Source organism: Xanthomonas chitinilytica, assembly GCF_026107455.2.
In the GTDB taxonomy this organism is placed as follows: Bacteria; Pseudomonadota; Gammaproteobacteria; order Xanthomonadales; family Xanthomonadaceae; genus Stenotrophomonas; species Stenotrophomonas chitinilytica.
The window spans coordinates 1-54,507 of sequence record NZ_JAPCHY010000014.1 but is presented as its reverse complement, the minus strand read 5'-3'; the positions used below and the strand labels follow the sequence as shown (position 1 = coordinate 54,507).

General features: G+C 69.5%; 54 protein-coding genes (1 of these 54 only partly in view). 28 read left to right on the top strand and 26 right to left on the bottom strand.

The genetic code is table 11. From position 1 onward, the window contains the following. A protein-coding gene (gene secF, locus OK345_RS15060) for a protein translocase subunit SecF (RefSeq protein ID WP_265128810.1) crosses the window boundary here: on the top strand, nucleotides 1-301 show its final stretch. 671 nt of this gene lie to the left of the window's left edge; only the last 301 of its 972 coding nucleotides appear in the window; its start codon lies beyond the left edge, outside the window; its stop codon occupies nucleotides 299-301. A gap of 400 nt (nucleotides 302-701) precedes the next feature. Beyond that, nucleotides 702-1,961, top strand: a complete 1,260-nt coding sequence (fabV, locus tag OK345_RS15055; protein ID WP_265128808.1) for an enoyl-ACP reductase FabV — start codon at nucleotides 702-704, stop codon at nucleotides 1,959-1,961. 271 nt (nucleotides 1,962-2,232) lie between these two features. On the opposite strand, the gene OK345_RS15050 is transcribed toward fabV, so the two are convergent. The 3 genes from OK345_RS15050 to OK345_RS15040 all read right to left on the bottom strand — a co-directional run bounded on the left by OK345_RS15050 (nucleotide 2,233) and on the right by OK345_RS15040 (nucleotide 6,121). After that, nucleotides 2,233-4,305: a GGDEF/EAL domain-containing response regulator gene (locus OK345_RS15050; protein ID WP_265128807.1), complete on the bottom strand. Its 2,073-nt coding sequence runs from the start codon at nucleotides 4,303-4,305 to the stop codon at nucleotides 2,233-2,235. Nucleotides 4,306-4,394: 89 nt separating this feature from the next. After that, nucleotides 4,395-5,579, bottom strand: coding sequence for a BaiN/RdsA family NAD(P)/FAD-dependent oxidoreductase (locus tag OK345_RS15045; RefSeq protein ID WP_265128806.1), 1,185 nt, complete (start codon nucleotides 5,577-5,579; stop codon nucleotides 4,395-4,397). Further along, the gene (locus OK345_RS15040; RefSeq protein WP_265128804.1) at nucleotides 5,576-6,121 is read right to left on the bottom strand and encodes a YaeQ family protein; all 546 of its coding nucleotides are present in this window, start codon (nucleotides 6,119-6,121) and stop codon (nucleotides 5,576-5,578) included. The genes OK345_RS15045 and OK345_RS15040 overlap by 4 nt, the downstream gene beginning before the upstream one ends. A gap of 42 nt (nucleotides 6,122-6,163) precedes the next feature. Between OK345_RS15040 and OK345_RS15035 the strand changes: the two genes are divergently transcribed. Continuing rightward, nucleotides 6,164-7,063 carry a pseudouridine synthase gene (locus OK345_RS15035; RefSeq protein WP_265128879.1) on the top strand — a complete coding sequence of 300 codons (900 nt, stop codon included), beginning with the start codon at nucleotides 6,164-6,166 and terminating at the stop codon, nucleotides 7,061-7,063. 1 nt (nucleotide 7,064) lies between these two features. Here the strand turns inward: OK345_RS15035 and OK345_RS15030 are convergent, their stop codons facing one another. Next, complete coding sequence (locus OK345_RS15030) at nucleotides 7,065-7,532, bottom strand: YaiI/YqxD family protein (RefSeq protein WP_265128803.1); 468 nt, start codon at nucleotides 7,530-7,532, stop codon at nucleotides 7,065-7,067. 339 nt (nucleotides 7,533-7,871) lie between these two features. Between OK345_RS15030 and OK345_RS15025 the strand changes: the two genes are divergently transcribed. The 4 genes from OK345_RS15025 (at nucleotide 7,872) to OK345_RS15010 (ending at nucleotide 11,544) form a co-directional block, all read left to right on the top strand. Next, nucleotides 7,872-8,081 carry a cold-shock protein gene (locus OK345_RS15025; protein ID WP_039005002.1) on the top strand — a complete coding sequence of 70 codons (210 nt, stop codon included), beginning with the start codon at nucleotides 7,872-7,874 and terminating at the stop codon, nucleotides 8,079-8,081. 243 nt (nucleotides 8,082-8,324) lie between these two features. Then, nucleotides 8,325-9,026, top strand: a complete 702-nt coding sequence (locus OK345_RS15020) for a glutathione S-transferase family protein (protein WP_265128801.1) — start codon at nucleotides 8,325-8,327, stop codon at nucleotides 9,024-9,026. A gap of 367 nt (nucleotides 9,027-9,393) precedes the next feature. After that, nucleotides 9,394-10,953, top strand: coding sequence for a protein adenylyltransferase SelO (locus tag OK345_RS15015; protein ID WP_265128799.1), 1,560 nt, complete (start codon nucleotides 9,394-9,396; stop codon nucleotides 10,951-10,953). A gap of 45 nt (nucleotides 10,954-10,998) precedes the next feature. Further along, a complete protein-coding gene (locus tag OK345_RS15010) occupies nucleotides 10,999-11,544 on the top strand; it encodes an adenine phosphoribosyltransferase (RefSeq protein WP_265128798.1) in 546 nt (181 codons plus the stop codon). Between the two features lie 399 nt (nucleotides 11,545-11,943). On the opposite strand, the gene dbpA is transcribed toward OK345_RS15010, so the two are convergent. Further along, nucleotides 11,944-13,320, bottom strand: a complete 1,377-nt coding sequence (gene dbpA / locus OK345_RS15005; RefSeq protein ID WP_265128797.1) for an ATP-dependent RNA helicase DbpA — start codon at nucleotides 13,318-13,320, stop codon at nucleotides 11,944-11,946. Between the two features lie 119 nt (nucleotides 13,321-13,439). Next, a complete protein-coding gene (locus OK345_RS15000; protein WP_265128796.1) occupies nucleotides 13,440-14,534 on the bottom strand; it encodes a YeiH family protein in 1,095 nt (364 codons plus the stop codon). Nucleotides 14,535-14,642: 108 nt separating this feature from the next. Here OK345_RS15000 and OK345_RS14995 point away from each other — a divergent pair, with 108 nt between their 5' ends. The 3 genes from OK345_RS14995 to OK345_RS14985 all read left to right on the top strand — a co-directional run bounded on the left by OK345_RS14995 (nucleotide 14,643) and on the right by OK345_RS14985 (nucleotide 18,056). Continuing rightward, nucleotides 14,643-15,554 (top strand): LysR family transcriptional regulator, encoded by a 912-nt coding sequence (locus tag OK345_RS14995; protein WP_265128795.1) that lies wholly within the window; start codon nucleotides 14,643-14,645, stop codon nucleotides 15,552-15,554. Between the two features lie 43 nt (nucleotides 15,555-15,597). After that, nucleotides 15,598-17,472 (top strand): ATP-binding cassette domain-containing protein, encoded by a 1,875-nt coding sequence (locus OK345_RS14990; protein WP_265128794.1) that lies wholly within the window; start codon nucleotides 15,598-15,600, stop codon nucleotides 17,470-17,472. A 65-nt stretch (nucleotides 17,473-17,537) separates the two neighbouring features. Further along, nucleotides 17,538-18,056 (top strand): SRPBCC family protein, encoded by a 519-nt coding sequence (locus OK345_RS14985; protein WP_265128792.1) that lies wholly within the window; start codon nucleotides 17,538-17,540, stop codon nucleotides 18,054-18,056. Here OK345_RS14985 and OK345_RS14980 read toward each other — a convergent pair. Together OK345_RS14980 and OK345_RS14975 are read right to left on the bottom strand one after the other, a co-directional pair. Further along, entirely contained in the window at nucleotides 18,047-18,490 is a 444-nt protein-coding gene (locus OK345_RS14980) for a barstar family protein (protein WP_265128791.1), read from the bottom strand. The two genes, OK345_RS14985 and OK345_RS14980, sit on opposite strands and share 10 nt — an antisense overlap. Beyond that, entirely contained in the window at nucleotides 18,487-18,948 is a 462-nt protein-coding gene (locus OK345_RS14975) for a guanyl-specific ribonuclease (RefSeq protein ID WP_265128790.1), read from the bottom strand. The genes OK345_RS14980 and OK345_RS14975 overlap by 4 nt, the downstream gene beginning before the upstream one ends. Nucleotides 18,949-19,193: 245 nt before the next feature. Here OK345_RS14975 and OK345_RS14970 point away from each other — a divergent pair, with 245 nt between their 5' ends. Then, nucleotides 19,194-19,805: a superoxide dismutase gene (locus tag OK345_RS14970; RefSeq protein WP_265128789.1), complete on the top strand. Its 612-nt coding sequence runs from the start codon at nucleotides 19,194-19,196 to the stop codon at nucleotides 19,803-19,805. A 66-nt stretch (nucleotides 19,806-19,871) separates the two neighbouring features. Here the strand turns inward: OK345_RS14970 and OK345_RS14965 are convergent, their stop codons facing one another. Together OK345_RS14965 and OK345_RS14960 are read right to left on the bottom strand one after the other, a co-directional pair. After that, nucleotides 19,872-20,663 (bottom strand): endonuclease/exonuclease/phosphatase family protein, encoded by a 792-nt coding sequence (locus OK345_RS14965; protein WP_265154861.1) that lies wholly within the window; start codon nucleotides 20,661-20,663, stop codon nucleotides 19,872-19,874. Between the two features lie 118 nt (nucleotides 20,664-20,781). Beyond that, entirely contained in the window at nucleotides 20,782-21,927 is a 1,146-nt protein-coding gene (locus OK345_RS14960; protein ID WP_265128788.1) for a hypothetical protein, read from the bottom strand. A 167-nt stretch (nucleotides 21,928-22,094) separates the two neighbouring features. Between OK345_RS14960 and OK345_RS14955 the strand changes: the two genes are divergently transcribed. Beyond that, nucleotides 22,095-23,666 (top strand): POT-type proton-dependent oligopeptide transporter, encoded by a 1,572-nt coding sequence (locus OK345_RS14955; RefSeq protein ID WP_265128787.1) that lies wholly within the window; start codon nucleotides 22,095-22,097, stop codon nucleotides 23,664-23,666. Nucleotides 23,667-23,674: 8 nt separating this feature from the next. Beyond that, nucleotides 23,675-24,295, top strand: coding sequence for a rhomboid family intramembrane serine protease (locus tag OK345_RS14950; RefSeq protein WP_265128786.1), 621 nt, complete (start codon nucleotides 23,675-23,677; stop codon nucleotides 24,293-24,295). Nucleotides 24,296-24,364: 69 nt separating this feature from the next. Here OK345_RS14950 and OK345_RS14945 read toward each other — a convergent pair whose 3' ends face one another. Beyond that, nucleotides 24,365-24,559: a hypothetical protein gene (locus OK345_RS14945; RefSeq protein WP_265128785.1), complete on the bottom strand. Its 195-nt coding sequence runs from the start codon at nucleotides 24,557-24,559 to the stop codon at nucleotides 24,365-24,367. Nucleotides 24,560-24,781: 222 nt separating this feature from the next. Between OK345_RS14945 and OK345_RS14940 the strand changes: the two genes are divergently transcribed. The 4 genes from OK345_RS14940 to OK345_RS14925 all read left to right on the top strand — a co-directional run bounded on the left by OK345_RS14940 (nucleotide 24,782) and on the right by OK345_RS14925 (nucleotide 28,631). Beyond that, complete coding sequence (locus OK345_RS14940) at nucleotides 24,782-25,069, top strand: GNAT family N-acetyltransferase (protein WP_265128784.1); 288 nt, start codon at nucleotides 24,782-24,784, stop codon at nucleotides 25,067-25,069. A gap of 67 nt (nucleotides 25,070-25,136) precedes the next feature. Then, on the top strand, nucleotides 25,137-25,961 hold the full coding sequence (locus OK345_RS14935) for a DUF3298 and DUF4163 domain-containing protein (protein ID WP_265128783.1): 825 nt from the start codon (nucleotides 25,137-25,139) through the stop codon (nucleotides 25,959-25,961). Between the two features lie 15 nt (nucleotides 25,962-25,976). Continuing rightward, nucleotides 25,977-27,095 (top strand): cyclopropane fatty acyl phospholipid synthase, encoded by a 1,119-nt coding sequence (gene cfa / locus OK345_RS14930; RefSeq protein ID WP_265128782.1) that lies wholly within the window; start codon nucleotides 25,977-25,979, stop codon nucleotides 27,093-27,095. 204 nt (nucleotides 27,096-27,299) lie between these two features. Beyond that, on the top strand, nucleotides 27,300-28,631 hold the full coding sequence (locus OK345_RS14925) for a carboxylesterase family protein (protein WP_265128781.1): 1,332 nt from the start codon (nucleotides 27,300-27,302) through the stop codon (nucleotides 28,629-28,631). A gap of 283 nt (nucleotides 28,632-28,914) precedes the next feature. Here OK345_RS14925 and OK345_RS14920 read toward each other — a convergent pair whose 3' ends face one another. Continuing rightward, nucleotides 28,915-31,086, bottom strand: coding sequence for a M3 family metallopeptidase (locus OK345_RS14920; RefSeq protein WP_265128780.1), 2,172 nt, complete (start codon nucleotides 31,084-31,086; stop codon nucleotides 28,915-28,917). 252 nt (nucleotides 31,087-31,338) lie between these two features. Between OK345_RS14920 and OK345_RS14915 the strand changes: the two genes are divergently transcribed. Further along, complete coding sequence (locus OK345_RS14915) at nucleotides 31,339-31,821, top strand: glutathione peroxidase (RefSeq protein WP_265128779.1); 483 nt, start codon at nucleotides 31,339-31,341, stop codon at nucleotides 31,819-31,821. Between the two features lie 203 nt (nucleotides 31,822-32,024). Here the strand turns inward: OK345_RS14915 and OK345_RS14910 are convergent, their stop codons facing one another. The 4 genes from OK345_RS14910 to OK345_RS14895 form a co-directional block, all read right to left on the bottom strand. Next, the gene (locus tag OK345_RS14910) at nucleotides 32,025-32,804 is read right to left on the bottom strand and encodes a ferredoxin--NADP reductase (RefSeq protein ID WP_265128778.1); all 780 of its coding nucleotides are present in this window, start codon (nucleotides 32,802-32,804) and stop codon (nucleotides 32,025-32,027) included. Nucleotides 32,805-32,894: 90 nt separating this feature from the next. Continuing rightward, on the bottom strand, nucleotides 32,895-34,766 hold the full coding sequence (locus OK345_RS14905; RefSeq protein ID WP_265128777.1) for an ABC transporter ATP-binding protein: 1,872 nt from the start codon (nucleotides 34,764-34,766) through the stop codon (nucleotides 32,895-32,897). Nucleotides 34,767-34,809: 43 nt separating this feature from the next. Further along, a complete protein-coding gene (locus tag OK345_RS14900) occupies nucleotides 34,810-35,127 on the bottom strand; it encodes a BON domain-containing protein (protein WP_265128776.1) in 318 nt (105 codons plus the stop codon). 62 nt (nucleotides 35,128-35,189) lie between these two features. Beyond that, nucleotides 35,190-35,834, bottom strand: coding sequence for a trimeric intracellular cation channel family protein (locus OK345_RS14895; RefSeq protein WP_265128775.1), 645 nt, complete (start codon nucleotides 35,832-35,834; stop codon nucleotides 35,190-35,192). Between the two features lie 382 nt (nucleotides 35,835-36,216). On the opposite strand from OK345_RS14895, the gene OK345_RS14890 reads away from it, so the two are divergent. Then, nucleotides 36,217-36,807 (top strand): hypothetical protein, encoded by a 591-nt coding sequence (locus tag OK345_RS14890; RefSeq protein WP_265128774.1) that lies wholly within the window; start codon nucleotides 36,217-36,219, stop codon nucleotides 36,805-36,807. 114 nt (nucleotides 36,808-36,921) lie between these two features. On the opposite strand, the gene OK345_RS14885 is transcribed toward OK345_RS14890, so the two are convergent. Together OK345_RS14885 and OK345_RS14880 are read right to left on the bottom strand one after the other, a co-directional pair. Continuing rightward, the gene (locus OK345_RS14885; RefSeq protein WP_265128773.1) at nucleotides 36,922-37,371 is read right to left on the bottom strand and encodes a carboxymuconolactone decarboxylase family protein; all 450 of its coding nucleotides are present in this window, start codon (nucleotides 37,369-37,371) and stop codon (nucleotides 36,922-36,924) included. Between the two features lie 35 nt (nucleotides 37,372-37,406). After that, nucleotides 37,407-38,306 carry an RNA polymerase sigma-70 factor gene (locus OK345_RS14880; RefSeq protein ID WP_265128877.1) on the bottom strand — a complete coding sequence of 300 codons (900 nt, stop codon included), beginning with the start codon at nucleotides 38,304-38,306 and terminating at the stop codon, nucleotides 37,407-37,409. A 109-nt stretch (nucleotides 38,307-38,415) separates the two neighbouring features. On the opposite strand from OK345_RS14880, the gene OK345_RS14875 reads away from it, so the two are divergent. The 3 genes from OK345_RS14875 (at nucleotide 38,416) to OK345_RS14865 (ending at nucleotide 41,054) form a co-directional block, all read left to right on the top strand. Then, nucleotides 38,416-39,933 (top strand): fumarate hydratase, encoded by a 1,518-nt coding sequence (locus OK345_RS14875; protein ID WP_265128772.1) that lies wholly within the window; start codon nucleotides 38,416-38,418, stop codon nucleotides 39,931-39,933. A gap of 77 nt (nucleotides 39,934-40,010) precedes the next feature. Next, the gene (locus tag OK345_RS14870; protein ID WP_265128771.1) at nucleotides 40,011-40,325 is read left to right on the top strand and encodes a hypothetical protein; all 315 of its coding nucleotides are present in this window, start codon (nucleotides 40,011-40,013) and stop codon (nucleotides 40,323-40,325) included. A 93-nt stretch (nucleotides 40,326-40,418) separates the two neighbouring features. Further along, the gene (locus OK345_RS14865) at nucleotides 40,419-41,054 is read left to right on the top strand and encodes a glutathione S-transferase family protein (RefSeq protein WP_265128770.1); all 636 of its coding nucleotides are present in this window, start codon (nucleotides 40,419-40,421) and stop codon (nucleotides 41,052-41,054) included. 7 nt (nucleotides 41,055-41,061) lie between these two features. Here the strand turns inward: OK345_RS14865 and OK345_RS14860 are convergent, their stop codons facing one another. From OK345_RS14860 to OK345_RS14845, 4 genes are all read right to left on the bottom strand, one after another. After that, nucleotides 41,062-42,171: a sterol desaturase family protein gene (locus OK345_RS14860; protein ID WP_265128769.1), complete on the bottom strand. Its 1,110-nt coding sequence runs from the start codon at nucleotides 42,169-42,171 to the stop codon at nucleotides 41,062-41,064. Nucleotides 42,172-42,236: 65 nt separating this feature from the next. Beyond that, nucleotides 42,237-42,587, bottom strand: coding sequence for an arsenate reductase (glutaredoxin) (arsC, locus tag OK345_RS14855; RefSeq protein ID WP_265128768.1), 351 nt, complete (start codon nucleotides 42,585-42,587; stop codon nucleotides 42,237-42,239). Beyond that, on the bottom strand, nucleotides 42,587-43,741 hold the full coding sequence (locus tag OK345_RS14850; RefSeq protein ID WP_265128767.1) for a phospholipase A: 1,155 nt from the start codon (nucleotides 43,739-43,741) through the stop codon (nucleotides 42,587-42,589). The genes arsC and OK345_RS14850 overlap by 1 nt, the downstream gene beginning before the upstream one ends. A 95-nt stretch (nucleotides 43,742-43,836) precedes the next feature. Continuing rightward, entirely contained in the window at nucleotides 43,837-44,322 is a 486-nt protein-coding gene (locus OK345_RS14845) for a DUF456 domain-containing protein (protein WP_265128766.1), read from the bottom strand. Nucleotides 44,323-44,554: 232 nt separating this feature from the next. Here OK345_RS14845 and OK345_RS14840 point away from each other — a divergent pair, with 232 nt between their 5' ends. Further along, nucleotides 44,555-44,764 carry a cold-shock protein gene (locus OK345_RS14840; protein WP_225763595.1) on the top strand — a complete coding sequence of 70 codons (210 nt, stop codon included), beginning with the start codon at nucleotides 44,555-44,557 and terminating at the stop codon, nucleotides 44,762-44,764. A 75-nt stretch (nucleotides 44,765-44,839) separates the two neighbouring features. On the opposite strand, the gene OK345_RS14835 is transcribed toward OK345_RS14840, so the two are convergent. Beyond that, nucleotides 44,840-45,319, bottom strand: coding sequence for a glycine zipper 2TM domain-containing protein (locus OK345_RS14835; protein ID WP_265128765.1), 480 nt, complete (start codon nucleotides 45,317-45,319; stop codon nucleotides 44,840-44,842). Nucleotides 45,320-45,417: 98 nt separating this feature from the next. Continuing rightward, nucleotides 45,418-45,849 (bottom strand): hypothetical protein, encoded by a 432-nt coding sequence (locus OK345_RS14830; protein WP_265128764.1) that lies wholly within the window; start codon nucleotides 45,847-45,849, stop codon nucleotides 45,418-45,420. Nucleotides 45,850-46,147: 298 nt separating this feature from the next. Between OK345_RS14830 and OK345_RS14825 the strand changes: the two genes are divergently transcribed. After that, a complete protein-coding gene (locus tag OK345_RS14825; RefSeq protein ID WP_265128763.1) occupies nucleotides 46,148-46,981 on the top strand; it encodes a tRNA threonylcarbamoyladenosine dehydratase in 834 nt (277 codons plus the stop codon). A 21-nt stretch (nucleotides 46,982-47,002) separates the two neighbouring features. On the opposite strand, the gene OK345_RS14820 is transcribed toward OK345_RS14825, so the two are convergent. Further along, nucleotides 47,003-47,776, bottom strand: coding sequence for a TatD family hydrolase (locus OK345_RS14820; RefSeq protein WP_265128762.1), 774 nt, complete (start codon nucleotides 47,774-47,776; stop codon nucleotides 47,003-47,005). 7 nt (nucleotides 47,777-47,783) lie between these two features. Then, a complete protein-coding gene (locus OK345_RS14815) occupies nucleotides 47,784-48,005 on the bottom strand; it encodes a DUF6116 family protein (protein WP_265128761.1) in 222 nt (73 codons plus the stop codon). Between the two features lie 159 nt (nucleotides 48,006-48,164). On the opposite strand from OK345_RS14815, the gene OK345_RS14810 reads away from it, so the two are divergent. The 4 genes from OK345_RS14810 (at nucleotide 48,165) to asnB (ending at nucleotide 54,250) form a co-directional block, all read left to right on the top strand. Then, nucleotides 48,165-48,992 carry a glycine zipper 2TM domain-containing protein gene (locus OK345_RS14810; protein ID WP_306332102.1) on the top strand — a complete coding sequence of 276 codons (828 nt, stop codon included), beginning with the start codon at nucleotides 48,165-48,167 and terminating at the stop codon, nucleotides 48,990-48,992. A gap of 317 nt (nucleotides 48,993-49,309) precedes the next feature. After that, complete coding sequence (locus OK345_RS14805; protein WP_265128760.1) at nucleotides 49,310-49,969, top strand: glutathione S-transferase family protein; 660 nt, start codon at nucleotides 49,310-49,312, stop codon at nucleotides 49,967-49,969. A gap of 54 nt (nucleotides 49,970-50,023) precedes the next feature. Then, nucleotides 50,024-52,300, top strand: coding sequence for a thiamine pyrophosphate-dependent enzyme (locus OK345_RS14800; protein WP_265128759.1), 2,277 nt, complete (start codon nucleotides 50,024-50,026; stop codon nucleotides 52,298-52,300). Nucleotides 52,301-52,306: 6 nt separating this feature from the next. Continuing rightward, nucleotides 52,307-54,250: an asparagine synthase (glutamine-hydrolyzing) gene (asnB, locus tag OK345_RS14795; protein WP_265128758.1), complete on the top strand. Its 1,944-nt coding sequence runs from the start codon at nucleotides 52,307-52,309 to the stop codon at nucleotides 54,248-54,250. Nucleotides 54,251-54,507 lie beyond the last annotated feature (257 nt).

Sequence of the window (54,507 nt, the reverse complement as noted above, 5' to 3'; positions counted from 1 at the left end):
CGAGAACTTCCGCAGCCTGCGGGTCGAGCCGCTGGAAGTGATGAACCGCTCGATCAACCAGACCCTGTCGCGCACCATCATCACCTCGGTGGTGTTCTTCCTGTCGGTGCTGGCGCTGTACCTGTACGGCGGCGGCTCGCTGGAAGGGCTGGCGCTGAGCCAGATGATCGGCGCGGTGGTCGGCACCCTGTCCTCGATCTTCATCGCCTGCCCGCTGCTGACGATGGGCGCGCTGAAGGTCACCAAGCAGGACCTGCTGCCCAAGGCCAAGGACCTGGAGGAACTGGCGCGCCGTCCCTGATCGCGGGCGTCGCCCCCGTACGACCGGAAAGCCGCGCTCTGCGCGGCTTTTCTTTTGCCTGGGAGTCGATGGCCCATCGGTCGCGATTGACGTCGCTCCTACAGCACACAACGTCGCTCTTGTAGGAGCGACGTCAGTCGCGAGCTTTTCCCTAGGGCCGCGGACACCCGCGACGACCTGCACGACGCAGCCCCACCATGCGCCGGCGTCGGTTGTTTTCGCTGCAGGCGCACACTACGATCTTTCGGCTCGACGTTTGTCCGATACGGCTTCGGTCGATCGCAGGCATGCGACGATGGCGGCGTTCGCAATCCGTGCCCCCGGTTGTCGACCGGCGGCTGGCTTGCCTGGCGCATCGAGCCGGTCCGCCGCCAACCATCCTTTCCAGATCGAGGTTTCCATGGTCATCAAACCGCGTGTGCGCGGCTTCATCTGCGTCACCACCCATCCCGTCGGTTGCGAAGCGGCCGTCAAGGAGCAGATCGACTACATCAAGGCCAGGCCGAAGATCGCCAACGGCCCGAAGAAGGTGCTGGTGATCGGCGCCTCGACCGGCTACGGGCTGGCCGCGCGGATCACCGCCGCCTTCGGCAGCGATGCCGCCACGCTGGGCGTGTTCTTCGAGCGTCCGGGCAGCGAGAGCAAGCCGGGGACCGCCGGCTGGTACAACTCGGCCGCGTTCCACAAGTTCGCCGGCGAGGCGGGGCTGTACGCCAAGAGCGTCAACGGCGACGCGTTCTCCGACGAGGTCAAGCAGAAGGTCATCGAGATCATCAAGGCCGACCTGGGCCAGGTCGACCAGGTGGTCTACAGCCTTGCCGCGCCGCGCCGCAAGCATCCGAAGACCGGCGAGGTCATCAGTTCCACGCTGAAGCCGATCGGCGCGCCGATCACCCTGCGCGGGCTGGATACCGACAAGGAAGTGCTGACCGAGACCACCCTGCAGCCGGCCACCGCCGAGGAGATCGCCGGCACCGTCGCGGTGATGGGCGGCGAGGACTGGCAGATGTGGATCGACGCGCTGCTGGAGGCCGGCGTGCTGGCCGAGGGCGCGACCACCACCGCGTTCACCTACGTCGGCGAGGAGATCACCCAGGCCATCTACTGGAACGGCTCCATCGGTGCGGCCAAGAAGGACCTGGACCAGAAGGTGCTGGGCATCCGCGGCAAGCTCGCCGCCATCGGCGGCGATGCGCGGGTGTCGGTGCTCAAGGCGGTGGTCACCCAGGCCAGCTCGGCGATCCCGACCATGCCGCTGTACCTGTCGCTGCTGTTCAAGGTGATGAAGGAGCAGGGCACGCACGAGGGCTGCATCGAGCAGCTCGATACCCTGTACGACATCCTCTACAACGGCCCGCAGGGCGGCACGGACGCGGCCGGACACATCCGCCGCGAACTGGTCGACGGCAAGGGCCGCAGCGTCGCGCTGGTGGACGAGGAAGGCCGCCTGCGCGCCGACTACAAGGAAATGGCGCCGGAAGTGCAGGGCAAGGTGCTGGAGCTGTGGCCGCAGGTAACCAACGAGAACCTGTACCAGATCAGCGACCTGGCCGGCTACAAGGCCGACTTCCTGCGCCTGTTCGGGTTCGGCATCGCCGGCGTGGACTACGACGCCGACGTCAATCCCGATGTCGCGATCCCGGATCTGGTCGAGGTCTGAGTACAGGCAGCAGGCAGGAAGAAGCCGCGCATCGCGCGGCTTTTTCCTGGCGCTTCTCCTGGCCGAGGACTGGTCGCGACTGACGTCGCTCCTACAATGCATCGCCGCCTCTGTAGGAGCGACGTCAGTCGCGACCAGCCAAGGATGGAGGAGCCTGTATGCGCTACACGAAGGGCGAAGAACGCCTCTTCCTCCGCCCGTTCCGACCTTGGGGGCAGCCACGAAAAAGGCCGCGCGATGCGCGGCCTTTTTCGTGTCCCGGCACGCAGGCTCAGGAGAAGTCGAAGTTCATGCCGGCATCGGCCGGGCCGACGAAGTCGCCCTGCACGTAGTCGACGCCGGCGCTGAACAGCATGCTCATCGAGGCGGCGTCGGCGACGAACTCGGCGATGGTGCGGATGCTGGCCGACTGCGCGCGCTCGGTGATCTCCTGGATCTTCTCCTGGTGCTCCTTGGTCCGGCTCAGGTCGCTGGTGAAGTCGCGGTCCAGCTTCAGGAAGGCCGGCTGGAAGTGGGCCAGCAGCTGGAACGAATCCAGGCCGGAGCCGAACTGCTCCAGGCCGACCTTGCAGCCCAGCTGCGACACGCTGGCGAGGAACTGCTGGGCGTTGCGCAGGTGGGTGAAGACCTTGGCCTCCGGCGTCTGCAGCCACAGCCGCTCGCCCGGCACGCCCTGCGCCAGCAGCGCGTTGCGGATCAGTTCGATCAGCTGCGGGTCGGCGAACGACTCGGGCGTCACCTTGACCATCAGGTGGGTGGCGTGCCCGGCGCGCTGGCGCTCGCCGATCACGCCGATGGCATGGGCCACCACCCAGCGGTTGATCTCGCCGAGCAGGCCGTGGTCGGCGGCGATCTCGAGGAACGCCGCGGGGCTGACCAGCTCGCCGTTGTTGTCCAGCCGCAGGAACGCCTCGTACAGCTCCATCGGCTCGCCCTGCAGGTTGAGCACGGGCTGGTAGTGCAGCTGGAAGCCTTCGCCGGCCAGCGCCTCGCGGATGCGCGCGACCCAGCGCTGGATGCGTTCCTCCTCGACCCGGTCGGCGGCGCCGGGGTCGAAGATCCGGGTGGTGTTGCCGCCGAGCTGGGCCGCGGCGTGCATGCACTCGCTGGCGCGGGCCAGCACCTGGCCGACGCTGGCGATCTTCTCGCCGACCTGCACGCCGCCGACGCTGACGGTGACGGTGGCCGAGCGCTCGCCGATGCTGAAGATCCGCGCGGCGAAGGCTTCGCGCACCTGCTCGGCGACAGAGGAGGTCAGCGCGTAGTTGCCCTCCATCAGCACCGCGAAGCTGTGTTCGCCGAAACGGGCGACCTGTACGCCGCTGTCCAGCGCCGAGGCCAGGTGCTGGCCGAGCGCGGCGATCAGCGCGTCGGCCGAGTCCAGGCCGATGTCCGGCAGCAGGCGGGCGTAGTGGTCCGGCTCGATCAGCAGGAAGCCGTACTGGCCCTCGCTGCGGCTGACCTGGGCCACCGCGTTCTCCAGCTGCACCATGAAGGTGGGGCGGTTGAGCAGGCCGGTGACCTGGTCGCGCTGGCGCAGGTCCTCGACCTCGCGCGCCAGTTCGGGGTCGAATTCCTCGCGGCGGCGGAACACCACCTGCACGCAGGATTCGCCCTCGTAGCTGGCGGCGGTGAATTCCATCGTGGCCGGGAAGGTCTCGCCGGCCTGGCTGCGCGCGTCCACCTGGTACTGCGGCGGCGGCGCCTCGCCCTTGCTCAGCGACTTCAGCAGCTGCTTGAAGTCCTCCACGTGCTGCGGCGCCACCATGTCCAGCAGCGAGATGCCTTCCACGTCGTCGAACGACTCGTACCCGAACATCTCCAGGTAGGCCTCGTTGGCGCGGATGTGCATGCCTTCGTGGATGTAGGCGATGGGGTCGCGCGAGGAGGAGATCAGCGCATCGCAGCGGCGCTCGGTCTCGCGCATCTGCGCCTCGATCCGGCGCAGCCCGCGACGGGCCTGCAGGTCGGTCCATTCGTTGCGGACCACCGACAGCAGGTGCTCGGGGCGCTGGCGCAGGGCGATGGCGCGGATGCCGTTGGCGACCGACTCGACCAGCTCGTTCTCGTCGATGCGGTCGGCCAGCAGGATCATCGGAATGTCCTTGCCGCTGGCGGCGATCTGCTGGGTGACCAGCATCAGCGGGATGCCCTGCGACGGCGCGGCCAGCACCAGGTCGATGGGCTGGCTGCCCAGCACCTGCGCCAGCTCGGCGGCGTTCTGCGGCCGCGCCGGGCGTACCGCGATGCCGCTGTTGCGCAATGTGCTGACGATGGCTTCGGCGTTCTCGCCGCTGTCATCGACGATCAGCAGGCGGATGGTGATGTCTTTGCCGTTCTGCATTCAGGACTCCCTCGGACGGGGTTTAATACACGATGCCCGCGGTGGCGTCCATGTGCGGAGCGATGCCGGGTCACGATTCCGGGCGCGGATCACACCGCGTTGCCGGCGGCATGGCCAGATGCCCAGGCCCACTGGAAATTGTAGCCACCCAGCCAGCCGGTGACGTCCAGCACCTCGCCGACGAAATGCAGGCCGGGCACCAGCTGCGATTCGAAGGTGCTGGAGGACACCTTGCGGGTGTCCACGCCGCCCAGGGTGACCTCGGCGGTGCGGTAGCCCTCGGTGCCGCTGGCCACCAGCGGGAAGTCGTGCAGCAGCGCGGCGGCCTCGCGCAGCTGGCGCTCGTCGAGCTGGCGCACCGGCCGGTCCGGCAGCCAGTGCTCGCACAGGCGCTGCGCCAGCCGCTTGGGCAGGACCTCGGCCAGCACCGTGCGCAGCTCGGAGGCGCCGCGCTCGCGCTTCATCGCGCGCAGCCATGCCTCGGCGTCATGGTCGGGCAGCAGGTCCAGCCGCAGCTCGTCGCCCGGCTGCCAGTACGAGGAGATCTGCAGGATCGCCGGGCCGCTGACCCCGCGGTGGGTCAGCAGCATGGAGTTGCGGAAGCGGGCGCGGTTGCAGCGCGCTTCCACCGGCAGCGCCACGCCGCTGAGGTCGGACAGCCGTTCCTGGTGCCTGCCGCTGAGCGTGAGCGGCACCAGCCCGGCGCGGGTCGGCAGCACCTCGTGCCCGAACTGGCGCGCCAGCTCGTAGCCGAAGCCGGTCGCGCCCAGGCTGGGAATCGACAGCCCGCCGGTGGCGACCACCAGCGAGGCGGCGTGGAAATGCCCCTGCGCGGTATGCACATGGAAGCCGTCGGCGCCGCGCTCGACCCGCTCCACGCCGCAGTGGGTGCGCACCTGCACCCCGGCCGCGTGGCACTCGTCCATCAGCATCTTCACGATCAGCTTGGACGAGACGTCGCAGAACAACTGGCCCAGTTCCTTCTCGTGGTAGGCGATGCGGTGGCGCTCGACCATCGCGATGAAGTGCGCCGGGGTGTAGCGCGCCAGCGCCGACTTGCAGAAGTGCGGGTTGGCCGAGAGGAAGTTGGCCGGGCCGGTGCCGGTATTGGTGAAATTGCAGCGGCCGCCGCCGGACATCAGGATCTTCTTGCCGACCTTGTTGGCGTGGTCGATCACCTGCACGATACGGCCGCGCTGGCCGGCGGTGAGCGCACACATCAGGCCCGCCGCGCCGGCGCCGATCACCAGCACATCGCAACGCAGCACGCTCATTTCGCGGTCTTGCGGTACTGCGGTATCAGGCTGAGGTGGGCGTTGTCGGAGATCAGCTGCACCTCGCCGTCCTGGATCATCACGTCGAAGCGCATGCTGCGTTCGACCAGGGCGCCGAGCCCGGCGACGAATTCGGGCGGCAGGTCCAGCACCTGCAGCGATCCCAGCTTGTTGAGCGCGCCGGCGTTCTTGTCCCACCACAGGTCGGCGGCGCGTCCGCCGTAGTTCACCAGCAGCACCTGGCGCGCGCGGCCGCTGGCCTTGCGCAGGCGCGACTCGTCCGGCTGGCCGACGTCGATCCACAACTCGATGTCGCCGGTGTAGTCGCGCCGCCACAGGTCCGGTTCGTCCTCCACGCTCAGGCCGCGGCCGAACTCCAGCCGCTCGTCGGCATTGAGGGCGAAGGCCAGCAGCCGCACCATCAGGCGCTCGTCGGTCTCGGAGGGGTGCTGGGCCAGGGTCAGCGAATGGGCGGCGTAGTAGCCGCGGTCCATGTCGCTGATCTGCAGTTCGGCCTTGCGGACGGTGGCGGTGAGGGCCATGGGGTTACCGGGAACAAAGGGCGGCCATGATAATGCGTGGCGATGCCCACCTCGCCGCCGCCCGTTCCCGAGACCGACCCCGGCACCCCGCCCAGCCGGCTGCAGCTGCCGCCCGGGCCGTGGGCGACCCTGCTGGAGGGGCTGTGTGCGCGTTTCCCGCGGGTGGCGCCGGCGCAGTGGCGCGACCGTTTCCGGCGTGGGCGGGTGCAGGATGCGCAGGGCAGGGCGCTTGCGCCCGGGCAGCCGTGGCGTACCGGGCTGGAGATCGTCTATTTCCGCGAAGTCGCCGACGAACCGGCGATCCCGTTCGCCGAAGCCGTGCTGCATGCGGACGAACACCTGGTGGTGGCCGACAAGCCGCACTTCCTGCCGGTGACCCCGGCCGGCGGCCATGTCCGCGAAACGCTGCTGGCGCGCTTGGTGGCCCGGCTCGGCAACCGGCAGCTGGTGCCGCTGCACCGGATCGACCGCGCCACCGCCGGGCTGGTGCTGTTCTCGGCCGACCCGGCCAGCCGCGCGGCCTACCAGGCGCTGTTCCGCGAACGGCGGATCGGGAAGCAGTACGAGGCGCTGGCCCCGGCGCTGCCGGCGATGGCGTTCCCGCATGTCCGCGAAAGCCGGCTGGAACCCGGCGAACCGTTCTTCCGCATGCGCGAGGCCGACGGCCCCGCCAATGCCATCACCCGCATCCGCGTGCTGGAGGCCGCCGGGCCGGTCTGGCGCTATGGGCTGGAGCCGGTCAGCGGCCGCAAGCACCAGTTGCGCGTGCACATGGCGGCGCTGGGCGCGCCGATCCTGGGCGACGACTGCTATCCGCAGCTGCGCGGACGGCGCGAGGACGAGCATGCCCGGCCGCTGCAGTTGCTGGCCCGGTCGCTGCGCTTCGTGGATCCGCTCAGCGGCGAGGTGCGCGAGTTCCGCAGCCGGCGCGAACTGGGCTGACTCAGCGCCGTCGCGCCAGCCAGCGGTCGAGCTGGTTGGCGAAGGCCTGGCGGTCGCGCGCATGGAACGCGGCCGGGCCGCCGGTCTGCACCCCGGCACCGCGCAGTTCTTCCATGAAATTGCGCATCGACAACCGCTCGGCCATGTTGTCGGCGGTATACAGCGTGCCGCGCGGGTTCAGGGCGATGCCGCCTTTCTCCAGCACCAGTGCGGCCAAGGGGATGTCCTGGGTCACCACCAGGTCGCCGGGAGCCACGCGTTCGACGATCTCGCTGTCGGCCACGTCCAGTCCGCCCGGCACCTGGATGGCGCGGATGAAGCGCGAGGGCGGGGTGCGCAACCACTGGTTGGCGACCAGCACCAGCTCCACGCCGGCCCGCTCGGCCGCCCGGAACAGGATGTCCTTGATCACGCCGGGGCAGGCATCGGCATCCACCCAGATGCGGGGTGCGGAAGCGTCGTCGTTCATGCCGGGAGTCTACGCCCCGCGGCGCGACTGAATGCGCATCCGTATGTTGCAGAGCGGGATACTGTCGTCGGGTCTGTTTTTACAAGTGACTGATTTTGCTTGGATCTTTTGCAAACTGGCGCGTCGGAGGCGACCTGAATACGGTAAGTGTCGCTTTTTTGGCGAAAGCCGCGTATTGTCCGCGGCACTGTGTTTGCTAGGGTCACCGTGAATCGTGGCCTGATGCAGTTGATCTAACGATCTGCTCATCGATCCGCTTTACCAACGCCTGCAACTCAGTCTCGGCCCCGAATATCCGGTGGCTGCGATTTTTTTCACTAATGTTTCAGGAGTTTGTACATGTCTGATCGTCAGACCGGCACTGTCAAGTGGTTCAACGACGCCAAGGGCTTCGGCTTCATCACCCCGGAAAGCGGCCCGGACCTGTTCGTGCATTTCCGCGCGATCCAGGGCACCGGCTTCAAGTCGCTGCAGGAAGGCCAGAAGGTGACTTTCGTCGCCGTCCAGGGCCAGAAGGGTATGCAGGCCGACCAGGTGCAGGCGGTCTAATCCCGCCCGCCACCGCAAGGTTGCAGGAAACGCCGGGGGCGGAAGCCTCCGGCGTTTTCTTTTTTCTTTGGTCTGGCACTGCGATCGATGCCCCCATCGGTCGCGACTGACGTCGCTCCTACAACACCTTCCCGCCCAATGTAGGAGCGACGTCAGTCGCGAGCTCTTCGGGTTGGCGGCCCGCGCCGCCGGCGACCGGCTACCATCGCGCAGTCCGGATACCGCAGGGAGCCCGCCCCGACCATGATCACCGTGCACCACCTCGACCATTCCCGTTCGCAGCGGGTGTTGTGGCTGCTGGAGGAACTCGGCCTGCCGTACCAGCTGGTGGAGCACCGGCGCGATCCGGCCACGCTGCTGGCGCCGGCGGCGCTGCGGCAGGTCCATCCGCTGGGCAAATCGCCGGTACTGGAGGACGACGGACTGGTGCTGGCCGAGTCGGGGGCGATCCTGGAATACCTGGCCGACCGCTACGACAGCGACCGTGCGTTTTCGCCGCCGTTGCTGCCGGCCGAAGCGCCGGAACGGATGCGCTACCGCTACTGGATGCACTACGCCGAGGGCTCGGCGATGCCGCCGCTGCTGATGACGCTGGTGTTCTCGCGCATCCGCAGTGCGAAGATGCCGTTCTTCGCCCGCCCGGTGGCGCGCTCCATCGTCGACAAGGTGATGAAGAGCTTCGTCGGCCCGCAGCTGGAGCTGCACCTGCGATGGATGGAAAGCGAGCTGGCGCAGCGACCCTGGTTCGCCGGCGAACGCTTCACCGCAGCCGATATCCAGATGAGCTATCCGGTGCAGGCCGCCGCGGTCCGGTACGCAGGGCTGCAGGAGTTCCCGAACCTAGCCGGATTCCTGCAGCGGATCGCGCAGCGGCCGGCCTACCAGCGTGCGTTGCAACGGGGCGGAGCGGCGATCCTGCCGAAATCGCCGTCGGCGGCGGGCTGAGAGCGGCCCGCGGAACAGATGCCCCGCGGACCGCTTTTCAACGACCGCGGCGCAAATGACGGGTCGGGCAGGAAAGGTTCCACAACCGCGCAAAGCGCGGGTCATCCCTGGCCCCGCCTGCAATGCCGGATGAAGCCCGACTGTTTTCCGGAGCCGCGGCCTCGCGCAAGGACGTCATGGGTAGCCAGCCTGCCGGCCGTTGAAGAGCGCTCCCGGTCTGTGCGGGCACGGCGATCCGGAATATCCCGCAGATCCGATGCCGGTCGTTCCCCGGGCAGCAGTGCGCCGGTGCGGGCCGAGGGAAGATTCCGTTGACGATCCCGGGGCGGCAGCGCCCGATTCAGTGCCGGCGCACTATGCTCTGGCGATGACACCGCTACGTTTCGACAACCGCTTCATCCGGCAATTGCCGGGCGATCCCGAATCCGGCCCACGCCTGCGCGAGGTGCGCGAAGCGCTGTGGTCGGCGGTGATGCCGACCCCGGTGGCGGCGCCGCGCCTGCTGGCGCACTCGGCCGAGGTCGCGGCGATGCTGGGCTTCGACGCCGGCACCGTGGCCGGTGGGGGATTTGCCCAGGTGTTCGGCGGCAATGCGCTGTACGAGGGCATGCAGCCGTGGGCGGCCAACTACGGCGGCCACCAGTTCGGCCACTGGGCCGGGCAACTGGGCGATGGCCGCGCGATCTCGCTGGGCGAACTGCTGGCGAGCGACGGCCGGCGCTGGGAGCTGCAGCTCAAGGGCGCCGGGCGTACGCCGTACTCGCGCGGCGCCGACGGCCGCGCGGTGCTGCGTTCCTCGATCCGCGAGTTCCTGTGCAGCGAGGCGATGCACCACCTGGGCGTGCCGACCACGCGCGCGTTGAGCCTGGTCGGCACCGGCGAGGAGGTGGTGCGCGACATGTTCTACGACGGCCATCCGCGCCCGGAGCCGGGCGCGGTGGTCTGCCGGGTGGCGCCGTCGTTCATCCGCTTCGGCAGCTTCGAGCTGCCGGCCTCGCGCGGCGAGGGCGAGGTGCTGCGGCAGCTGGTCGATTTCTGCATCGCGCGCGATTTCCCGGAACTGGCCGGACAGGGCGATTCGCTTTACGGCGACTGGTTCGCGCAGGTCTGCGGGCGCACCGCCGAGATGGTCGCGCAGTGGATGCGGGTCGGTTTCGTGCACGGGGTGATGAACACCGACAACATGTCGATCCTCGGGCTGACCATCGACTACGGCCCGTACGGCTGGATCGACGACTACGACCCGGACTGGACGCCCAACACCACCGACGCGCAGGGACGGCGCTACCGCTTCGGCACCCAGCCACAGGTGGCGTACTGGAACCTGGTGCGGCTGGCGCGGGCGTTGTCGCCGCTGTTCGGCGATGCCGCGCCGCTGCAGGCCGGGCTGGAACGCTTCCTGTCGGTGCATGCCGACTGCGAGCGCCGCCATGCCGCGGCCAAGCTGGGGTTGGCCGAATGCGATGCGCAGGACATGGAACGGATGGACGCGCTGCAGCAGCTGATGCGGCGCGGCGGGATGGACATGACCCTGACCTTCCGCGGGCTGATGGCGCTGGACCCGCAGCGGCCTTCGTTGCAGCCGCTGGAAGACGCGTTCTACACCCCGGCCGGGCGCGAGGCGGTGGCCGCGGACCTGGAGCGATGGTTGCAGGGCCATGCCGCACGGCTGCGCGAGGACCCGCTGCCGGCCGCGCAGCGGTACCAGCGCATGCGCCTGGCCAACCCGCGCTACGTGCTGCGCAACTACCTGGCGCAGCAGGCGATCGACCGCGCCGAGCAGGGCGACAACGCGGGCATCGCCGAACTGCTGGAGGTGATGCGCCATCCCTACGACGAGCAGCCGGGCCGCGAGGCGTTCGCCGGCAAGCGCCCGGACTGGGCGCGCGACCGGGCCGGTTGTTCGATGCTTTCCTGCAGTTCCTAGGCGCCGCTTGCCGGCCTCCCTCCTTTCGTTCCTTCTGGTATCGCCATGACCTCGACCCTCACCGATCCTGCGCTCCCGGCCTGGGCCGCCCGCATCCGCGACGTGCCCGATTTCCCGCGTCCCGGCATCCTGTTCAAGGACATCACGCCGATGCTCGCCGACGCCGCCGATTTCGCCGCGGCGGTGGCGGCGATGGCGCAGCCCTGGCGGCAGGCGCGGCTGGACGCGGTGCTGGGCATCGAATCGCGCGGCTTCATCCTCGGCGCGGCGCTGGCGCAGGTACTGGGCGTCGGCTTCGTGCCGGTGCGCAAGCCGGGCAAGCTGCCCGGCCGCGTGCTGACCCAGGAATACGCGCTCGAATATGGGCGCGACCGCGTCGAAGTGCATGCCGATGCGGTGCCGGCCGGCGCGCGGGTGCTGTTGGTCGACGACGTGCTGGCCACCGGCGGCACGCTGCTGGCGGCGCTGTCGCTGGCGCGGCAGCTGCAGGCCGAAGTGGTCGGTGCGGCGGTGCTGGTGGAACTGGCGGGTCTGGGCGGCCGCGAACGCTGGTCGCCGGAGGTGCCGTTGCTGGCGACGCTGGTGTTTTGAGGGCGTCTTGCGGTGGATGTCCCGCCGCCGCCCGAAAGGCTCGCGACTGACGTCGCTCCTACAGGGGGCTCCCCGTGTTTGTAGGAGCGACGTCGGTCGCGATGGCGGATGCCGGTTGTCCGGATGAAACCCATCGGATCGTGATGGGGTGGCTATGCGCGCTGGCAGCTGGAGGTCCTGTTGGCGACGCTGGTGTTTTGAGGGGCGTCTTGCGGTGGATGTCCCGCCGCCGCTCGAAAAGCTCGCGACTGACGTCGCTCCTGCAGGGGGCTCCCCGCGTTTGTAGGAGCGACGTCAGTCGCGACAGGGGCCAGTCGTCTTGATGAGACCGCGATGGCCGCCGGCCTGCCGCCCGCACCCTCGTTGCGGCCGGCAGGCGGATGGCGCGCCCGCCGCCAACTACATCCTGCGTACCCGGAAGCGGCGGCCCTTGATCTTGCCGGCTTCCAGCCGCGAGATCGCCTTGTCGAGCTGCTCGCGGCTGATCGCCACGTAGGAGCGGGTGGCGTAGATGTCGATCTTGCCGATGGCCCTGGCCGACAGCCCGGCCTCGCCGGTGAGCGCGCCGAGGATGTCGCCGGCGCGCAGCTTGTCGGTCTTGCCGCCGTCGATGCGCAGGGTGGCCATCGCCGCCTGCGGCAGCTCGGCCGGCCGCGCGGTGGCCAGCGGCGTCTTCTGCCAGTCCAGCGCCGCGCCGCGCGCGGTCTCCAGGGCCTCGGCACGGCTGCGCTCGCGGCCGCTGACCAGGCTCAGCGCCAGGCCGTTGCGGCCGGCGCGCGCGGTACGGCCGACGCGGTGCTGGTAGGTGTCGATGTCGGTCGGCAGCTCGTAGTTGATCACCGCCGACAGTTCCTCCACGTCCAGCCCGCGTGCGGCCACGTCGCTGGCCACCAGCACGTTGCAGCTGCGGTTGGCGAAGCGCACCAGCACCTCGTCGCGGTCGCGCTGTTCCATGTCGCCGTGCAGCGCCAGCGCCGAGAAGCCGAACTGCTGCAGCGAGTTGGCCACCTCGTCCACGTCCTTGCGGGTGTTGCAGAACACCACCGCCGATTCCGGCCGGTATTTCAGCAGCAGGCCGGCCAGCGCCTTCTGCCGGTGCGCGGGCTCGGCTTCGAAGAACAGGTGCTGGATGTCCGGGGCACTGCCCTGGCCATCGACGGTGACCTCGGCCGGCTCCTTGAGCAGGGCGCGCGCCAGTTCGCGGATCGCATCGGGGAAGGTGGCCGAGAACAGCAAGGTCTGCCGGTCCTTGCTGGTGCGTCCGGCGATCTCGCGGATCGGCTCCTCGAAGCCCATGTCCAGCATGCGGTCGGCCTCGTCCAGCACCAGCGTGCGCACGCCGCCCAGGTGCAGGGCGCGCTTGCGGCCCAGTTCCTGGATCCGCCCGGGCGTGCCGACCACCACGTGCGGGTCGTGCGCCTCCAGCGAGGCCAGCTGCGGTCCCAGCGGCATGCCGCCGGTCAGCACCAGCAGCTTGAGGTTGGGGATGCCGGTGGCCAGCTTGCGCAGTTGCTTGCCGACCTGGTCGGCCAGTTCGCGGGTGGGGCACAGCACCAACGCCTGGGCGCGGATGGTGGCCGGGTCCAGCCGCTGCAGCAGGCCCAGGCCGAACGCAGCGGTCTTGCCGCTGCCGGTGGGCGCCTGCGCGATCAGGTCGCGGCCTTCGAGGATCGGCGGCAGGCTCTGCGCCTGTACCGGGGTCATGGTGGTGTAGCCCAGCGCATCGATGCCGGGGGCGAGGGCCGGCGACAGCGCCAGGGAGGTGAAATCGTTCATGCGGCATTTTCGCAGATGCCGGTGGGCCGTGCCTGCGCTGCTGTCCCTCCGGGAAAGGAGGCCCGGGGTACGGGAGAAGCTCGGGCAGCCTCCAATCCCCCGCCCGACGGGTGCGGGGCTCAGAGCAGCGCCTGGACGCCGAGGTTGATCGCCAGCCCGCCGCCCAGCAGCCAGCCGGACAGCAGCAGCGCCAGCAGCAGCGGCCGCGGTCCGGCACGGCGCAGCGCCGATGCCTGGGTGCCCAGGCCCAGCGCGGCCATGGCCATGGCCAGCAGCGCCGAATCCAGGGCGACGGCGTGGGCGACCAGCGGTGCCGGCAGCCAGTGCAGCGAATGGAAGCCGGCCACGGCGACGAAACCGAAGGCGAACCAGGGCACCGCGACCGGCGCCGGCCGGCCGCCTTGCGCGGTGGGCGCCCGCCGCGCGAGCAGGGCCGACAGCAGTACCAGCGCCGGTGCCAGCATCATCACCCGCACCATCTTGGCGATCACCGCGCTGTCGGCAGCCTGTCCACCGATGGCGCGGCCGGCGGCCACCGCCTGCGCCACCTCGTGCACGGTCGAGCCGACGAACACGCCGAACGCGTGTTCGTCCAGCGGCAGCACGCCGTGCCGCAGGCCCAACCGGTACAGCGCCGGGTACAGGAACATCGCCAGGGTGCCGAACACGACCACGGTGGCGATGGCGACCGCGGCCTGCTCGGCGCGTGCGCGCAGCACCGGCTCGGCCGCCATCACCGCGGCGGCGCCGCAGATCGAACTGCCGGCGCCGATCAGCAGCGAGGTGGTCCGGTCCAGCCCGAACAGGCGCGGGCCGAGGCGACCGGCCAGTACGAAGGTGCTGGCCAGCACCAGCGCGTCGATCAGCACCCCGGCGGCGCCGACCTGGCCGATGTCCTGCAGGGTCAGGCGCAGGCCGTACAGCACGATGCCGATGCGCAGCAGCCAGTGCCGGGCGAAGCCGACGCCGGCGCCGGCCCGGTGCGCCATGTGCGGGTAGAGGGTGTTGCCGGCGAGGACGCCGAGCGCGATGGCCAGGGTCAGGGGGCCGAGGCCGTGCCGCTGCGGCCAGGGCAGCCCGCCCAGCCAGGTCGACAGGGCGGCGATGGCGGCGGTCAGCAGCAGGCCGGGCAGGTAGTGCGGCCGGCGCGGCGGCGCACCGGGTCGTGCGATGGCGGAGGCGGGGGGCGATCGGGGTGCGGCGGAAGAGAGCATGACGGAACGGTGGGCGGAACCAGGGGCGCCAGCCTGCGCGCCGCTTTCATACCCGTAAAACGGATTGTTTTCGTATGATCCATCTGTTTCATGGATAGATTCGCTGCCATGCACCTTTCGCTGCGCCAGTTGCAGATCTTCGTCGCCGTGACCGAGGCCGGCACCACCACCGCTGCCGGCGCCCGCATCGCGCTGTCGCAGTCGGCGGTCAGCGCCGCGCTGGCCGAACTGGAAGCGCTGCTCGGCACGGCGCTGTTCGACCGGGTCGGGCGGCGCCTGCAGCTCAACGAGAACGGCCGCGCCCTGCTGGAGCCGGCACGGGAGCTGCTGCACGCCGCCGCCGACATCGAACGCCGGTTCGGCGTGGGCCAGGGCGGCGCTGCCGGAATGCCGGTGCAACTGCGCGTCGGCGCCAGCACCACCATCGGCAATTACCTGCTGCCGCAGCGCATGGCCGCGCTGCTGGCCGGCAATCGCCATGCCCAGGTCGACCTGCGCATCGGCAACAGCCGCGAGATCGTCGCCGCGGTGCGCCAGCTGGAGGTGGATATCGGCCTGATCGAGGGGCCGTGCCACGAACCGGGACTGCAGGTGGTGCCATGGCGGCAGGACGAACTGGTGATCGTCTGCGGCAGGGACTTCCCGTTGCCCGAAGGTGGGCGGGAGGCGGTGGACATCGCCGCGCTGCGACGGGCGCGCTGGCTGCTGCGCGAACCGGGATCGGGCACGCGCGAGGCGGCCGAACAGGCCTTGCTGCCGCACCTGCGCCGCTTCGCCAGCGTCATCCGCCTGGGCGGCACCGAGGCGATCAAGCAGGCGGCGGTGGCCGGGCTGGGACTGGCCTGCCTGTCGAGACACGCGGTGGCCGACCTGCTGGCGCTGGGCAGGCTGCGCTGCCTGCCGACCACGCTGCCGCCGTTGTCGCGGCAGCTGTCGGTGGTGCGCCATCCCGGCAAGCGCTTGTCGGACAGCGTGCTGCAGCTGCTGGAACTGCCGGCCGCGGCCTTCGCGCAGGAGTGAGCGCGGACGGGTGGTGCCGGCGGCAACCCCGTACAATGCGCGGATGCCCCTGATTACCCTGCAGAACGTCGACTTCAGCGTCGGCGGCCCGTTGTTGCTGGAAAAAGCCGAACTGACGATCGAACCGGGCGAGCGCATCGCCCTGATCGGCCGCAACGGCGCCGGCAAATCCACCCTGATGAAACTGATCGCCGGCGAGCTCAGGCCCGATGACGGCGAGATCCGCGTGCAGAACGGCGTGCGCGTCACCCGCCTGGAGCAGGAAGTGCCGCATGGCGCCGCCGGCAGCGTGTTCGACGTGGTCGCCGACGGCCTGGGCGAGCTGGGCCAGTGGCTGGCCGAGTTCCACCGCCTCAGCCATGCCGAGGAATTCGACGGCGATGCGCTGGCGCGGGTGCAGGCGAAGATCGACGGCGCCGAGGGCTGGGCGCTGGACCGGCGGGTCGACGAGACCCTGACCCGGCTGGACCTGGACGGCGATGCCGACTTCGCGCGGCTGTCCGGCGGCATGAAGCGGCGGGTGCTGCTGGCGCGCGCGCTGGTGTCCTCGCCGGACCTGCTGCTGCTCGACGAGCCGACCAACCACCTCGACATCGAGGCCATCGACTGGCTGGAGATGTTCCTCAAGGGCTGGAACGGCAGCGTGGTGTTCGTCACCCACGACCGCCGCTTCCTGCGCGCGCTGGCCACCCGCATCGTCGAGATCGACCGCGGCCAGGTCACCAGCTGGCCGGGCGACTGGGCCAACTACGAGCGCCGCCGCGAGGAACGCCTCAACGCGCAGGCGCAGGAGAACGCCCGCTTCGACAAACTGCTGGCGCAGGAAGAAGTGTGGATCCGCCAGGGCATCAAGGCCCGCCGCACCCGCGACGAGGGCCGCGTGCGCCGGCTCAAGGCGATGCGCAACGAGCGCAGCCAGCGCCGCGAGCTGGGCGGCAACGTGCGCATGGAGGCCGCGCAGGCGGAGAACTCCGGCAAGAAGGTGATCGAGGCCAGGGACATCTCCTTCGCCTTCGGCGAGCGCACGATGGTGCGCGATTTCTCCACCACCATCCTGCGCGGCGACCGCATCGGCCTGATCGGCCCCAACGGCAGCGGCAAGACCACGCTGCTGAAGCTGCTGCTGGGCGAACTGCAGCCGCAGCAGGGCGAAGTGCGGCAGGGCACCAACCTGCAGGTCGCCTATTTCGACCAGTACCGCGCGGTACTGCGCGAGGACTGGACGGCGATCGAGAACGTGGCCGAGGGCCGCGACTTCATCGAATTCAACGGCAAGCGCAAGCACGTGCATGCCTACCTGCAGGACTTCCTGTTCACCCCCGAGCGCGCCCGCGCGCCGATCACCCGGCTGTCCGGCGGCGAGCGCAACCGGCTGCTGCTGGCCAAGCTGTTCGCGCAGCCATCCAACCTGCTGGTGATGGACGAACCCACCAACGACCTGGACGTGGAAACGCTGGAGCTGCTGGAAGAGCTGCTGGGCGACTACACCGGCACGCTGCTGCTGGTCAGCCACGACCGCGACTTCCTCGACAACGTGGTCACCTCGACCCTGGCGATGGAGGGCGAGGGCCGGGTGGGCGACTACGTCGGCGGCTACAGCGACTGGCTGCGGCAGCGCCCGGCCGTGGCGGCGGCCGAACCGGCAAGGCCGGCGGCCGTGGTCAAGCCCGTTGCGGCGGCCGCCGCGCCGGCACCGGCAAAGCGCAAGCTCGGCTACAAGGAAACGCGCGAACTGGAGCATCTGCCGGCCCGGATCGAAACGCTGGAGGGCGAGGTCGAGACCCTGACCGCGGCGATGAACGACCCGGCGTTCTACCAGCGCGAGGCGGCGGCCATCACCGCGCACACGCAGAAGCTGGAACAGGTGCAGGCCGAACTGGACGCGGCCTACGCGCGCTGGGCGGAACTGGACGGCTGACCGCGCTGCTTGCCGGCGCAGGCCGGCTGGCGTAAACCATGGCGGATCGGAACGGGAGGACGGCGATGCGGTACGGCATGTGGGGATTGCTGGCGATCGCGCTGGCGGGCGGCGCGCGGGCCGAGGTCAAGGACGCGGCTGCCGACGGCTTCACCCTGGAGAACAGCGCCATGGTGCAGGCCGATGCCGGCGCCGTGTGGCAGGCGCTGGTCGGCGACATCGACCGCTGGTGGCCGAAGGATCACAGCTGGTGGGGCGAGGCCTCGCGCCTGTCGATCGACGCGCACGCCGGCGGTTGCTTCTGCGAGCGGGCGGGCGAGCGCCAGGCTGCGCACATGCAGGTGGCGTTCGTCGATCCGGGAAAGACCCTGCGCCTGCTCGGCGGGCTGGGCCCGTTGCAGGGCATGGGCCTGCACGGGGTGATGGAATGGCGGCTGCAGCCCGAAGGCGAGGGCACCCGCATCACCCTGTTCTATCGCGCCGGCGGCTATTCGCCCGACGACCTGGGGGCGTTCGCGCCGGTGGTGGACAGGGTGCAGGCGCAGCAGCTGGACGGTCTGGTGCGCTGGATCGATCAGCGCTGATCCGTGTCCGCGGCGGCGGCCCCGTCCAGCGCCAGGAATGCCCAGAACGGGATGCCGGCCCCGGCCCAGCTGGCCGCGGCTTCCTGCAGGATGTCGAGCAGGGTGTCGAAATCGTCCGCGCCGTGCGCGCGCAGCGGGCCGGCATCGTCGAACAGCAGCGCATAGCCGTTGCCCGCCGGCAGCCAGGACAGGTCGCGCAGGCTGTCGGCCAGCGCGTCCCAGTTGCGGCCGGACCCGGCCGGGAAATCCAGCTGCGTGGCCAGCCGCATCAACAGCGTGCGCTTGTCGCGGCAACCTGCCAGGTCGATGCGGCAGACCCGCAGGCCGGCATCGCGGGCGGCGGCGGCCAGCGCGCCGCTGTCGCCGCTGTCGATGGCGTAAACGCCCGCGCGCTGCGGATCGCCCAGTCCCATGTCGAAACCGCTGTCGCTCATTGCCAGCTCCCGGCCGGCGGCACGGCGAAGCTGCGGAAGCTGTCGTAGTGGTCGTCGGTGTAGTACCAGATGTCCGGCGGGTCGCCGCCGGTGACGATGCGGCGCGCGCCGCGATGCGGAAGGCCGGGCGTCTCCACCGTGTATTCGCGGTAGTAGCCGCGCGGGCGCTGCGGCAGGCGCTGTTCGCGGTTGCCGAACATGCTGCCGTCCTGGCGATGCGGGAACGGACCGCCACGCTGGATCAGGCGGATGGTCGCACGCGCTTCGGCCGGCAGGAACGGCGGCAGCGGATCGCGCGCGGTTTCCCGCGCGCCGTCGGCGGCGCCCGGCAGGTTCTCCGCCGGCAGCACGAGCTCCGGCGCGAACTGCGGCTTCGGCGGCCGTTGCAGTACCTGCGCGCCCCACAGGCCGACGGCCAGCAGCAACAGGGCGATGACCAGCAGCAAGGGCTTGCGCATCGGGCTTGGATTTCCATCGGTATGCGGCGAAGCGTCGATTATCGCGCCTGGCGGCCGGATTTCTTGAACGTCCGCCGACGCCCGGCGTCGCCGGTTCACGCCGCACTAACGCCATCGCCTCGGCGCTGCATCGAATGGGACGAAGTTTCCTTTACATCGCCCTTGGTAACTTCACTGCTCGTCCCTACCATTGAACACTGCAACGCCCGGCCGTCGCCGGGCGATCGAGCCACCAGGAGAACCTCATGGCCTATACCCTGCCCAAGCTGTCCTACGCCTACGACGCACTCGAACCGCACATCGACGCGGCCACGATGGAGATCCACTACACCAAGCACCACCAGACCTACATCAACAACGTCAACGCCGCGCTGGAAGGCACCGAATACGCCGACCTGCCGATCGACGAGCTGGTGGCGAAGATCAAGTCGCTGCCGGAGAACCTGCAGGGCCCGGTGCGCAACAACGGTGGCGGCCATGCCAACCACACCCTGTTCTGGACGGTGATGTCGCCCAACGGCGGCGGCGAGCCGGTGGGCGACGTGGCCAAGGCGATCGACAAGGACCTGGGCGGCTTCGAGAAGTTCAAGGAAGCCTTCACCAAGGCCGCGCTGACCCGCTTCGGCAGCGGCTGGGCATGGTTGAGCGTGACCCCGGACAAGAAGGTGGTGGTCGAGAGCAGCGCCAACCAGGACAGCCCGCTGACGGAAGGCAACACCCCGATCCTGGGGCTGGACGTGTGGGAACACGCCTACTACCTGAAGTACCAGAACCGCCGTCCGGAATACATCGGCGCGTTCTTCAACGTGGTCGACTGGAACGAGGTCGAGCGCCGCTACCAGGCCGCCGTGGCCTGATGCGCCAGCAGCGATGATGCAGCGGCCGGGCAGCGATGCCCGGCCGTTTTCGTTTGTGCACGGCGGTCACGGTGCCGACGTCAGCGCGGTGGCCGCCAGCAGGCGCAGGGAGACCAGCACCCCGAGCCGCAGCGGCGTGTTGCCGTCGTCGTCCGGCAATTGCACCGGCTGCAGCGTGGCGTCGGCGAAGCGGTCGTGCTGGTACAGCACGTCCTGTCCATGTGCGCGCGGCGCCGCGCGGGTATCGCGCGGCGCCAGTGCCGGCCGGAACCCCGGGGCCTGCAGCGCCAGCTCGGCGGTGCCGGCGGCGAAGTCGCCGGCGATCAGCGAGGGCAGGCCATCGGCGGTGGCGGCGATCCACGCCATCAGGTCGCCGGCCTGGTGGCGACGCCGGGCCGGGGCGTCGTCACCCGGCAGGCGCGCGAAATACACGTTGATCGCATCCTGGCCCAGCTGCAGGCGCAGCATGCCGGCGGCGCTGAATTCGTCCGGCGGGTGCAACAGGGTGACGCCGTCCTCCAGCACCGGCAGCCGGGTCAGCATGGCGTTGCCGCGACGGCTGGGGTGGCTGGGAGGGTCGGCGGTGACGAAGTCGCAGCTGTAGCGCAGCCGCTTGGCCAGCCAGCAGGCGGGATTCAGCCGGTCCGGCGTCTGCAGCACCTGCTGCACCGCGATCACGTCCGGCTGCAATGTCTGCAGCAGCGCCAGCACCTGGTCGCGCCGGTCCGGCCAGCCCTGGTCCTCGCCGGGCAGGCGCAGGCTGGCGACGGTCACCGTGTCGCGCGTTTCCGGCACGACGGGCATGGCATCGGCGGATGCGGCCAGTATCAGCAGTGTCAACCATCCCCATCGCAGCATCGGGTGTCTTCTGGTCGCGGGCATGGCGGTCATCCTAACCATGCGTCCTGTCTAGGGTTCGTGGATGGCCGTGCCGCCGGCGCCCGCCCCGCCGGCTTCGCCGCCCCGGAGGGCCATCTCAGTCGCGGGCGCAGCCGGTGCCGCTGCAGTCGAGCGTGTTGAAGTCGTAGACGGTGGAGTGGCCGCCTTTGCCGGTCGGCCGGGCAACGCCCCGGGGCACGTAGAACGTGGCCGAGTTGGCGCCGAACAGGCCGGCAGGAAAACGGAACGGTTTGAGCACGACGTAGCCATTGTGCGGCAGGCCCTGCTGCGCCGGTGGCGCGCCGCCGGCGACCGGCGGGATGTCCTGGCGTGCGCGACGCGCGGCCATCGCCTGGTTCCAGGCCTGCACGTCGGCCAGCGTGGCCGGGCGCAGCACGCCCTGGGTCACGGCGTGGGCCAGCGCCGCCGGTCCCGCCAGTTGAGAGTCCGGCAGCCGGAAGCTGTCCACCGCCGGCGCGTCGCGGTCGGTCTGCAGGGCCGTGCCCGGCGCCAGTTCGTCGCCGACCACCACCTTGCCGTTGCGGGCCGGGTAGAGCATGTCCACCGGCTGCCCGAACAGGCGCCGCGCCATCGGGTTGAGGCGGTCGGCCTTGTCCTCGCTGACGTAGTTCGAGCCACAGCTGCCGTGGTTGTCGCGGCTGCTGACCAGCAGCGGCACGCCGGCGGGAAGCCCGGTGACCACCTGGCGGTGATGGCCGCTGACGAATACCGCCACCAGCGAAGTGCCGCGACTCCAGCCGATGCTCCATACCGTCGGTTCGTAGGCGCCCAGCATCAGGATCACCGGCGCCTGCGGCTGGTTGACGGCCACTTCCATCAGCGTGGCCTGATGGCCGCTGTCGTCGATCTGGAATGGCAGCTTGCTGCCGGAATAGGCGCCGGCGGCGTATACCCGGGTGCCGTCCGGAACCATCAGCTGCTCGAAGCCGCACTGGTTGAGCGGCGCCGGTGCCGGGCGTGCGGAGAACCCGAACGGCCGGGTGGCCGGGTCCCCGGGCATCGCGTCGGCGGGGGGCTGGTACCTGCCGTCGGCGGTCATCGCCACCGGCGTGGCGGCAGTGTCCCGGTCGAGAGCCGTTGCGATGGCCGGCGCGGCGGCCCCGGCCGCTTCCATGGCCGGGTCGATGGCGGTGTCCATGGCCTGGGCCGGCGGAGTGTCGCAGCCGGGCAGGGACAGGGCGAGCAACAGCACCAGCGGCAGCGGGCGGGTCTGGCGGGGCATCCGTGCGGTTTCCGGGAAAGGACGAGGCGAAATGTAGCCGAGCCGAGGCCGGCGGCCAATGCGCTCCCGCCTGCGGGAGGCCGGCATCGCCACAGGACTGTCGACAGGGGCGGCGGGGCGGCCCGATGCGGTAGTCTTGCACCCTTTGCACGACAGGATCGCCGTTGATGACGAATACCGCCGAGGCCGCAAACGCCCCCCCCAAGGCACGGATGCCCCGACAGATTCCCTACATCATCGGCAACGAAGCCTGCGAGCGCTTCAGCTTCTACGGGATGCGCAACATCCTGGTGCAGTTCCTGATCACCTCGCTGCTGCTGCAGGAGATCACGGACTCGGCCCGCGCCGGCGAGGCCAAGGACATCATGCACAGCTTCATGATCGGCGTGTATTTCTTCCCGCTGCTCGGCGGCTGGCTGGCCGACAGGTTTTTCGGCAAGTACCACACCATCCTCTGGTTCAGCCTGGTCTACTGCGCCGGCCATGCCTGCCTAGCGCTGTTCGAGGACAGCCGCGGCGGCTTCTTCCTCGGCCTGGGCCTGATCGCGCTGGGCGCCGGCGGCATCAAGCCGCTGGTGGCCTCGTTCATGGGCGACCAGTTCGACCAGTCGAACAAGCACCTGGCCAGGATCGTGTTCGACGCGTTCTACTGGATCATCAACTTCGGTTCGCTGTTCGCCTCGCTGCTGATCCCGCTGGCGCTGAAGAACCTTGGCCCGGCCTGGGCGTTCGGCATTCCCGGCATCCTGATGTTCATCGCCACCTTCGTGTTCTGGATGGGCCGCAAGAAATACGTGCTGGTGCCGCTGCCGCCGAAGGACCCGCATTCGTTCGCCAACGTGGTGCGCACCGCGCTGCTGGCGCGCGCGCCGGGGCAGGGGCGTCCGGGACTGGCGATGGCGGTCATGGGCGTGGTGCTGGCGGCCGCTTCGCTGTCGCTGGTCGGCACCCTGGGCATCGTGATCTGCCTGTGCATCGCGCTGGTGCTGGTGCTGGCCGGCATCGGCGGCGGCACCTGGTGGCAGCTGGAACGCGCGCGCAGCGTGCATCCGGACGAGGCGGTGGAAGGCGTGCGCTCGGTGCTGCGGGTGCTGGTGATCTTCGCGCTGACCACGCCGTTCTTCTCGCTGTTCGACCAGAAGGCCTCGACCTGGGTGCTGCAGGGCCAGCAGATGACCATGCCCGACTGGTTCACCGCCTCGCAGATGCAGGCGCTGAACCCGGCGCTGGTGATGATCCTGATCCCGTTCAACAACCTGGTGCTGTACCCGCTGCTGCGCCGGCTCGGCTTCGAGCCGACCGCGCTGCGCCGGATGACCGCCGGCATCGCCTTCAGCGGCCTGGCCTGGGTGGTGGTGGGCGGCATCCAGGTAATGATGGACGGCGGCGACGCGATGTCCATCGCCTGGCAGATCCTGCCGTACGCGCTGCTGACCTTCGGCGAGGTGCTGGTTTCGGCCACCGGCCTGGAGTTCGCCTACAGCCAGGCGCCGCAGGCGATGAAGGGCGTGGTGATGAGCTTCTGGAACCTGACCACCACCATCGGCAACCTGTGGGTGCTGCTGTCCAACGCGGCGGTGCGCAATGACACGGTGACCACCCGGATCGCCAGTACCGGGCTGAGCGAGGCGGCGTTCCTGATGTTCTTCTTCGCCGCCTTCGCGTTCATCGCGGCGCTGGCCTTCGGCCTGTACGCCAGGCGCTACAAGATGGTCGACAACTACCGCGCGGCGGCCTGAGGACGATGATGGAAGCACCGATCACCCTGATCCTGATCGCCGTCACCGGCCTGGTGTCGTGGCTGGCGTTCAACAACCGCAAGCTGGCCGACCGCCTGATCCTGTGGCCGCCGGCGATCGACCGCCATCGCCAGTACGACCGGCTGGTGACCTACGGCTTCATCCACGCCGACTTCGCCCACCTGCTGTTCAACATGATCACGCTGTTCTTCTTCGGGCGGCTGATCGAGCGGATCATGCTGCAGGTGACCGGCAGCCTGTGGACCTATCCGGTGTTCTACCTGGCGGCGCTGGTGGTCTCGATCCTGCCCAGTTACCTGAAGAACCAGAAGAACCCGAACTACCTCAGCCTGGGCGCGTCCGGCGCGGTGTCGGCGGTGCTGTTCGCCTTCATCCTGCTCTCGCCGTGGTCGCTGATCCTGGTGTTCTTCATCCCGGCGCCGGCGATCCTGTATGGCGTGTTCTACGTCGGCTACAGCATCTGGATGGATCGCCGCGGCGGCGATCGCATCAACCACAGCGCACACCTGGCCGGCGCCGCGTTCGGCGTGCTGTTCATGCTGATGATGGAGCCGCGCGTGCTGCAGATCTTCCTGCAGCAGCTGATGAATCCCCGCTTCGGCTTCTGAGTGCCGGGCGGCGGACCTTGCGTCCGCCGCGGGGTTCCTGCCCGCGCCGTGGCGGCGCGGTGCGAGGAATCAGGCCGCGAAGGCCTGCGCGCCGGAGCCGATCTCCGCGCTGGCGTAGGTGTCCTGCAGGCGGGCGTACACCTCGCTGTTGATCTGTTCGAATTCCCAGCCTTCGGTATTGCCGCTGACCGCCAGCTGGTACAGGCCTTCCAGCAGGGAAGCGTCGTGGTCGGTGGCGGGAAGGCTGTGGTCGATGTCGTTCATGGTGTGCCTCGTGGCTGTGGGCTCGATGGACTCGGGAGGTTGATACGCAAAGCGCATGCCAACTTTTTCCAGTCGTCCGTTCCCGGTATCGGCCACGGAACCGGGGGCTTTAGGGGCAAATGTGACGCTGTGCGTCGGCTTGCGCCGCTGCCGTCGGCAGGCTTCACGTGGCGGCGGCCGCGCGTGCGGTCACAATGGCAGCGTTCCCGCAGGAGTCTCCGCATGACCCAGTTTCCTCCGGCCAGCATCGGGCACGATGCCCGCCAGCAGCGTTTCGTCGCGCATGTCGACGGCCACGAGGCGTTCCTGGAATACCGGCGCGAGCCGGGACGCATGACCATCACCCATACCGAAGTGCCCGAGGCCATCGGTGGCCGCGGGGTCGCCGGGGCGCTGACCACGGCGGCGCTGGAGTACGCCCGCGGGCACGGCCTGAAGGTGGTGCCGGCGTGCGCGTACGCGGCCGCCTTCCTGCGACGCCATGGTGAATATGCCGATCTGGTGGAGTAACGTGTCAGCCGCGGAACCGCAACCGTTCCGCGGGCATCCACGGCGGTAGCGGAACAGGGAGATCGATATGCGCAGGCAGGGAATGTGGGTGGTAACGACGGTGGCGCTGCTGGCGCTCGCCGGCTGCAGGCAGGAAGCCGAGGCGCCCGCTCCGGCAGCGGCGCCTGCCCCGGTGCCGCAGAAGGCGGAGACCGCGGCGCCGGCCGTCGAATTGCGCGACGTCATCGAGACCAACGATCGTTACGTGCTCGGCATCAGCTATCCGCCGGCGGCGGCCAAGTACCCCGGCCTGGCGCGCGAGCTGGTGGAGTATGCCGATGCCGCCCGGACCGGGCTGCTGCATTCGGTGGAACTGCTGGGTAACGACAAGCCCAGCGCACCGTACGAGCTGTCGTTGAGCTTCGAACTGCTGGTGGACAACCCCAGGGTGGTGGCCGCCTCGGCCAATGGCAGCGTCTATACCGGTGGTGCCCACGGCTCGCCGCTGGTGGCGCGTTTCGTTTGGCTGCCCGAGCGCGAGCAGCTGCTCGGCGCCGAACAGCTGATCCCGTCGGCGGAAGGCTGGCAGGCGGTCAGCCAGTACGTCGCACGGCAGCTGCACAGCGCGGCCGCGGCCCGTCTCCAGGCCGGGGAACCGGAATCGCTCGCCGACCGGGAGGCGCTGCGCAGCGAAGGCCGCATGATCGACCAGGGCACGGCGCCGGAACCGGAGAACTTCGCCCAGTTCCAGCCGCTGCTCGGGGCCGACGGGCGCATCAGCGCGATCCGCTTCGTGTTCCCGCCCTACCAGGTGGGGCCGTATTCGGATGGCACGCAGACGGTCGACGTGCCGGCCAGCCTGCTGCGGCCGCACGTGGCGCCGGACTACGTGGAGCTGTTCTCGACCCAGTAAACGGAGGAGCGAGCGGTGGAGGTGGGACTGCAACGACGCGTGACGGCCTTGCTGCAGGAAGCCGACGTCGCCATCGGTGGCGACCGGCCGCAGGACATCGCCGTCCACGACCCGCATTTCTACGGCCGGGTGCTGGCGCAAGGGTCGCTGGGCCTGGGCGAAAGCTACATGGACGGCTGCTGGGATGCCCGTGAGCTGGACGTGTTCCTGTTCCGGCTGATGCAGGCGCGGCTGGACGAGCGCGTGCACGGCATGGGCGAGGTGGTCGACGCGCTCAAGGCGAGGTTGTTCAACCTGCAGGCCGGCAGCGGCAGCTACGAGGTCGGCAAGCGCCACTACGACCTGGGCAACGACCTGTACCAGGCGATGCTGGGCCGGCGCCTGGTCTACAGCTGCGGCTACTGGCGGCACGCGGACAACCTGGACGACGCCCAGGAGGCCAAGCTCGACCTGATCTGCCGCAAGCTCGGGTTGCGGCCCGGCCAGCGCGTGCTCGACATCGGCTGCGGCTGGGGCGAGGCGCTGAAGTTCGCCGCCGAGCGCCACGGCGTCGAAGGCGTGGGCATCACCATCTCGAGCGAGCAGGCCGAATATGCGCGCCGGCTTTGCGCGGGATTGCCGGTGGAGATCCGGTTACAGGACTACCACGACGTGGACGAGCGCTTCGATGCGATCCTGTCGGTGGGGATGTTCGAGCACGTCGGCGACAAGAACTACCGCGGCTACTTCGAGATGGCGCGGCGCTGCCTGCGCGACGATGGCCTGTTCCTGCTGCACACCATCGGCAGCAACGTGTCGCGGCATCGCACCGATCCGTGGATCGCGCGCTACATCTTCCCCAACTCGATGCTGCCGTCGGCGGCGCAGATCGCCGCCGCCTGCGAAGGACTGTTCGTGCTGGAGGACTGGCACAACTTCGGCAGCGACTACGACCGCACCCTGCAGGCGTGGCGGAGCAATGTCGAGGCGGCCTGGGAGCAACTGGATGCGCAGCGCTACGACGAGCGCTTCCGGCGCATGTGGCGCTTCTACCTGGCCGGGTCGATGGCCACTTTCCGCAGCCGCCGCGCGCAGCTGTGGCAGCTGGTGCTGTCGCCGCACGGCGTGCCCGGCGGCTATGTGGCGCCGCGTTGAGGCCAGGTCGTCGCTGTGGCGTAGAGTGTCCATGCCCGGAACGTCCCTGGGTTGTGGTCCCTGTCCCGGCAGGTCTGTCCCGGCAGGTGCGATCGCCTGTCCGAAGCCGGCGGGGATTGCGGTACGCCGGTGGCGTCCGGCGATCAGGCGGACGTGCCCCGGGCCGGTATGGACAAACTTCCAGGGAGCCGAAGGAGAGTGAGGATGCAGACGCGTCGGGACTTCCTGCTCATGGGCGCCGGGATGCTGGTCGCGGTCGGCGTCCCGGCCTGCGCACGCAGCGACACGGCGCAGGCCAGGCAGGCTACCGCCATCACCGAGGTGTTCGGCGACGGCGTCCGGCTGACCGCGGTCGCCATCGAATACGACGCGCCGGTCAGGGGCGGGGACCTGGGCGCCGCGAACTTCCAGGTCGAGGGCCGTACCGTCACCGGGGCCTTCGCCAGCACCTCGGCCGCGCCGGCCGACCGTGCGGCGGAAGGCCGCTTTGTGATCGTCACCCTGTCGCCCGAGGATGCGGACGCCCTGCTCGCCGAGAAGGTCCCGCCGCAGGACGGGAAGCCGTCTGCCGCCGGCAAGGGCGGTCCGGGCAAGGCCGGCGACATCCCGGCGTACGACACCCGCTACCGGCCGGCCCGGGCCACGGTGGTCCAATCCGGCGCGGTGACGACCGCTGCCGGAAAGACCATCCCCGCCAGCGATCGCGCGCTGGAGACGCGCGGGGTCGAGAACCTGGTCGTCGATGATTTCCGGCAACTCGAATACCACGACCCGGAGACGGGCAGGACGCTTCGCTACAACCTGTTCGTGCCGAAGGATCACGACCCGCAGCAGTCCTATCCGCTGGTGCTGTTCATGCACGATGCCGGCGCCACCAGCGACGACCCCTTCGCCACCTTGTTCCAGGGGCTGGGAGCGGTGGTCTGGGCCAGCCCGCAGGACCAGGCCAAGCGCCCGGCCTTCGTACTGGCGCCGCAGTATGCGGAGATCATCGCCGACGACGACTCGCAGACCAGCAACATGCTCGACACCACCATCGACCTGGTGAACGCGTTGGTCGACCAGTACGGCATCGACCGCAACCGGCTCTATGCCACCGGCCAGTCCGGTGGCTGCATGATGTCGATCGCGATGGACATCAGGTACCCCGGTTTCTTCGCGGCTTCCTTCCTGGTCGCCGGCCAGTGGGACCCGGCGCTGGTGAAGCCGCTGGCCCGGCAGAAGCTGTGGATCCTGGTGTCGCAGGACGACGACAAGGCGTTCCCCGGGCAGAACGCCATTACCGGGGTGCTGGAGCAGGAAGGGGCCAGGATCAGCCGCGCCACCTGGGACGGCACCTGGTCGGCCGGGCAATACCGCGCCGCCTTCGAGCGGATCGACGCCGAAGGCAGCCCGATCAACTACGTGACCTTCGCCAAGGGCACCGTCATTCCCCCGGGACAGTCGGCTGCCGGCGCCAGCGGGCACCGCAATACCTGGCGTATCGCCTACGGCATCGAACCGATCCACGAATGGATCTTCCGGCAGCACCGCTAGGTGTTTGCTCCCGGGATCGGGGGAGTGCGGGGTGCCGGGGCATCCGCTCCCGGGTGGAACGGGCGTTGCCGGCCGGTTGACCGGTCGAGCGTGTCCGCGCCTCCCGGGGCGGGCGCCGCTCCGGCACGCCTCCAGCCAACCGGTCTATCGGGGTTTCCCGTTCGCGTCCGGGCCGGTGTCGAAGGGCGGGACCGCTGCCGGTTGCGGTTCGCGCTCGTAGAGCCGACGAAAAAAAAACCGCCCGGCGCAGGCCGGGCGGTTTCCGTGACTCGCGAAGCGGGGCTTACTTGCCGGCTTCGGCCGTGGTCAGGCCACGCTTTTCCAGCAGCGGTTCGATCTGCGGCGCATGGCCGGCGAAGTTCTGGAACAGCTCCATCGCATCGGCGCTGCCGCCGCGCGACAGCAGCGTCTTGCGGAAGTGGTCGCCATTGGCGCGGGTCAGGCCGCCATTGTCGCGGAACCACTTCTGGGTGTTGGCGTCCAGCACCTCGGACCAGATGTAGGCGTAGTAGCCGGCCGAGTAGCCGCCCATGATGTGGCTGAAGTAGGTGGTGCGGTAGCGCGGCGGCACCGGCGGGTAGTAGATGCCGTCCTTCTCCAGCGCCGCGCGTTCGAACTTGAGCACGTCGGCGGCGGCCGGCACGTCCTTCACGCCGATCTGGTGCCAGCTCTGGTCCAGCATCGCCGCACCCAGGTACTCGGTGGTGGCGAAGCCCTGGTTGAACTTGGCGGCGGCCACCACCTTGTCCAGCAGTTCCTGCGGCATCGCCGCGCCGGTCTGGTGGTGCTTGGCGTAGTTGGCCAGGATGCTCGGCTCGTCGGCCCACATCTCGTTGACCTGCGAGGGGAACTCGACGAAGTCGCGCGGCACCGCGGTGCCAGAGAAGTAGGGGTACTTCACGTCGGAGAACATGCCGTGCAGGGCGTGGCCGAACTCGTGGAAGGTGGTGGTGACCTCGTCCCAGGTCAGCAGGGTCGGCTGGCCGGCCGGCGGCTTGGGAATGTTGAGGTGGTTGGCGACCACCGGCTTGTTGCCGGTCAGTTCCGACTGCGAGACATAGGAGTTCATCCACGCGCCGCCACGCTTGGACTCGCGCGCGTACGGATCGAAGATGAAGATCGCCAGCTGGCTGCCGTCGGCGTCGAACACGTCGTAGACGGTGACGTCCGGATGGTAGACCGGCAGGTCGGTGCGCTGCTTGAAGCTCAGGCCGAACTCCTTGCCGGCGGCGAAGAACACGCCGTCCTCCAGCACGCTCTTCAGCTCGAAGTACGGCTTGAGCTGGGATTCGTCGAAGTTGTACTTGGCCTGGCGCACCTTCTCGGTATAGAACGCCCAGTCCCACGGCTCCAGCTGGAAGGTCGGCTTGCCGGCGGCCTGCTGCTCGGCGTCGATCATCGCCTGCAGGTCGGCGGCTTCGCGCTTGGCGTTGGCCACCGCGGCCGGCGCCAGCTGGCCCAGCATCGCGTTGACCGCTTCCGGGGTCTTGGCGGTCTGGTTGCCCAGGCCGTAGGCGGCGAAGTTCGCGAAGCCCATCAGCGCGGCCTTCTCGGCGCGCAGGGTCATGATGCGCGAGACCAGCGCGGTGTTGTCGTAGTCGCCGCCCTTGCTGCCGCGCGAGATCGAGGCTTCGAAGATCTTCTTGCGCAGGTCGCGGTTGGTCAGGTTGGTCAGCGCCGGCTGGCCGGTGGTGTTGAGCAGGGCGATGACGTACTTGCCGTCCAGCTTGCGGGCCTTGGCGGCCTCGGCGGCGGCGGCGACCTGTTCGGCCGACAGGCCGTCCAGCTCCTTCACGTCGTCGACCACGATGTAGGAGGCGTTGACCTCGGCCAGCACGTTCTGGCTGAACTTGGTGCCCAGGTTGGCCAGTTCGGCGTTGATCTGCTTGAGCTTGGCCTTGTCGGCGTCGGACAGCTTGGCGCCGGCGCGGACGAAGTTGTCGTGGTACTTCTCGGCCAGGCGCAGGCCTTCGGCGTCCAGGCCCAGGCTGTCGCGCTTGTCGTACAGCGCCTTGATGCGCTCGAACAGCTTGCCGTTGAGGTTGATGGCATCGCTGTGGGCGGCGAACCTGGCCGAGTAGTCGGCCTGCAGCTGCTTGCGGGTGTCGTTGGTGTCGGCGCCGATCAGCGCGAAGAACACGGTGGTGGCGCGGCCCAGGACGTCGCCGCTCTTCTCCAGCGCGATCAGGGTGTTCTCGAAGGTCGGCTCGGCCGGGTCGTTGGCGATGGCCTCCACTTCCTTCAGGTGCTGGGCCATGCCGGCGTCGAAGGCCGGGGCGAAGTCGCTGTCCTTGATCTTGTCGAACTGCGGGTAGTGCAGCGGCAGCGGGCTTTCGGCGAAGAACGGGTTGGCCTGCGCGGCGGTCTGGGTGGTGGCGGCAGCGGCGCTGACCGAATACGCGGGCAGGGCCAGGCCGAGGGTGGCGGCCAGGGCGAGGGCGAGGCGGGTAGTCAAGGTCGACTCCGGGAAAAGGGGTGAACGGGGCAGCCTAGCCGAAGGTCGCCCAGCGGACCTGTGACAAATGGCATGGTCCGGCCGTGGCGTCTCGAACGGGCAGACCGGCGAGGGCCCCGCAGGCCAACCCGATGATGGCGAACGGCGCGTGGCAGGGCGGGCGCGGGGCGCTCTGCGGCCGGCAGGCCACCGGCGTTGCAGCGGCCGGGCAGCGGCTCCTACCATGGCCGGCCCGCCCCACGGAACGCCGCCATGACCAGCGCCTTCGACTTCAGCGTGCACGACATCGACGGCCATGAGCAGCGGCTGGAGCAGCACCGCGGCAAGGCGCTGCTGCTGGTCAACGTGGCTTCGCGCTGCGGCTTCACTCCGCAATACGCGGGGCTGGAGCGGCTGTGGCGCGACTACCGCGACCGCGGACTGGTGGTGATGGGGTTTCCCTGCGACCAGTTCCGCCACCAGGAGCCGGGCGACGAGGCGCAGATCCGCGCATTCTGTTCGCTCGAATACGACGTGAGCTTTCCGCTGTCGGCCAAGATCGAGGTCAACGGGCCCGGTGCGCATCCGTTGTGGCAATGGCTGCAGCGGCAGAAGCGCGGCGCGCTGGGAATCGCCGCGATCAAGTGGAACTTCAGCAAGTTCCTGGTGGGCCGCGACGGCCAGGTGATCGCGCGCTATGCGCCGGTAGCCAGGCCGGAATCGTTGCGCGGCGACGTGGAATCGGCGCTGGGCTGAGCGGTTCCGGCAGGATTTCCACGTCGACGTCGGCAGGCGCGCCCGAAGACCGGGCGGGGCCGGCCCGCTGCGCGGGCGGTCCTGCCGGGAAGGCGTGCGGCACGGGCCGCACTGCGGTCACCGGCATGCGGCCCCGGTTCGATTGGCCCGCCCGGAGCCTGGGGGCGGCGGCCCGGCGCGATCGCCGCCGGGCCGGTGCGGAATCACTTCTCGACGAACGCGCGCTCGAACACGTAGTGGCCCGGCGTGCCGATCCGCGGCGAGGTCTGGAAGCCGCGGCTGTCCAGCACCGTGCGCAGGTCGGCCAGCATCTGCGGGCTGCCGCAGATCATCGCCCGGTCGTATTCCGGGCTCAGCGGCGGAAGGCCCAGGGTCCTCTGCATTTCCCCGCTTTCCAGCAGCGTGGTCAGCCGGCCCTGGTTCGGGAACGGCTCGCGCGTCACCGCCGGGTAGTACAGCAGCTTGTCGCCGATCATCCCGCCGAGGAACTCGTGCTCGCGCAGTTCCTTCTCGAAGTAGTCGCGGTAGGCCAGGTCCTTCTCGAAGCGCACGCCGTGGCAGAGGATCACCTTCTCGAAGCGTTCGTAGGTCTCCGGGTCCTTGATCACCGACAGCCACGGCGCCAGGCCGGTGCCGGTGCCCAGCAGGTACAGGTGCCTGCCCGGGTGCAGGTCGCTGATCAGCAGGGTGCCGGTCGGCTTCTTGCCCACCAGCACCTTGTCGCCGGGCTTGATGTGCTGCAGGCGCGAGGTCAGCGGGCCGTCCTGGACCTTGATGCTGAAGAACTCCAGCTGCTCTTCCCAGTTGGCGCTGGCGATGGAATAGGCGCGCAGCAGCGGCCGGGTCTCGGTTTCCAGCCCGATCATCACGAACTGGCCGTTGTCGAAGCGGAAGCCGCTGTCGCGGGTGGTGGTGAAGCTGAAGTAGGCGTCCGTCCAGTGACGGACTTCGAGCACCGTTTCGGCGCCAAAAGCGGAAGACATGCCGTGGTTCGTATGGGGAGTTGACCGCGCCATTCTAGCCGATCCGGCGTTGATGAGAGTGAATCTCATTAACGTCGGGCATATGGGCCGTCAGCGGTAGCCCGCGGCCTGCAGCTCGAACAGCTCGGCGTAGCGGCCGCCCTGCGCCATCAACTGCTCGTGGGTGCCGCTGGCCTCGATCCGGCCCTGTTCGAGGACCAGGATGCGGTCGGCCATGCGCACGCTGGAGAAGCGGTGCGAGATCAGCACCGCGGTGCGCCGGTGGGACAGTTCCTTGAAGCGCTGGAACACCTCGAACTCGCTGCGCGCATCCAGCGCCGCGGTGGGTTCGTCCAGGATCATCACCTGGGCGTCGCGCATGTAGGCGCGGGCGATGGCGATCTTCTGCCACTGGCCGCCGGACAGGTCCACGCCGGTCTTGAAGCGGCGGCCGATCAGCTGGTCGTAGCCGCCGGGCAGCGCCTCGATCAGCTCGTCGGCCATCGCCCGCTGCGCGGCGTCGCGGATGCGGGCCCGGTCGTCCATCGCCTCGACCAGGCCGACGCCGATGTTCTCGCCGGCGCTCAGGTGGTAGCGCACGAAATCCTGGAAGATCACCCCCATGTTGGCGCGCAGCTGGTCCAGGTCGTAGTCGCGCAGGTCGCGGCCATCGAGCAGGATGCGGCCCTCGTCCGGGTCGTACAGCCGCGCCAGCAGCTTGACCAGGGTGGTCTTGCCGGCGCCGTTCTCGCCGACCAGCGCCAGCACCTCGCCGGCGCGCAGTTCGAAATCCAGGTGGCGCACCGCCCAGCGTTCGGCATCCGGGTAGCGGAAACCGACGTTCTCGAACGCGAAGCCCTGGCGGATCGGCACGGGGACGGGCAGCGGGTCGGCCGGCGACTGGATCTCCGGCTCGATCTCGAAGAACGAGAACAGGTCGTCCAGGTACAGCGCCTGCCCGGCCACCTGCGAGAAGCCGATCAGCAGCCCTTCCAGCAGCTGCCGCAGGCGCAGGAAGCTGCCGGCCAGGAAGGTCAGGTCGCCGATGCTGAAGTCGCCGCGGATCGTGCGCCAGGCGATGTAGCCGTAGGCCACGTAGTAGCCCAGCGTGCCCAGCGCCGCCAGCAGCGTGCCCCAGATCGCGCGCTTGCGCGCCAGCGCGCGGTTGGCGCGGTAGAAGCGCTCGGCCAGGATCCGGTAGCGTTCGATCAGGAAGCGGTGGAGGTTGAAGATCTTCACCTCCTTGGCGGTATCGACGCTGGCGCCGACCTGGCGCAGGTATTCGAGCTGGCGCCGCTCCGGCGTCCACTGGAAGTTGAGCGAGTAGCCCAGCGCGTTGAAGTGCGATTCGCCGACGAACGCCGGCACCAGCGCGACCGCCAGCAGCGCGATCAGCCACGGCGCGTAGACCAGCAGGCCGACGGCGAAGCTGGCCACGGTGATCGCGTCCTGCGCCTGGCCGAACAGCTGGCTCATCAGGTTCATCCGCCCCATGGTCTGGCGGCGGGCGCGGTCGAGCTTGTCCTGCAGGTCCGGGTCCTCGAAATCCTCCAGGTCCAGTTCCGCGGCGTGCTCCATCAGGCGCACGCTGGTGGCGTTGGTGAACAGTTCCGACAACAGCGAGTCGGCGTAGCTGACCAGCCGGCCGAGCAGGTCCGAGCCGATCGCCAGCCCGAGTTCCAGCGCCAGCAACCCCAGCATCGGCTGCAGCAGGCCGCCGGACAGCGCCTCGGCCAGCGAAGGGAAGCCGGCCTCCAGCCCGCTGAGGCGGATGGCCTCGTCGATGATCAGCTTGCCCACGTACAGCATCGCCACCGGCATCAGCGCGCGTACCAGGCGCAGGCCGAGACTGGCCAGGGTGAGGCCGCGGCTGGTCTGCCAGATCAGCCGCAGGAACTGCGGCAGGTTGCGCATGGCATCCATGCGCTGGCGGAAGCTGGGCGGCGGCGTGCCGGGGGCGGAAGCGCGGGGCGTATGCGGCATGGGCGGGGTGGGTCAGCCGGCTCGAGCGGCGGTGTGCGATGGCTCAGCCATCGCTGCCGAGGTCGGCCTCGCCGGTTGCCGCGTCGTCGCGGCCATCGGGATTGTCGCGCACCGCCTGCCCGCGCGGGCCGAACGATTGCGCGCCGTCATCGACGTTGAGGTGGCTGTGCACGCCGTGCACGCCCTCGATGCCGGCCACCAGCTTCTCCGCGTCCTGCTTGTCCGCCTTGCCGGGGACATCGCCGGACAGCGTGACACGGCCGTCCCTGACCTGCACCAGTACCTGCGAGAACCGGCCCTGCTGGCCCAGCGCGCGTACCACGTCATCGCCAATCAAGCTGTCGGAACGTTCCACGGCCATGGCCATTTCCTGTGCGGAGGGGAATGCCAGCATGGCGCAACTGCGGTGAGCGCGCCATCACCTCAGCGGCGCGGGCCTTCCGGCGGCGGCGGATCGGACGATTGCAGCGCCACCGGCAGGTGCCAGCCGTAGTGCATGGCCATCATCCGCAGTCCGAAGCACAGTCCGGCGCCGGCCAGCGCACAGGGCAGGGCCGGCAACCCCAGCCAGTGGCCGACCGCCACCACCGCCGCGCCGGCCAGTGCCGCCACCGCATACAGCTCGGCCTGCAGCACCAGCGGCACCTGCGCCAGCAGCACGTCGCGGGCGATGCCGCCGCCGATGCCGGTCAGCATGCCCAGCGCCGCGGCCTGTGGCGGGTCGATGCCGAAGGCCAGCGCCTTCTGCGTGCCGGCCACCGCGAACAGCGCCAGGCCCATCGCGTCGAACATCCGCACCGGGTATTGCAGGCGTTCGATCAACTGCGCCCAGTAGAAGGTGACCACGCCGGCGACCAGGGTGATGGCGGGGTAGCGCCAGTCGCTGATCGCCGCCACCGGGGTGGCGCCGATCAGCAGGTCGCGGGTGATGCCGCCGGCCAGCGCGGCGGCAAAGGACAGCACCAGCACGCCGAAGATGTCCAGCCGCCTGCGCACGCCCATGGTCGCGCCGCTGAGCGCGAACACGAACGTGCCGACCAGGTCGAGGATCAGTACCAGGGTTTCCATGCGCGTATTGTGCGGCCTGCCGGCGTGTGCGGCCATGGCGGGCGGAGCCGTATCCGACCTGCACATGCGGCGCACAGGCCGCTCCTGCCGGTGCGGCATGTCGGCAGGGGCGCGATGCCGCATCGGTGTCGCCGCCCGGCGGCCGGCCATCCAGGGGCATCGCGGACGCCGAAGTTGGCCGTGCGGCGCAGGCGCGCAGGGCGGACGGGGTTCCCATGCCGGCGCAGGCCCCGGGCACACGCCCCGATGGGCCGGGGCGACGGTGGCCATTGGCGTTTTGGCCGCGTCGTGCGGGTGCAGCCTGGGCAGGCAATGGGCATGCGTGCGAAGATCGCCGCCCGCCCGCGGGCGTCACGTCCCGGCTGCGCGGGCGTGGCCGCAGGTGGATTTCTCCATCTGCAATGAGGTGTGCCGGATGTGGTTCCTGTTGTTGCTCGCCATCTTCGCGGCTCTCGTATTCGGCTGTTACCGGCTCATCGGCGCGCAGGACGATGCGGACTTCTCCGAACGGACGCGGCAGTTGCACGGCGAAGCACTGACGCCGCTGGAGACGCTGATGGATGCGGAGGACACGACGCAGGGGCGGCTGCTGGCGGCACTGATGACGCACGACGTCCTGCTGGCGATGGAGCCGCCGGAGCACGACCCCGAGCGTTCGGTACCGTTGCGGTTGAACGATGGGACGGGCGACTACCTTCTGGTCGCCGCCAGCCAAGGGATTGCCGACCAGTTCGGAGAGGCGGTGGAGTTGCAGGGAGGCGGGTCTTCGCCTTTCGCCTTCGTCGCACGCCTGTCGGGGGCCACGCTGGTGGAGGAGCCGATACCGGAGGTGGTGGGTATCAGGATGCTCGGGCGATCGCAGTCGGGAAATTTCAACGCGATCGTGATCGAGGCCAGCACCTTGTCCGAAGTCCGCGAAACGGCGTACCGGTTGTCGCAGGGAATGGAGCCACTGGAAGAACGGGGCAACTGACCGGGATTCCCATGCGACCGTTGCCCAGCCTGCCGGGGCATCCGGCCATGGCACGGACGCCCCGGCAGGCTGGGCACGCATCGTTTTACCCATAGGGGAGGGCGCAGGGCCTGTTTACGGCAGTGGCGGCAACAGGCCGGCGCCGAGGCGGTTCCAGGCGTTGATCACGGCGACGCCCATGCTCAGGTCGCTGATGCCCTTCTCGTCGAAGTGTTCGGCCAGCGCGGCATAGGCGGCCTCGGACGGGGCGGCGCCAGCGAGCCGGGTCAGGGCTTCGGCCCAACCGAGCGCGGCGCGCTCGCGTGCGTCGAAGAAGCGGCTCTCGTGCCAGGCCGGCAGGGTGTCCAGCTTGCGCGGCTCGACGCCGGCCTTGCGCAGCGCGGTGCCGTGCATGTCCATGCAGTAGCCGCAGCCGTTGATCTGCGACACCCGCAGGAACAGCAGTTCCATCAGTTCATGTTCGATCGAGCTCTCTTCCACGGCCTTGCTGGCGGCCAGCAGGCCCTTGAAGGCCTCGGCGGCCAGGCAGGTGTAGGGAACGCGTGGGGAAGCGACAGCGGACATCATCCAGTCTCCAGGACGGCCACCATGGCCGTCTTTCAGCACAAGGACGCGCCGGCGACGGACGGCGTGACAAGCCGCGGCAACTTGTCCGGGTTGAGCACGCTGAACAGCGTGGCGATGCGCCCGTCGACGACTTCGATGGTGGTGAACGAGGTCAGCCGTCCGGCATCGAAGCGCAGGATCGCCGGCTCGCCGTTGACGTAGCCCAGCCGTGCCGGCAGCGCCCCGCCGCGGCGGGCGATGGCCCAGTACAGGCGGCCGATGCGTTCGGCCCCCAGCAGCGGGCGCACGGTTGCGGTGACCTTGCCGCCGCCGTCGGAGACTTGCCGCGCATTGGCATGCAGTAGGGCCTGGATGGCGGCGCTGTCGCCGCGTTGCGCCGCGTCCATGAAGCGCGTCAGCAACTGCCGGTGCTGGCTGGCATCGGTGGCGAAGCGCGGTCGGCCGGCCTGCAGCCGTTGTTTCGCCCGGTGCACCAGCTGCCGGCAGTTGGCCTGGCTGTGGCCGAGCAGCTCGGCGATCTGCCGGTAGTCGTGGTCGAACGCTTCCTTCAGCAGGAAGGCCGCGCGCTCTTCCGGGCCGAGCTGTTCCAGCAGCGTCAGGAAGGCCACCGAGACCTCGTCGGCCAGCGCGCGGGCCTGGGCCGGATCGGGGGCCAGGTCCGGTTCCAGGCTGATGGCCAGCGGCTCCGGCAGCCACGGGCCGATGTACTGCTGGCGTTCGCGCTTGGCTGCGCGCAGCCGGTCCAGCCCGAGCCGGGTGGTGATGGTGACCAGCCAGGCTTCCGGATCGAGGATGACGGCGGTGTCCGTGCCCTGCCAGCGCAGCCAGGCGTCCTGGACCACGTCCTCGGCATCGGCACGGCTGCCCAGCAGGCGGTAGGCCAGCGCCAGCAGGCGCGGGCGGTGGGTCTGGAAGGTGTCGGTGATGTCCATACGGGAGGGACGCAACAGCGTGTGCCGTTGTGACAGAGCGGGCGGACGGGCACTTTGCCCTAAAATGGGCGGCTCAATCCCCCGCCAGCCTCGAGCAAGCGAGCAAGCCGTGACATCGATCAAGCAGGAAGACCTCATCCAGTCCATCGCCGACGCACTGCAGTACATCTCGTACTACCACCCGGTCGACTACATCAAGAACCTCGCCGCCGCCTACGAGCGCGAGGAGTCGCCGGCGGCGAAGGAAGCGATGGCGCAGATCCTGATCAACTCGCGGATGTGCGCCGAGGGTCACCGCCCGATCTGCCAGGACACCGGCATCGTCACCGTGTTCCTGGAAATCGGCATGAACGTGCGCTGGGACGACGCCACCATGGGCGTCGAGGACATGGCCAACGAGGGCATCCGCCGCGCCTACGCCTACCCGGACAACAAGCTGCGCGCCTCGGTGCTGGCCGACCCGGCCGGCAAGCGCACCAACACCCGGGACAACACGCCCGGCGTGGTCAACATCAAGGTGGTGCCGGGCGACAAGGTGGACGTGATCGTCGCCGCCAAGGGCGGCGGCTCGGAAGCGAAGTCGAAGTTCGCCATGCTCAACCCGTCCGACTCCATCGTCGACTGGGTGCTCAGGACCGTGCCGACCATGGGCGCCGGCTGGTGCCCGCCGGGGATGCTCGGCATCGGCATCGGCGGCACCGCCGAGAAGGCGATGCTGCTGGCCAAGGAATCGCTGATGGAGCCGATCGACATCACCGACCTGCAGGCCCGCGGCCCGTCCAACCGTGCCGAGGAGCTGCGCCTGGAGCTGTACGAGAAGGTCAACGCACTGGGCATCGGCGCCCAGGGCCTAGGCGGCCTGACCACCGTGCTCGACATCAAGGTCAAGGACTTCCCGACCCACGCCGCCAACCTGCCGGTGGCGATGATCCCGAACTGCGCCGCCACCCGCCACGCCCACTTCACCCTGGACGGCAGCGGTCCGGTGATGCTGGATCCGCCGTCGCTGGAGGACTGGCCGCAGATCACCTACGACGCTTCCAAGGGCACCCGTGTCGATCTGGACACGGTCACCCCGGAAGAAGTCGCCAGCTGGAAGCCGGGCCAGACCCTGCTGCTCAACGGCAAGCTGCTGACCGGCCGCGATGCCGCGCACAAGCGCATGGTCGACATGCTCAACAAGGGCGAGGAACTGCCGGTCGACCTCAAGGGCCGCTTCATCTATTACGTCGGCCCGGTCGACCCGGTGCGCGACGAAGTGGTGGGTCCGGCCGGCCCGACCACCGCCACCCGCATGGACAAGTTCACCCGCCAGATCCTGGAGCAGACCGGCCTGCTGGGCATGGTCGGCAAGGCCGAGCGCGGCCCGGCCGCGATCGAGGCCATCCGCGACAACAAGTCGGCCTACCTGATGGCGGTCGGTGGCTCGGCCTACCTGGTGTCCAAGGCGATCAAGGCGGCCAGGGTGGTCGGCTTCGCCGACCTGGGCATGGAGGCGATCTACGAGTTCACCGTGCAGGACATGCCGGTGACCGTGGCGGTCGATTCCACCGGCGAGTCGGTGCACCAGACCGGCCCGCGCGAATGGCAGGCGCGCATCGGCAAGATTCCGGTGGTGGTCGAATAAGCCACGCCGGCATTGCTGGAGATCGGGCGACGGCCCGGGCTATGCTCGGGCCGTCGCCGTTTCGGAAGGAGAGGCTGGTGCGCGCAATGCACTGGATCGTGATGCCGCTGGCGCTGCTGGCGGCCGGATGCGCTGGCGGTGGCTGGCGCGATGCGCCGAAGGGCGATCCGGCCGCCTGCGTGAACTATTGCCAGAGCCGCCACCAGGCCTGCATGGCCAACCCGTCGGGCTACGGCGACTGTGGCGAGGCGAACAGGCGCAACCAGTGCGACAAGATCACCGACCCGGAACTGCGCGGCGCCTGCCAGACCTCGATGGCGTTCTGCCAGAACCGATCCCCCGGTGCGGTGTGCGGCGAGCGACTGGAGAGCTGCATGGCCGGCTGCAACTGACGCACCACCGGGCAGCGCGTGCCCACGTGGTACCGGCAATCCCGCGGCCGGGCTGGCCGGTAAGATGCGACACCGTCTGCCGGAGAAAACCCCATGTCTGTCGTTCTGTACGGCTCGCAAAGCACCGCCTCGCTGGTCGTGCACTGGCTGCTGGTCGAACTGGGCATCGACCACGAGTTGATCCTGCTCGATTTCGACAGGCGCGAGCACAAGTCGCCCGACTACCTGGCGATCAACCCGGCCGGTCGCGTGCCGGCCCTGCTGATCGACGGCCAGGTGCTTACCGAATCGGCGGCCATCGCCATGCACCTGGCCGACCTGCACCCGCAGGCCGGGCTGGCGCCGACGCCGGGCACGCCGGCGCGCGGCGACTACTACCGCTGGATGTGCTTCTGCATCTATACGCTGATGCCGGCCTACCGCGCGTGGTTCTATCCGTACGAACCGGCCGGCGAGGCGAACGTCGATGCCGTGAAGGAGCAGGCCCGCCTGCAACTGGAAGCGGCGTGGCAACAGGTGGCCGGGCACCTGCAGGCCGGCGGCCCCTACCTGTTGGGCGCGCAGCTGTCGGTAGCGGACTTCATGCTGACCATGCTGATGCGCTGGTCGCGCAACATGCCGCGCCCGACCGACGACTGGCCGGCGCTGGCCGCGCATGCGCGACGGATGAAGGAGCGGCCGTCGCTGGTCGAGGTCTATCGCCGCGAGGGCATCGACGACTGGACCTGAGGTCGGCTCAATCCACGTAATCGTCGTACTTGCGCCCGCCCTGGAACGGCATCAGGTGTTGCCTGATGATGTTCTTCGGCACCGTCTCCAGCTTCATCACCCCGTATTCCTGCGGCCATTCGTCCTGGTCGCGGGGCAGCTTGAAGGTGCCCATCAGCATGTCGACCAGCGGCAGGTGGATGGCGTAGTTGACGTCGATGTAGTCCTGCTGCCGGGCATGGTGCCAGTGGTGGTAGCGCGGCAGCACCAGCAGGTATTCGAGCCAGCCGAAGCGGATGCCCAGGTTGGCGTGCGCCAGCACCGCCTGCAGCCCGACCAGGATCACGTAGGCGTTCACCGCCGGCGTCGAGAAGCCCAGCACCAGCAGCGGCAGCAGCACCGCGCTGCGGGTCAGCACGATCTCGACCAAATGGATCCGCGAGCCGGCCAGCCAGTCCATGTGCCGGCTGGAATGGTGCACGGCATGGAAGCGCCAGAGCCAGGGAATGTTGTGGTAGGCGCGGTGCAGCAATGCCTGCGCCATGTCGGCGACGAACACCGCGAGCAGGAACTGCAGCCAGACCGGCAGCGACTGGATCAGCTGCTTGAGCGCCGGGAACGCGGCCAGCCCGGCGATGGTGGAGGTCGAGGCCGTCACCAGGATCAGGATGAACTGCACCAGCACGTGGCTCATGAAGAAATAGCCGACGTCGGTGCGCCAGCCCGGGCGCAGCGGCGAGAGCGGGCGCTTGCCGAGGTAGTGCTCCAGCGGCACGAACACCAGCGCCGAGAAGAACAGCGACAGCACGAACCAGTCCAGGCCCAGCGAGTAGGGCGTCTGGCCGATGGCGTCGAGCTGCACGTTGGTGCCGCCCAGCAGCACCGCGAGGGTGGCGCTGCCCACGCCGATCGTGGCAATGCGTTTGTTGCGGTCGCGCAGGATCGCCACGGTGCCGAGGATGAAGGCGGCCGCCAGTCCGACCAGCAGCAGGTGGCGCGCGAACTGTTCGTTGTAGATGGCGCGGAACTCGCGGCTGGTCAGCAGCTCCGGGAAATGGAAGCAGGTGACCGCCATCAGGCTCAGCAGCCCGAGCAGCGCCGAGCCGTAGGCGAAGAACGAACGTCGTTGTCGGGTCATGCGCGGGCTTCCTGTCCTGGACGCCGTCATTGTGCCCGTGCCGCCAGGCGCGGCGAAAGCCCGGCTCAGGGCAGCAGTTCGCGCACGGTTTCCGGTGGCCGGCACAGGCGCACGCCGCGCGCGGTTTCCACGATCGGGCGGTTGATCAGCACCGGATGGGCGACCATCGCATCGATCAGCGCATCGTCGTCCAGCGCCGGGTCGGCCAGCCCCAGTTCCGCATAGGCGGCCTCCTTGTCGCGCAGCAGCCCGCGCGGGGCGATGCCCATGCGCGCGACCAGCGCCTTCAGGGTGGTGCGGTCCGGCGGCGTCTTCAGGTATTCGACCACCACCGGTTCGATGCCGGCCCCGCGCAGGATCTCCAGTGCGCCGCGCGAATTGCTGCAACGCGGGTTGTGCCAGATCGTCGCCTTCATCAGAACCACTCCAGCAGCGAGACGCCGACGCCGACGTAGGTCGCCTTGTGGTTGTAGTCGATCATGCTTTCGCCGTAGCCGTCGAACACCTGCACGTGGCCGCGCAGCAGGCGGGTGATCGGGAAGCCCCAGTCCAGCTGCAGGGCGCCGTGCGAGCGGTCGCCGCCACGCAGCGAATGCCGCGCCATCAGCGCCAGCTCGTGGCCGTCGCGGTTCCAGATCAGGGTCGCGTCGCCGCGCCCCATGTAATCCTCGATGTCCGGGTTGTTGTCGTCGCGGCGGTTTTCCTTGATCCGGTACCACGGGCGCAGTACCAGCGCCCAGTTGTCGCGGTCCATGCCGACGTTGAGGATCACCCGGTTCCAGCTGCGCGACAGCGGGTCGCTGCGGCCGTTGGACTGGTGGTTGAACTGCAGCGCGGTCATGCGCCCGTGCCAGCCGCCGATGCGGTAGTTGTTGCGGAAGGCGAGCATCAGTTCCGGCTCGTAGTTGGTCTCGCGGAACGGGCGCGACTGCTCGCTGTTGTAGGCCTGCCAGCGCGAGCTCTGGGTATACCCGGCCCACAGGTCGCCGTTGTCGCCGAACAGGTTCTCGGCCACCTTGGTCTTGAAGCTGAGCTGGAACTTCAACTCGGTGCTGGTCAGCTGCTGCGACTCGGTCACCGTATTGGCCGGGTTCGGCGAGTGCGGGAGCTGGTTCTTCTCGCTGGTCCAGAACGCCGGGAACAGGTAGACCGGCTTGTAGGCCCGCAACTGGTAGGTGCCCAGCTTGGAATCCTTGGCCAGCTCCCAGCGCCGGTCCAGCAGCGAGCCCTTGCCGGCATTGGCGATGGCTTCGTCGTAATGGTCGGTGCTGAAGAACTCGTCGGCGCGCCGGCGGGTGCGTTCGCCCAGGGTCGCATCGGCGGGCAGGGCGGCCTCGCGGTCCTGCTTCTGCGACTGCGCGGCCGCGAGCGCGGCGGCGTCGGCGCTGCGGGTATCTTCCGCCGTGCGGCCGAGGGCGGCGTCGTAGCAGGCCAGGCGCGCCGAATCCGAGGAGATGGCCAGGCAGGCCTGGGGCGTGGCCGGGGCGGGCAGCGCTTCCTGGCCCAGCGCCGGTGCGGACAGCATCGCCCATGGCAGCAGCAGGGCGGTATGGGCGGGTCGAACGTGCATGGGACTCCTTAGCGAATTGCATGGACCGGCGACGGTCCGGATGGTGCCAGTTTTTGCCGCCGGATTGGCCGGCCGGTGCTGCGTGCCGACCGGTGTCAGAAGAACCAGGCGAACGCGAACAGGCCGAGCATGGCGACGATCAGTGCTGCCTTGAAGGCGATGCCGAGCAGGATGCCCAGCCAGGTACCCAGGCCGACCCGGGCGGCATGGCCGAGCTGGCGGCTGTGCCAGTACTCGCCCAGCAGCGCGCCGGCCAGCGGGCCGACGAACAGGCCCAGCGGCATGAAGAACAGGCCGGCCACCGAGCCGATGAGCGTGCCCCACAGCGCCTTGCGGCTGGCGCCCACGCGCTGGGCACCGACCACCGTGGCCAGGATGTCGGCCACGAACGACAGCAGGGTCAGCAGGCCCAGCACCAGCAGCGGCACCCAGCCGACCCGTTCGAAGCCGTCGGCCCAGGCGCCCAGCAGCAGCCCGGCGAACACCAGCGGCACCCCGGGCAGCGCCGGCAGCACCACCCCGGCGATTCCGGCGACGACCAGCAGCGCCGCTAGCAGATACAAGATGAATGAAGGGTCCATTGGGGTCCGTATGGGGGACTAAAAGGGCTTGACACGCCGGGCATTGATGGATTGCATTTTCATTTGCCCCGGGTTAAGTTGCAGCCGCTGAGCTTGGCAAGGTCACCGTGAATCGTGGCCTGATGGGTAGATCCGTCGATCCGCTACATCGCTGCACCTCGCTTCCTCCTTGCAGTCAGCCGCCGACCAGGCGTAACCAACCTAACAAGCGTGTCACAGGGAGTTAGTCGAGATGGCAGATCGCGAAACCGGTACCGTCAAGTGGTTCAATGATGCCAAGGGCTTCGGGTTCATCAGCCGCGAGAATGGCGAGGATGTTTTCGTGCATTTCCGCGCAATCCAGACGCAGGGCTTCAAGAGCCTGAAGGAAGGACAGAAGGTCAGCTTCACCGTCGTCCAGGGCCAGAAGGGCCTGCAGGCCGACGCGGTGCAGCCGGACTGACTGGCGTCGACAAGGCATCGATAAAGACAAGGCCCGCGCAAGCGGGCCTTGTCGTTTGCATCCAATGGATGGGGATCAGCGCAGTACGACGCGGCCGTTGACCACCCGCACGTAGGTGTTCTCGCGGATGCCGCCCAGGTCCTTCTGGTTGACCACGATCACGCGGCCGTCATCCATGCGGACCTGGATGTCGTAGGAATTGCCGGTCACGTTCTGCTGGATCTTGTTGCCGGCCAGCGCACCTGCGGCAGCGCCGGCGACGGCGGCGACATTCTGGTTGCCCTTGCTGCCGCCGGTCTTGTCGGAGATCTCATGGCCGGCGACCGCGCCGACGATGCCGCCCAGCACGGCGCCGGTGGCGGCCGGGGCGGTGCGGCCGGAAGCGACCGTGTCGATGCGGGTGACGATGCCGCAGTCGGCGCAGCGGTTGGTGGAATAACCCTGGTTGCCGTAGCCGCTGTTGTAGCCGCCGCCGCTGCTGTAGCCGGGCGAGGTGGCGCAACCGGCCAATGCCAGACTGGCAATGGCGCCGACGGCGATCAGTTGGATCTTCATGGTGTTTCTCCTTGCCAGAGGGTTGGGATGCGGTCTCTACCGCATGGGCACGATCCTGTCGCTTCCCACGTGAACGCAACGCCAACCGCGCGGCGCGTTCAGCGGAAGTCCTGGTGGCAGGCCCGGCAGTCGGCTTCGAGCTGCTGGTTCAGCGTGGCCGTCGCCGCGCAATCGGCCGGCGGTGCGGCGATCGCGTCGTTCAAGGTGGCGCGGAACCGGCTGGCGTGTTGCTGGAACCGGGCATCGTCGCGCAGGCCGGGGAAGGCCAGGTCCAGGTCGTTGGACAGCGCGCGCAGGGTCTGCAGCCGCGGGACGATGTCGGCCGTCGAACAGCGGTTCTGGGCCTGGCTGTCGCGCAGCAGCTGGAGCTGCCGCGACATCACCTGCATCAGGCTGTCGGGAAACGGGTCGCGGCGCGCCTGCAGCGCGCGGCCCAGCATCACCGTGGTGACGATGCCGATGAGCAGGCCGACGACCAGGACGGCCAGGTAGCGCGGGGCGGAGGAGGGCTGGCGGGGGGCTTCGGACATCGTGCTGGCTCCTTGGAAAGCGCGCCGATGGTACGGCACCCGGCAAGGTCGCCACCATGTCCCGTGGTCGGTGGGGCGTCGTCGCGGTCGCGAACCTCCGGCCCGGCACGGCATCCATGGAGGCACCGAAGCCGGTCGGCCGCGCCATTTGCCAAGCAGGGAGGATCCGCCCCGGCGCCCGCCACCCGCTCCCTGACCGCGGATCGGATGTGCGGCTGCGCGCTTCTCCGGCCCGCTGCGGATGCATGCACGCGATGCGATCCGCTCGGAAACGGCGGCACGCCATTAAAATGGGCGGATGAAAGAACAATTGCGCGAACGCTTCGCCGGCATCGACCGGTTGTACGGTGCCGGCACCATCGAACGGCTGTCGGGCTGCCGGGTGGCGGTGGTGGGGATGGGCGGGGTCGGCTCGTGGGTGGTGGAGGCGCTGGCGCGTTCGGCGGTCGGCCACCTGACCCTGATCGATGCCGACGACATCTGCGTCTCCAACACCAACCGCCAGCTGCCCGCGCTGGACGGGCAATACGGGCGCAACAAGGCGCTGGCGATGGCCGAGCGCTGCCGCGCGATCAATCCGGACATCGACGTCGATCCGGTCGAGGCGTTCCTCACCGCTTCCAACATGGAACAGCTGCTGGACCGGCGGTTCGACCTGGTGATCGATGCCTGCGACAGCTTCCGGGTCAAGGTCGAGGCCATTGCCTGGTGCCGGCGCCGCAAGCTGCCGGTCCTGACCGTCGGCGCCGCCGGCGGCCGCACCGACCCGACCCTGGTGCGGATACGCGACGTGTCGCGCACCGAGCACGACGCGATGCTGGCGTTGATCCGCAAGAAGCTGCGCGGCGAGTTCAACTTCCCGAAGAACCCGCAGCGCTATTTCGGCGTGCCGGCGGTGTACTCGCTGGAGAACGTCAAGTACCCGCAGGCCGACGGCAGCGTGTGCGGCCTGCGGCCGCAGCTCGGCGCCGATGCGGCATTGAAGCTGGATTGCGGCGCCGGCCTGGGCGCGGCGACCCACATCACCGGCGCGTTCGCGTTCGCCGCCGTGGGCAAGGCGCTGGAAATGCTGCTCAAGCCGCGGCGCGGCGAAGCCCGCGTGCCGGCGGAGGCGGACACCGCCACCGGTTGACGGCGGCGGCCAGCGCGACCGTCAGGCCGCGGACGGCAGGCCGAACAACCGGCGCGCGTTGGCGGTGGTCGCCCGGGCGATCTCCGCTTCGGGTTGCCCGCGCAACGCGGCGACGGTCCGCAGGACCACCGGCAGGCGCGCCGGTTCGTTGCGCTGGCCGCGGATGTCGGCGTCCGGCTGGTCGGGGGCGTCGGTTTCCAGCAACAGGTATTCCAGCGGCATCTCCGCCGCCAACCGCCGCAGCCGGTTGGCGCGCGGGTAGGTGAGCGGGCCGCCGAGGCCGATCAGGAAGCCGAGCTGCCACAGCTGGCGCGCCTGCTCGGGGCTGCCCGAGAAGCTGTGGACCACGCCGCGCAGGCCGCCGACGCGCCTGATCGCGGCGATGACCTCTTCGACCGCGCGGCGCGCATGCACGATCAGCGGCAGGCGGTAGTCGCGCGCCAGCTCCAGTTGGCCATCGAAAAAGTGGCGCTGCCGTTCCGGGTCCAGGCCGGCCACGAAGAAGTCCAGCCCGCACTCGCCGATGGCGCACGGCCGCTCGCGTTCGATCCACTCGCGCAGCAGCGGCAGGTGTTCGGGCGCGTGTTCGGCCAGGAACATCGGGTGCAGTCCATAGGCCGGGTGCAGGCCGGGCTGTATCCGGCAGACCTCGCGCAGGCCGGGCCAGCTGGCAGCGGTGACGGCCGGCACCACCTGCGCGGCCACGCCGGCCTGGCGGGCACGGGCCACCACCTGGTCGCGGTCGGCGTCGAATTCGGCCGCGTCCAAGTGGCAATGGCTGTCGATCAGCTGCATGGCGATATCAACGGTCCGGCGGAAGCGCCCGGGGTTCCAGCGGCGCCTTGCGCTTCTTCCAGTTGGCCAGCAGCAGGGTGCCGAGGCCGAACAGGATCTCGTCGACGAAGGGCACCGGATCGGGCAGCAGCAGGCTCAGCGCGAACAGCGCGGCGGTGATCTTGAACAGGGTCGGGTAGCGCAGCTTCCGTGCCCATTCCAGCAGCGGCAGCAGCATCGGACTTGGCATGATGGGGGTCCTCGTCGGGTGGGAAAACGCTATCACGACGGATATTGCGACGTTGCGCCGGTTTCCGAAGGCACAATGTTAACGGGACGTGGATTTGTTCAGCTTGTTCGTGCTGGAATTGGCACCACAAGAACGCGGATCGTCCGCAGGGAGCTGGTAATGAAGAGCAATACCACAACGATACTGGTTGCCGCGGGGGCATTGCTGGTGGGCGGCATCGCCACCGCTGCTTTCATGAGCGGCCGCGACAAGCCGGCCGACCTGGCCGGCACGACGGAAACCCGCCCGGCGCTGAACACCTCGCTGGCGACCGATGACGCCGCGCTGACCGACGAGCTTGCCACCGGCGGCAAGCTGGAATACGCCGACGTGCTCAAGGTCGAGCCGGTGACGCAGAAGGAGAAGCTGTACGCCACCGTGATCGGCAGCGAGCCGGTGCGCGAGACCACCTCCACCACCGTGCCGCGGGAAGTCTGCGAGGACGTGGTGGTGCAGGAGCGGCTGCCCGAGCGCGACGGCAACGTCGGCGGCACCGTGGCCGGTGCGGTGATCGGCGGCCTGATCGGCAACCAGGTGGGCGGCGGCAGTGGCAAGAAGGCGGCCACCGCGGCCGGCGCCGTGGCCGGTGGCGTGATCGGCAACCAGGTCGACAAGCGCCATGTCGGCGGCAAGGTCGTGACCCGCACCGAGCGCCAGTGCCGTACCGAGAACAGCACCTCCGAGTCCTCGCGCGTGACCGGCTACAACGTCACCTACCGCAATGCCGACGGCACCACCGGCACCATGCGCATGGACAGCAAGCCCGGCACCCGCATCGCCATGGGCAATGCCGACAACGTGATCGGCTACGACGTGACCTACCGTTTCGACGGCCAGGAAAAGACCGTGCGCATGGACGACAAGCCGGCCAGCGACCGCCTGCCGGTGCTCGACGGACAGCTGGTCACCCAGACCACGGCCGCCGGCGGCGAGGCCAACAGGCAGTAAGCCGTTCCGTCGCCGAACCTTGCAGCGAAGGCCGGCATTGCCGGCCTTCGCTGTTTCCGGCGTCCATGCGCCCGGTCGGGCGCCCGGACGCGACGGTGGCGAAGCATCGCGGGAAGGCGTGGGTCTGCGCTGTCGGCGGCAGGCACCGGCGTTCTCCATGCAGGAACCAGGCACGGCTTGCCCCGCACGGGCAGGAAGGCGACGCAGAGCGGGCCGTGCGCTTTGCTGCGCCCGCACTTTCCAACCTGCCCCGATTGCGTTGAGATGGAGCGCCGCCGCGCCGGCGTGCGCCACCACCAGCAAGGGGAATCGTTGCGATGCCGACAGACCGCGTTCCGTTGACCGTCCATGGCATGTCCGCCTCCGGCAACTGCCACAAGGTGCGGCTGCTGCTGGAGCAACTGGGGACGCGTTATCGCTGGGTGGAAGTGGACGTGCCGGGCGGGCAGTCGCGCACGCCGCAGTTCCTGGCAATGAACCCCAACGGCAAGGTGCCGCTGCTCGAGCGCGCCGACGGCCGCGTGCTGGTCGAGTCCAATGCGATCCTGTTCTGGCTGGCCGAGGGGACGCCGTACCTGCCAAGCGACGGCTGGGAGCGGGCGCAGGCGCTGAGCTGGATGTTCTTCGAACAGTACTCGCACGAACCGTTCATCGCGGTGGCCCGTTTCGTCAGCGGCTGGACACCGCTGGATTCGCCGCGTCGCGCCGAACTGCCGAAGCTGCGCGAGCGCGGCCACCAGGCGCTGGAGGTGATGGAGCGGCACCTGGCCGGGCACGACTGGTTCACCGGCGCCGGCTACGGCATCGCCGACATCGCGCTGCACGCCTACACCGCGGTTGCCGACCACGGCGGCATCGCGCTGGACGGCTACCCGAGCGTGCGCGGTTGGCTGGCGCGCGTGGCGCAGACCCCCGGCTTCGTGGCGATGCCGCCGCCGGATGCCGCGGCCGCGGCGCTGATCGCCCGGTCCCGTTGATCCTTCGCTTGCCTTTCCCTGGTTCTCCCGTCGCGGAGAAAGGAGCCTGATCGCATGTTCGTCGATGTTCCCGATCCCATCCCCGCACGCATGAAGGGCCTGAACCGGGCCGAGATCTGCGACGTCAATTTCGTCGAGTTCGTCAGGGGCTGGAACGGCGGCGGCAAGCGGCCGCCGGCGGGGGATGCGCCGGTGCTGGCCGGCAGCGCGCTGGACGCGCGGGGCTTCGCCGAACTGTTCGAGTCGCAGCTGGTCAGCCGCCACCTCGACCTGATGGCGCGGGTGCTGCGGGTGCAGAACAAGGTCTTCTACACCATCGGCTCGTCCGGCCACGAGGGCAATGCGATGGTGGCGCGGGCGGCCCGGCATACCGATCCGGCGTTCCTGCATTACCGCTCGGGCGGCTTCATGGCCGAACGCTTCCGCAAGCTGCCGGGCATGGACCCGGTGATGGATTCGGCGCTGTCGTTCGCCGCCAGCGCCGAGGACCCGGCCAGCGGCGGCCGCCACAAGGTGTGGGGCAGCAAGCCGCTGTGGGTGCTGCCGCAGACCTCGACCATCGCCTCGCACCTGCCCAAGGCGCTGGGCACGGCGCTGGCCCTCGAGGCCGGCAAGCGGCTGGACCGGCCCTTGCCGGTGCCCGGGGACAGCATCGTGATCTGCTCCTTCGGCGACGCCTCGGCCAACCACGCCACCGCGCAGACCGCGTTCAACACCGCTTCGTGGAGCGCCTACCAGAAGCTGCCGGCGCCGGTGCTGTTCGTGTGCGAGGACAACGGCATCGGCATCTCGGTGAAGACGCCGGCCGGCTGGATCGCCGAGAGCTTCCGCCAGCGCCCGGGGCTGGACTACTTCGCCGCCGACGGGCTGGACCTGGCCAGCGGCTATGGCCAGGTCCAGCAGGCGGTGGAACATTGTCGGCGGACCCGGCGCCCGACCTTCCTGCACCTGCGCACGACCCGGCTGATGGGCCACGCCGGCACCGACTTCGAGGTGGAATGGCGGCCGCTGGAGGAACTGTGCGCGGTGGAGGCGGCCGACCCGCTGCTGCGCTCGGCGGCGATCGCGCTGGAATCAGGGCTGATGGACCGGGACGCGGTGCTGGCGCTGTACGAACGCACGCGCGAACGCTGCTTCGCCGCCGCGACCGCGGCCGACCGGCGGCCCAAACTGGAGTCGCTGCAGCAGGTGGTCGCACCGCTGGCGCCATACAGCCCGGAGGCGGTGCAGGCCGAGGCGCGGCGCGACGATTTCGCCGCGCGCCGGCTCGAATTGTCCGGCGGCGAACCGGCCCTGCCGGAAAACCAGCCGCCGCGGCACCTGGCCATCCAGATCAACCAGGCGCTGCACGAGCTGATGTGCAAGTACCCCGATACCGTGCTGTTCGGCGAGGACGTGGCGCAGAAGGGCGGCGTCTACACCGTCAGCAAGGGCCTGCTGAAGGCGTTCGGCCCGCGCCGGGTGTTCAATACCCTGCTCGACGAGACCATGATCCTGGGCCTGGCCCAGGGCTTCGCCAACCTGGGCCTGCTGCCGCTGCCGGAGATCCAGTACCTGGCCTACCTGCACAACGCCGCCGACCAGCTGCGTGGCGAGGCCTGCTCGCTGCAGTTCTTCTCCAACGACCAGTACCGCAACCCGATGCTGGTGCGCATCGCCGGCCTCGGTTACCAGAAGGGCTTCGGCGGCCATTTCCACAACGACAATTCGATCGCCGCGCTGCGCGACATCCCCGGGCTGGTGGTCGGCTGCCCGTCGCGCGGCGACGACGCGGCGAGCATGCTGCGCACGCTGGCGGCGCTGGCGCGGGTGGATGGCCGGGTATGCGTGTTCCTGGAGCCGATCGCGTTGTACATGGCCAAGGACCTGCATGCCGCCGGCGACGGCCAGTGGCTGTTCCCGTACCCGCCGCCGGGCGAGGCGATGCCGCTGGGCGAGGGCCGGGTCTACGGCGAGGGCCACGACGACCTGGTGATCTTCACCTACGGCAACGGCGTGCCGATGAGCCTGCGCGCGGCGCGGCGGATCGAGGCCGAGCAGGGCTGGCAGGTACGGGTGGTGGACCTGCGCTGGCTGGTGCCGCTCAACGATGCCTTCATCGCGGCGCAGGCTGCCGGTGCGCGGCGGATCCTGGTGGTGGACGAGGGCCGCCGCAGCGCCGGGGTGGGCGAGGGCGTGGTCACCGCGCTGGTGGAGGCCGGGTTCGGCCGGGTACCGCAGCGCCGGGTGGTGGGGGCCGATACCTATACGCCGTTGGCGGGGGCAGCGCTGCTGGTGCTTCCGGGCGACAATGACATCGTGCAGGCCGCGGCGGCGCTGGCCCGGGAATAGAGAAGCATGTGTGGATTGGCGGGAATGCTGCTGGCAACGCCGGGGTTGTCCGGCGACGCGCTGGCGGCGCTGGCCGGCACGATGGGCGACGCGCTGGCGCACCGGGGACCGGACGATGCGGGGGTGTGGGCGGATGCCGCGGCGGGAATCGCGCTGGCGCACCGGCGCCTGAGCATTCTCGACCTGTCGCCGCTGGGGCACCAGCCGATGGCGTCCGCCGATGGTCGCTACCAGCTGGCCTACAACGGCGAGATCTACAACTTCGCCGCGTTGCGTTCCGAGCTGGAGGCGCTGGGCCACGGTTTCCGCGGGCATTCCGATACCGAGGTGCTGCTGGCGGCCATCGGCCAGTGGGGGCTGCAGGAGGCGCTGGCGCGCAGCAACGGCATGTACGCCATCGCCCTGTGGGATCGCCACGAGCGCTGCCTGTGGCTGGCTCGCGACCGCGTCGGCAAGAAGCCGCTGTACTACGGCTGGGCCGGCGACGCGCTGGTATTCGGCTCGGAACTGAAGGCACTGTGGCGGCACCCGGACTTCGACAACGGCATCGACCGCGATGCGTTGACCCTGCTGCTGCGGCTGGACTACATCCCGGCGCCGCACTGCATCCACCAAGGCGCGTTCAAGCTGATGCCCGGGCGCCTGCTGCGGCTGGATGCGGCAACGGTGGCCGCCGGCGCTGCCGCGCATCGCCCCGAGCAGGCGCAGCGACCGTTCTGGAACGCGCGCGAGCGCATGCAGCAGCGGCTGGCCACCCCGTTCGGCGGCAGCGACGAGGCGGCCGAGGAACAACTGGACGCGCTGCTGCGCGATGCGGTGGCGCTGCGCATGGTGGCCGACGTGCCGGTGGGCGTGTTCCTGTCCGGCGGCACCGATTCGTCCGTCGTCACGGCGATGATGCAGGCGCAGAGCAGCCAGCCGGTCCACAGCTTCAGCATCGGCTTCGAGGGCTCGCACCACGACGAGGCGCCACTGGCGCGCGAGGTGGCCACGCAGCTGGGGACCGACCACACCGAGCTCTACGTCAGCGGCGCCGATGCGCTGGCGGTGGTGCCGCGGTTGCCGGCGATGTTCGACGAGCCGTTCGCCGACGCCTCGCAGGTGCCGACCGCGCTGGTGGCGCAGCTGGCCCGCGGCGGGGTGACGGTGGCGCTGTCCGGCGACGGCGGCGACGAGCTGTTCTTCGGCTACACCCGCTACCAGCGCGCGCTGCGCAACTGGGCGCTGCTGCAGCGCCTGCCGGTTCCGCTGCGGCGCTGGCTGGCCGCGCGCGAGGGCGGGCGCGGCGAGGACTCGCGCACCGGCGGGCTGGCGGCGCTGCTGGCCGAAACCGGCGCGCGCGGCATCGGCGACGTGTACCGCAACCGCATCTCGCGCTGGCGCGATCCGGTCGCGGTGGTGCCGGGCGCGACCGGCGCCGACAGCTTCTACAGCCTGGCCGACCCGCTGCACGGGGCGGGCACGCCGGCCGACGCGATGATGCTGGCCGATTTCGCCAGCTACCTGCCCGACGACCTGCTGTGCAAGGTCGACCGTACCTCGATGGCGGTCGGGCTGGAGGCGAGGGCGCCGCTGCTGGACTGGCGGGTGGCCGAGTTCGCCTGGTCGCTGCCGCTGCACATGAAGCTGCGCGACGGCACCAGCAAGTACCTGCTCAAGCGCGTGCTGCGGCGCTACCTGCCCGAGGGCATGGTCCATCGCGGCAAGCGCGGGTTCGGCGCGCCGGTGAGCGCATGGCTCAAGGGCGACCTGCAGGGCTGGGCCGATGGGCTGCTGGCGCCGGAGCGGCTGGCCGCCGAGGCGGTGTTCGAGCCGGAGGCGATCGCCGCTGTCTGGCGGCGGTTCCGGCAGGGGGAGCGCAAGTGGCATACCCACCTGTGGAACGTGCTGATGTTCCAGGCCTGGCAGGAGCACTGGCGCGCCTGCCGCGCCGCGGTCCGGCGCGCATAGCGGCGGCATCGCGCCGCCGTGCGCAGGCTATCTTCGGGGCTCGGGCGGCCGGTCCCGGGCGCGCGGCGATGCGCCGATCCGACCGGCGCCCCGCAGCTCGATGGACTTTCACCGCGGCCGAAGGAATCCCCGGCTAGGTGTGATCTCTCAGTAGGTTGTTCATCCGGGGCATCTCTGGAAGATGGAGGTTGCGAAGCCAACCCAGCCCCCAGGAGCCCCGGATGAACCTGCATAAACATGCCCGTCTTACGCCTCGC

Bases quoted from the DNA above. Each gene is read 5' to 3' on its own strand.
- OK345_RS14885 (WP_265128773.1), bottom strand. From the start codon at position 37,371: ATGTCCGCTGTCGCTTCCCCACGCGTTCCCTACACCTGCCTGGCCGCC.
- OK345_RS14840 (WP_225763595.1), top strand. From the start codon at position 44,555: ATGGCAGATCGCGAAACCGGTACCGTCAAGTGGTTCAATGATGCCAAG.
- OK345_RS14965 (WP_265154861.1), bottom strand. From the start codon at position 20,663: ATGCTGCGATGGGGATGGTTGACACTGCTGATACTGGCCGCATCCGCC.
- OK345_RS14990 (WP_265128794.1), top strand. From the start codon at position 15,598: ATGCCCCTGATTACCCTGCAGAACGTCGACTTCAGCGTCGGCGGCCCG.
- OK345_RS15050 (WP_265128807.1), bottom strand. From the start codon at position 4,305: ATGCAGAACGGCAAAGACATCACCATCCGCCTGCTGATCGTCGATGAC.
- OK345_RS14960 (WP_265128788.1), bottom strand. From the start codon at position 21,927: ATGCCCCGCCAGACCCGCCCGCTGCCGCTGGTGCTGTTGCTCGCCCTG.
- OK345_RS15010 (WP_265128798.1), top strand. From the start codon at position 10,999: ATGACCTCGACCCTCACCGATCCTGCGCTCCCGGCCTGGGCCGCCCGC.
- OK345_RS14970 (WP_265128789.1), top strand. From the start codon at position 19,194: ATGGCCTATACCCTGCCCAAGCTGTCCTACGCCTACGACGCACTCGAA.
- OK345_RS15025 (WP_039005002.1), top strand. From the start codon at position 7,872: ATGTCTGATCGTCAGACCGGCACTGTCAAGTGGTTCAACGACGCCAAG.
- OK345_RS14950 (WP_265128786.1), top strand. From the start codon at position 23,675: ATGGAAGCACCGATCACCCTGATCCTGATCGCCGTCACCGGCCTGGTG.
- arsC (WP_265128768.1), bottom strand. From the start codon at position 42,587: ATGAAGGCGACGATCTGGCACAACCCGCGTTGCAGCAATTCGCGCGGC.
- OK345_RS14985 (WP_265128792.1), top strand. From the start codon at position 17,538: ATGCGGTACGGCATGTGGGGATTGCTGGCGATCGCGCTGGCGGGCGGC.
- OK345_RS14865 (WP_265128770.1), top strand. From the start codon at position 40,419: ATGTCTGTCGTTCTGTACGGCTCGCAAAGCACCGCCTCGCTGGTCGTG.
- OK345_RS14805 (WP_265128760.1), top strand. From the start codon at position 49,310: ATGCCGACAGACCGCGTTCCGTTGACCGTCCATGGCATGTCCGCCTCC.
- OK345_RS15000 (WP_265128796.1), bottom strand. From the start codon at position 14,534: ATGCTCTCTTCCGCCGCACCCCGATCGCCCCCCGCCTCCGCCATCGCA.
- dbpA (WP_265128797.1), bottom strand. From the start codon at position 13,320: ATGAACGATTTCACCTCCCTGGCGCTGTCGCCGGCCCTCGCCCCCGGC.
- OK345_RS14905 (WP_265128777.1), bottom strand. From the start codon at position 34,766: ATGCCGCATACGCCCCGCGCTTCCGCCCCCGGCACGCCGCCGCCCAGC.
- OK345_RS14935 (WP_265128783.1), top strand. From the start codon at position 25,137: ATGCGCAGGCAGGGAATGTGGGTGGTAACGACGGTGGCGCTGCTGGCG.
- OK345_RS15015 (WP_265128799.1), top strand. From the start codon at position 9,394: ATGACACCGCTACGTTTCGACAACCGCTTCATCCGGCAATTGCCGGGC.
- OK345_RS14815 (WP_265128761.1), bottom strand. From the start codon at position 48,005: ATGCCAAGTCCGATGCTGCTGCCGCTGCTGGAATGGGCACGGAAGCTG.
- OK345_RS15035 (WP_265128879.1), top strand. From the start codon at position 6,164: ATGCCCACCTCGCCGCCGCCCGTTCCCGAGACCGACCCCGGCACCCCG.
- OK345_RS14915 (WP_265128779.1), top strand. From the start codon at position 31,339: ATGACCAGCGCCTTCGACTTCAGCGTGCACGACATCGACGGCCATGAG.
- OK345_RS14910 (WP_265128778.1), bottom strand. From the start codon at position 32,804: ATGTCTTCCGCTTTTGGCGCCGAAACGGTGCTCGAAGTCCGTCACTGG.
- OK345_RS14810 (WP_306332102.1), top strand. From the start codon at position 48,165: ATGAAGAGCAATACCACAACGATACTGGTTGCCGCGGGGGCATTGCTG.
- OK345_RS14850 (WP_265128767.1), bottom strand. From the start codon at position 43,741: ATGCACGTTCGACCCGCCCATACCGCCCTGCTGCTGCCATGGGCGATG.
- OK345_RS14955 (WP_265128787.1), top strand. From the start codon at position 22,095: ATGACGAATACCGCCGAGGCCGCAAACGCCCCCCCCAAGGCACGGATG.
- OK345_RS14800 (WP_265128759.1), top strand. From the start codon at position 50,024: ATGTTCGTCGATGTTCCCGATCCCATCCCCGCACGCATGAAGGGCCTG.
- OK345_RS15045 (WP_265128806.1), bottom strand. From the start codon at position 5,579: ATGAGCGTGCTGCGTTGCGATGTGCTGGTGATCGGCGCCGGCGCGGCG.
- OK345_RS14860 (WP_265128769.1), bottom strand. From the start codon at position 42,171: ATGACCCGACAACGACGTTCGTTCTTCGCCTACGGCTCGGCGCTGCTC.
- OK345_RS14880 (WP_265128877.1), bottom strand. From the start codon at position 38,306: ATGGACATCACCGACACCTTCCAGACCCACCGCCCGCGCCTGCTGGCG.
- OK345_RS14980 (WP_265128791.1), bottom strand. From the start codon at position 18,490: ATGAGCGACAGCGGTTTCGACATGGGACTGGGCGATCCGCAGCGCGCG.
- OK345_RS14995 (WP_265128795.1), top strand. From the start codon at position 14,643: ATGCACCTTTCGCTGCGCCAGTTGCAGATCTTCGTCGCCGTGACCGAG.
- OK345_RS14820 (WP_265128762.1), bottom strand. From the start codon at position 47,776: ATGCAGCTGATCGACAGCCATTGCCACTTGGACGCGGCCGAATTCGAC.
- OK345_RS14830 (WP_265128764.1), bottom strand. From the start codon at position 45,849: ATGTCCGAAGCCCCCCGCCAGCCCTCCTCCGCCCCGCGCTACCTGGCC.
- OK345_RS14975 (WP_265128790.1), bottom strand. From the start codon at position 18,948: ATGCGCAAGCCCTTGCTGCTGGTCATCGCCCTGTTGCTGCTGGCCGTC.
- OK345_RS14945 (WP_265128785.1), bottom strand. From the start codon at position 24,559: ATGAACGACATCGACCACAGCCTTCCCGCCACCGACCACGACGCTTCC.
- OK345_RS15020 (WP_265128801.1), top strand. From the start codon at position 8,325: ATGATCACCGTGCACCACCTCGACCATTCCCGTTCGCAGCGGGTGTTG.
- OK345_RS14900 (WP_265128776.1), bottom strand. From the start codon at position 35,127: ATGGCCGTGGAACGTTCCGACAGCTTGATTGGCGATGACGTGGTACGC.
- OK345_RS14825 (WP_265128763.1), top strand. From the start codon at position 46,148: ATGAAAGAACAATTGCGCGAACGCTTCGCCGGCATCGACCGGTTGTAC.
- OK345_RS14895 (WP_265128775.1), bottom strand. From the start codon at position 35,834: ATGGAAACCCTGGTACTGATCCTCGACCTGGTCGGCACGTTCGTGTTC.
- OK345_RS14835 (WP_265128765.1), bottom strand. From the start codon at position 45,319: ATGAAGATCCAACTGATCGCCGTCGGCGCCATTGCCAGTCTGGCATTG.
- OK345_RS14925 (WP_265128781.1), top strand. From the start codon at position 27,300: ATGCAGACGCGTCGGGACTTCCTGCTCATGGGCGCCGGGATGCTGGTC.
- OK345_RS15040 (WP_265128804.1), bottom strand. From the start codon at position 6,121: ATGGCCCTCACCGCCACCGTCCGCAAGGCCGAACTGCAGATCAGCGAC.
- asnB (WP_265128758.1), top strand. From the start codon at position 52,307: ATGTGTGGATTGGCGGGAATGCTGCTGGCAACGCCGGGGTTGTCCGGC.
- OK345_RS14845 (WP_265128766.1), bottom strand. From the start codon at position 44,322: ATGGACCCTTCATTCATCTTGTATCTGCTAGCGGCGCTGCTGGTCGTC.
- fabV (WP_265128808.1), top strand. From the start codon at position 702: ATGGTCATCAAACCGCGTGTGCGCGGCTTCATCTGCGTCACCACCCAT.
- OK345_RS14940 (WP_265128784.1), top strand. From the start codon at position 24,782: ATGACCCAGTTTCCTCCGGCCAGCATCGGGCACGATGCCCGCCAGCAG.
- OK345_RS15030 (WP_265128803.1), bottom strand. From the start codon at position 7,532: ATGAACGACGACGCTTCCGCACCCCGCATCTGGGTGGATGCCGATGCC.